This window comes from Pseudomonas sp. LS-2 (genome assembly GCF_003605735.1).
GTDB lineage: Bacteria > Pseudomonadota > Gammaproteobacteria > Pseudomonadales > Pseudomonadaceae > Aquipseudomonas.
On record NZ_QXTJ01000016.1, the window covers coordinates 1 to 56895 of the forward strand.

Below are 56895 nucleotides of genomic sequence, written 5' to 3' on the forward strand. Positions count from 1 at the left end.
AAAGCTTGAATACGAAATCGCCTTGGCCAGGCGGTTAGAGGCCAGAGGTGCATCGTTGGCGATGCCTGCCGAGGTGATTCTGCCTGCGGCCAGAATCAAAAGCTTGAGGATGACGTTCAGCGCTTAACCGCGACCTCTTCCTCGCAAGGTATTCAGCTAAGCTGCATGAGCTGTCTACCTTCAGGAAGCTTCGATGGAACACTTGTGGTTCTCCTACCCGTTGATCAGTGCCTCGACGCTGCTGGTTATCGATCTGGTGCTCTGGCAGACACTCCCTCCCAGAATGTTGCGGCGCAAGCTGATCTGTCGGCTGGTGTTGTTCGTGCTGTTCAGTCTGGCGCTGCTGGACGGGGGGCTGAGCCCACTCTATCCCGTGTCGATCGAACTGTCGGTGCCCCGTCATGTGCTGGCGACGATCCTGACCATCGCCTGGTGGCTGTTCGGCGCCCGGACCCTGACGGTGCTGGCGGTCGTGGTCATGGGACCGCGTATCGGCGGCAAGGGCCACCTGTTGCAGGACGTCATGGGGGCGATCATCTTTCTGGTCGCGGTCGTGGCCGCAGCGGGTTACGTGCTCGATCTGCCGGTCAAGGGGCTGTTGGCGACGTCCGGCGCGGTGGCGATCATTTTCGGTCTGGCGGTGCAGAGCACCCTGGGGGATGTGTTTTCCGGGATTGTCCTCAACGCGACCAAACCCTTTCGCGTCGACGACTGGATTCGCGTCGATGACATCGAAGGCAAGGTCATCGAAATCGACTGGCGCTCCACCCGGCTGCTGACGTCCGAAGGCAGTACGGCGGTGATTCCCAACGCCATGGCGGCCAAGACCCGCATCGTCAACTTCAGCCGCCCCGATCATTTCCATTCAGTGACCTTGACCATCGAATTGTCGACGCGACTGCGCCCCAGTGTCGTGCTGGATTCCTTGGACAAGGCCCTGCAGGGTTGCCGTGAGTTGCTGTCGCAGCCCAAGCCGAGTGCGGTGGTGGTGAAGTCCGGCCTGCGCAGTGTCGAATATCAGGTCACCGGCTACGTCAAATCCCGCGACCGAAGCTCGGCAGTGCGCAATCAACTGTTCGACCTCATTCACCGTCAACTGGCCTCCACGGAAACCCGAGGAGATCAATTGCGGCCGGCCACGCGGCAGTCGGCGGTGCTCAATACTGTGGGCGCGCTGCGCATGCTCGGTGATGACGACCGGGCCCAACTCGAGCAGCACATGCGTCTGGGCTCGTATGCCGCCAAGGACATCGTGCTCGCGGAGGGGGTGGTCCCTGACTCGCTCTACATTATCGAATCGGGGGTGATTTCGGTGTCGATCCAGCGACCCGATGGCTGGATAGAAGTGGGGCGGATGGGCCCCGGCGAACTGATCGGCGAGACCGGTTTCGTCGACGGGACGCCGACCGCAGGACGCTTCTGCGCGTACACCGATTGCATGGTTTATCGAATCGAGAAGGCCAACCTCGAACCCTGGCTGAAAGAGCATGGCGAGTTGATTGGCGCGCTGGCGGGGTTGGCGAAGTTCCGCGCCAAGGCCCGCGCCGCGTTTCTGGAAGCCAAGCCGGTGGTCATCGATCCGAGCGGCTTTCTCGGCTGGTTGCGCAAGAGCGTCACGCGCTTTCGGGTGAGCGGTGACCCGGGACCGACTGACAAGATGAGCTGATCGACCGATCACCCCCGCCGCCAGGCCGGACGGCTAGGGGCAACCTCTCACCCGCTGGATTCAATGCAAGGAGTGCTCTACATTGCCGGTTCATTCGAACATCAGCCGAGTTGTTGAAATGCCTGTGTCCCGCCCGATACTGACCCCCAATGTCCTGCGTGCCGGTGATGCCGTCGCGCTGGTTTCACCCGCAGGTCCCGTGGCTGAAGCGAGGGTTCAGGCAGCGGTGCGGGAACTGACATCGTGGGGCCTGCGCCCGAGAATCTACCCGCACGCACTGGACGCCGACCACTTTCTGGCGGGCAGCGACGCCCATCGCGTCTGCGATCTGAACGACGCGCTGGCCGATCCGGATATTCGCGCCGTGCTGTGCAACCGTGGCGGGTATGGGGTCCAGCGGATCCTCGAGCATGTTGACTACGACGCCGTGCGCCGTGATCCGAAGCTGGTGGTGGGCTTTTCCGATATCACCGCCTTGCACGGGGCGCTCTGGCGTCACACCGGGCTGGTCACTGTTCATGGCCCGGTTGCCGCGCAACTGGAGCGGGGCGGCATATTCGCCAGCACCCTGAAGCATGCCTTGATGAGCAACGAACCGACGGTCGTACCGGCCGATCGGTCGGAGCCTACCTTCAGCGTTCGCACCTCGGGCGTCGCCGAAGGCATTCTGCTGGGGGGCAATCTCAGCATGCTCAGCACCTGTGTCGGCACGCCGTTCATGCCGGACCTCGAAGGGGCGATTCTGCTGATCGAAGACGTTGGCGAAATGGCCTATCGTGTGGATCGCCTGCTCACGCATCTGGGCAACTGCGGGCTGCTCAAAGCGCTGGCCGGCATTGCCGTCGGCCAGTTCAGCGAGCCCGGCCACGGCAACAACGCCATCCGGCCGCCGGCTGTCTTGCTGGAGCGTCTCGGCAATCTGGGCATTCCGCTGCTGGGCGGGCTGTCCATCGGTCATGGCGATCGTAATCTCGCCGTGGCCCTGGGCAGTCGCGCAACCCTGGACGCCAACGCGGGCACGTTGACGGTGGCGTCAGCGACGCGCTGAGCCGAGCTGCACGGCGAGCGTTTCCAGCGCGTCGGTTGTCCCGAAACGCTGATAGAGCCCCGCGATGGCGCGTTACCTTTCGTCGCATCACCCTTTAATTCCCGGGGTGTACGGCGTCTGTTTCCCTGTTGAAGAATCTGGATACGCCGATAACCATTCTGGAAGCGACGTTGGCGTAGCTATTTGCCATTATTCCGACGTCAACGACTTGTTTTGCCGCTGACCCATTGCGAATCTGCACGAAAATTGAATGGCTGTGCTGACCAGGCCTCGTTGTGTGTGCCTTTGGCTTTTGAGCTGTGATTGGGGACTGACCGTATGATTTCGGCCGTGCAAACGCGTTTTGCCAATCTCGGAATGGCAAAGAAACTGGCAATCGGATTCGTCCTCGTGCTGTTGTTGACGGCACTGGTCGCCGCGATCGGGGTCTGGTCGCTGCGTTCGATCAGCGTGCATTTCGACAGCCTCAAGCAAATGACCGCGCTCAATACCGGCTTGAACCGTGTGCGCCTTCAGGAGCAGGATTTCGCCCTGCACAGCGACCCGAAAGTGGTCGATGCACTGCACGCAGGCCTCGACGCACTTACCGCACAGGCCGAGCAGCTCAAATCCAGTTCGGCGGTGAACCCGCGAGTCATGTCCCAGGTTCAGCAAGCGCTCGCGGCTTACCGCACGTCCTTCGACGAATTCGTCAGCATCAGCCAGAGCAAGGACCTCGCGCTGGAAATGGCCAGTTGGTCAGTGTCCAGCGTCGCCAACAACCTTGACGTCCTGCAGGCTGGTCTGGCCGACGATGGCGCCTACAACCTCAAGGATTCCCAAGGCCAGCAGGGCTCTGAATTCATCGAGCAATCGGCTCAGGTCAGCCAGATTGCCAAGCTGATGATGCAAGCCATGGACGAGGCGAGGGTGCGCCTGGACAAGAGCCGCAAGACCGGCTCGGGCGAAGAAGCCAAGACCGGCAAGATCGAACAGGCAGTGCAGGCGCAGGAGTCCGCCGAGCAGCTCAAGGGCGTGATCAAGGACCCGGGCTATTTGACAGTCCTGACCGAAGTCAGCGGACACATCACCAATTTCGGCGACAAGCTCAACGAATACACCGGCTTGCTGGCTGACGAAGCCAGGGTCTCGCAACAACTGGCGATTAACGCCAGAGCCGTGGTGCAACAAGTCAATCAGGCCTATGACGCCGAAGACCAGTCGATGATTGCCGAACTGCAGGCCAACTCGCTGAAGATTATCGGCTCGTCGGTGCTGGCGCTGTTCGTCGGCCTGATCGCCGCGTTTGTCATAACGCGGATCATCGTCGCGCCGCTGCGCAGCGTCATCGCCATCGCACAGCGCATCGCCGCTGGCGATCTGAGCGGCACCGTCGCCGTCACTCGCAAGGATGAGATCGGTCAACTGATGCAGGCGATGCAACAGATGGGTGCCGGTTTGAGCGGCATCGTCAGCGGCCTTCAGGCGGGCATCGAGCAACTGGCGACTTCCGCCCATTCGCTGTCAGCCGTTACCGAGCAAACCAATCTGGAAGTCAGCACCCAGAAGGAAGAAACCGAGCAGGTGGCCACGGCCATGAACCAGATGACCGCCACCGTTCATGACGTAGCGCGCAACGCCGAAGAGGCTGCACTGGCGGCGCAGACCGCCGACACCAAGGTCGACAGCGGCCAGGCCGTGGTGCGGCAGAGCATGCAGCGCATCGAGCAATTGGCGACTTCGGCGGATTCGGCCAGCCACAGCATCGAAAACCTCAGCGCCGAAATCCACAACATCGGCAAGGTCCTGGACGTGATCAAAAGTGTGGCCGAGCAGACCAACCTGTTGGCACTGAACGCCGCCATCGAAGCCGCCCGGGCGGGGGAGCAGGGCAGGGGCTTTGCGGTGGTGGCCGACGAAGTTCGGGCATTGGCCAAGCGCACCCAGCAATCAACCGAAGAAATCGAGCGTCTGGTGGCCCGTCTGCAAAGCGGGGCGCAGGCGTCGGTCGCGCAGATCCAGAGCAGTGGCGAGTTGGTCAAACTGGCGGTGAGCGATGCGCTGCAGACCGAAAGTGCCTTGGGCAGCATTGCAGCGGCGGTGTCGCTGATCCAGCAGATGAACCAGCAGATCGCCGCAGCGGCCGAAGAGCAAAGCTCGGTGGCCGAAGAGATCAACCGCAGCGTCACCAGCATTCGCGCCAGCGCCGATCAGTCGGCCCTGGCGATGCAGGGCAACGCCGCCTCCAGCATCCAGCTGGCGTCGCTGGGGATGGAATTGAAAGGCATGGTTGGGCATTTCAGACTGTAGGCGTGTGGTTAAAAATGACCTCTAGCAGTCCGGCTTACCGGCGGTAGCGACCTTCAGAACGCTGCCGCCGGCAAGCCGGACTGCTACAGAAAGTGGAGTGTCAGCAGAATGTGTCCTGGGCTGAGCTGCCGCCGCCAGCAAGCCGGCTCCCACGAGAGTGAGATGTCATTTGCGATAGTTAAGAATCAGCAGCGTCAACACCCCCGCCACAATCCCCCAGAACGCCGAGCCAATGGAAAACAGCGTCAGCCCTGACGCCGTGACCATGAAGGTGATCAGCGCGGCCTCGCGCTCCTTCGGCTCATTCATCGCCACGGTCAGGCCGTTGATGATCGAACCGAACAGCGCCAGTGCTGCTATCGAAAGCACCAGCTCTTTAGGGAAGGCGGCAAACAGCGCCGCCAGCGTCGCGCCGAACACACCTGCGATGGCATAGAAAATCCCGCACCAGATCGCGGCGGTGTAGCGTTTGTTGCGGTCTTCATGGGCATGCGGGCCCGTGCAGATGGCGGCGCTGATCGCCGCCAGCGTGATGCCGTGGGCGCCGAACGGCGCAGTCACCAGGGAGATCAGACCGGTTGCCGTGATCAGCGGCGAGGCCGGTACGTGGTAGTCGTCAGCACGCAACACCGCGATCCCCGGCATGTTCTGCGACGTCATCGCGACCACGAACAGCGGAATGCCGATGCTGATGGTCGCACCCAGCGAGAACGACGGCGTGGTCCATTCCGGCACCGCCACTTCCAGCGCGAAACCGCTGAAGTTCAACATACCGAGCATGGCCGACAGCGCCACACCCACCAGCAGCGTGGCGAGCACGGCATAGCGCGGCGAGAAGCGTTTCACGATGAGGTAGGTGAAGAACATGCTCAGCACCAGGCCGGTGCGATGTTGCGCGGCAACGAAGATTTCGCTGCCGATCTTGAACAGAATCCCGGCCAGCAATGCAGCCGCCAGCGAAGTGGGCAGGCGTTTGACCAGTTTTTCGAAGCTGCCGGTGATGCCGCAGATGAACACCAGAATCGCGCTGGTGATGAAGGCGCCAATGGCTTCCGGATACGCCACATGCCCCAGGCTGGCAATCAACAACGCTGCCCCCGGCGTCGACCAGGCGACAGTGATCGGCGAGCGATAACGCAGCGACAAGCCGATGCTGCAAATCGCCATGCCCATGAACAGCGCCCAGATCCACGAAGAAATCTGCCCCGACGTCAGCCCGGCAGCCTGGCCCGCCTGAAAGATCAGCACCAGCGAACTGGTGACGCCGGTCATCATCGCAATAAAGCCAGCCACGATGGCCGAAGGCGAGGAGTCGGTCAGCGGGCGCAATGGCGTGTGCGTTACGTCAGTCATGCAGTCGATCCCTGAAGCGGCAATGTGGACAGAACTGCAAGCCTATACGCAGTTGTCACAATTCGTTGCGATACAGCCATAAGCGCAATAATCGGCACAGTTCGCGTCGCGTTACTTCAGCGTATTCCCCAACGCCTGATTCACCGCCAGCCAGCCATCCACCGCTTCGCGACCGGCTTCGGCGAACACCCGCTGCAGCAGTTTCACCTGCTCGCGACGCAGCGACTCTTCGAACCTGGCGCCTTCAGGGGTCAGCTCCAGCAGGCGTTTACGCTTGTCGTTTTCGGGGGCGACGCTGAGCACCAGTTCCATTTCGATCAACTGCCGCAGCGGCGTGTTCAGCGCCTGCTTGCTCACGCCCAGCACCGCCAGCAACTCCTTCACGCTCAACCCCGGATAGCGGGCGATGAAAAACACGATGCGCTGGTGCACCCGGCTCAGTCCACGGCGGTCGAGCATCTCATCGGCTTTGGCGGTGAACGCCTGGTAGCCGAAGAAAAACGCCTCCATGGCGATTTGTTGCGTCGATGAATTTTTAAGGTCAAGCATATTGACGTATCCGGGCAAGTCGTCGTAATTTCGGTCAACCAGTTTGACGTATTTCCATTTATTTCCGCCAGTGGTGATCTCATGGCTTTTTCCGAACGCGTCACCCGTTTGAAGAGTTCTCTGATTCGCGAAATCCTCGCCGCTGCCCAGCGTCCCGAGATGATGTCCTTTGCAGGCGGCTTGCCCGCCGAAGCCATGCTCCCGCAAAGCGAATGGTCCGACATGCCGCGCAGCATTGGCCAGTACGGCATGAGCGAGGGCGAGCCCCAACTGCGTGAAGCCCTTGCCGCTCAGGCGCGTGCGCTGGGGATTCAATGCGACGCCAGTCAGGTGATGGTCGTCAGCGGTTCGCAACAGACGCTGGATCTGGCGGCCAAACTGTACATCGACAAAGGCACCGAAATCCTGCTGGAAGGCCCGACCTATCTGGCGGCGTTGCAGATTTTTCAGCTGTTCGGCGCCGATTGCCTGACCGTACCGCTGCAGGCCGAAGGACCGGATCTGCAGGTCTTGCGTCAGCGGTTGCAGGACCACAAGCCGTCTTTTGCGTACCTGATTCCAACCTTCCAGAATCCTTCCGCCGTGCGCTACAGCGAGGCGGCGAGGGACGCGGTGGCTGCGTTGCTCGACGAGTTCGGCGTGACCCTGGTCGAAGACGAACCCTATCGCGAGCTGACCTTCGACGGCGGCAGCGCGCGCCCCATCGTGAGCCGACTGAACAACGCCAGCTGGATCTACACCGGCACGGTGTCGAAAACCCTGATGCCGGGGCTGCGGGTGGGTTACCTGATCGCCTCGCCGGACCTGTTCCCACACCTTCTGAAACTCAAACAGGCTGCCGATTTACACACCAATCGCGTCGGTCAGTGGCAGGCGTTGCAGTGGATCGGCAGCGAAGCCTATCAACAGCATCTGCTGGAGTTGCGCGGTTTCTATCGCACCCGCCGGGATCAGTTCGAGGCGGCGTTGCAACGGCATTTCAGCGATCTGGCGCAGTGGAACAGCCCGCAAGGCGGCCTGTTTTTCTGGCTCACGCTCAAGGAAAAAATCGACACACGCACGCTACTGCACACAGCACTGGCGCAACACGTGGCGTTCATGCCGGGCGAGCCGTTTTTTACCGATCCGGACGCCAACCCAGGTTACCTGCGCCTGAATTTCAGCCACATCGACCCCGAGCGGCTCGACGAAGGGCTCAAACGACTGGCGAGCGTCATCCGACACGCGCAGGCAGCTCAGGCGGCCTGATACATTACGCACACGCATCACCGGGCAGAATTGAGGGGGAGAGCTGCAGATGTACAAAGTTTATGGCGATTACAACTCGGGCAACTGTTACAAGATCAAGCTGATGCTCAACCTGTTGGGCGCAGAATACCAATGGGTCGCGGTGGACATTCTCAATGGCGAGACTGAAACCGAGGACTTTCTTGCGAAGAACCCCAACGGCAAGATTCCCGTGCTGGAACTCGAAGACGGCACCTGTCTGTGGGAGTCCACCGCGATTCTCAATTTCCTCGCCGAAGGCACGCCCTAACTGTTGCCCGAGCCGCGCCTGCGCACGCAGACGCTGCAATGGCAGTTTTTCGAGCAATACAGTCACGAGCCAACCATCGCCGTGGCTCGGTTCATCCAGTTTTATCTGGGCCTGCCAGAAGAGCGCATGGACGAGTATCGCAAGCTGCACAAGCGCGGCTACAAGGCGCTGAAGGTCATGGAACAGCAACTGCAGCGCACGCCGTTTCTGGTGGGAGAGAGCTTTTCCATCGCCGACATCGCGCTCTATGCCTACACCCACGTCGCCGATCAGGGCGGTTTTGACCTGACTCAGTTCCCGGCCATTGAGCGCTGGCTGGAGCGGATCAGGCAGCAGCCGGGCTATGTCGGCATGCTGGATTGACGCAGTGCTGATCAAAAAAACCGGTCCTGGCAGCAGTGACCGGTTTTTTCATGTCTGAATGTTGTGCGCGCTCCATCGAGCACCACACTGCTTTACGCTGCGCCCCGCTTGGCCACGGCCAGGCGATCAAACCGGAAAAAGGGAGAATTGGATGCGATACATGATGATTGCGCTGGGCATGCTGATGGCCTTGGGCATCGGCTGTTCGGCCCAGGCCGAGGATTGCGACGCCACCCAGGCCTCGATGAACCAGTGCGCAAGCAAGGCCTATGCGGCACAGGACGCCGAACTGAACAAACAGTACAAGGCGCAGATGGCTTACCTGACCAGCCCGTCGCAAAAGAAAGCGCTACAGGACGCGCAGAAGAAGTGGATTGCGTTTCGTGATGCCGATTGCCTGTATCAGGTCGGCAAGCGCGAGGACGGCGGCAGCCTGTGGCCGCTGTCCCAGGCGCAGTGCCTGACCGAGCAGACCAAGGTGCGTGTCGAGCAGTTGAAGGCCTACACGGCGTGTCGGCAGGAAGGGTGCCCGAAGTAGGGCGTATCAAACGGCCGAAAAACGCTTGTCCAGGTAGTCGATGATCACCTTGGACTCATACATCCACACCGTCTGACCGGCTTCCTCGATGCGCAGGCAAGGGACTTTGATCTTGCCGCCTTCTGTGAGCAGGGTCTGGCGGTCGAGTTCGTTGTTCTTCGCATCGCGCAGGGCCACCGGCACATTCAGGCGACGCAGGGTACGACGGGTCTTCACGCAGAACGGACACGCCTGAAACTGATAGAGGGTCAGGGCTTTGGCCGATTCATCGACCGCTGCCTGAGCTTCGGGCGAACGCTTTTTCTTGCTCGGACGGGTCAGGAAGTCGACCAGAATGACCAACTGGCCCAGGCCAACCCTCAATGCCTTCATCAACATGCTTGAAACCTCGACGGCCGCGATAATGAATCGCGGCGTTCAGGAAGCCCGGATCATTTGATCAGGCTGAGAAACTCGGTGCGGGTGGCAGCGTTTTCGCGGAACGTGCCCAGCATCACCGAGGTGATCATCGACGAATTCTGCTTCTCGACGCCGCGCATCATCATGCACATGTGCTGGGCTTCAATGACCACCGCGACGCCCTGGGCGCCGGTCACCTGCTCGATAGCCTCTGCGATCTGGCGGCTGAGGTTTTCCTGGATCTGCAGACGGCGGGCGAACATGTCGACGATACGCGCGATCTTCGACAGGCCCAGGACTTTGCCGCTTGGCAGGTAGGCCACGTGGGCCTTGCCGATGAACGGCAGCAAATGGTGTTCGCACAACGAATACAGCTCGATGTCCTTGACCACCACCATTTCGCTGTTGTCGGAACTGAACAGCGCACCGTTGGTGACTTCTTCCAGGGTTTGCCCATAGCCGCGGCAGAGGTACTGCATGGCTTTGGCCGCACGTTTCGGGGTGTCGAGCAGGCCTTCGCGGGAGACGTCCTCGCCGAGTTGACCAAGGATCGCCGTGTAGTTCTGTTCCAGTGTCACAGGGTTGTGTTCCGTGTGGGTTCAAAAAAACGCCAGCCTGGCGGCCAGCAAAGGCGCACATAGTAGCGTAGCCGGGCGCGGAGGTGTACGGCGGGCGACCGACAAACCTGCGGCATGACGACGCCAGGAGGATGTAAAGCGAGCTTTACCTAACCTTTACCGAGCGCTTATGTCGAAATGTGTCGACTCGGTGTCTGAGTTAACGGGTGACAGATGCCCGGATGAAGAGAGTAAGCGTATGTTGAGCCGAATCGCGAAAATCGCCCTGGTGATCGCCCTGACGTCATCGGTTTCGGGATGTTTTTTTGGCCCTGGATGGGGACGTCACGGTGGTTGGGATCATCGTCATTATGATGGCGGGCACTATTACGAAGGCCGTGGAGGCTACGGTCCGGGACCGGGTTATTACCACCGCTGATCTTTTTTGACCTGATCGGGCATGCCGCCCAAATCGCCGACGGACATTGAATAAAGGCCACAACGGGCGTGTTTTCCGGTTGTGGCCTTTTCGTTTGTGCAGTGCTTTTCGTATCGACACTGATACCTGGCGGCTACCAAGTGGCGACGAGGTTTGGGCGCCTGGTGCTGTCAGACTTTGCAGGTGATGAATGCCTGCTGTTAAGAGAGTGATGAAAATGTTAAGTCGTATAGTGAAAGTCGCGATGGTCATCGCGGTAATGTCGGCCATGTCCGGCTGCTGGCCTTTCTGGGGCCCTGGCGGAGGGGGGCATGGAGGTGGGCATGGAGGCGGTGGTCATTATGAGGGCGGCGGGCCTGGTGGCGGCGGGGGACCCGGCCCTCGCTGAGTAGAGCCTTTGCACGACTTCTGTAGCAGTCCGGCTTGCCGGCGGCAGCGAACCTCAGGACGCCACCGCCGGCAAGCCGTGCTGCTACAGAAGCCAGACGCGGACGCCAATGCCTCAGCGATGGAAGGCCAATTACTCGTCCCGCCCGTCCATCATCGTGCGTTTGAGCATCACGTACACCGCGCCCGCGCCACCATGTTTGGCGACGCACGAGGTAAAACCCAGCACCTGTTGATGCTGACGCAGCCAGGTGTTCACATGGCTTTTGATCATCGGCCGCTTGCCGTCCAGTCGCACTGCCTTGCCGTGGGTGATGCGCACGCAGCGGATTTCCAGTTTTGTCGCCTCGGCGAGGAACTCCCACACGGTTTCTCGCGCCAGCTCCACGCTCATGCCGTGCAGGTCCAGACTACCCTCGAAGCTGATCTGGCCCAGCTTGAGCTTGCGCATCTGGCCTTCCTGAACGCCGTCGCGCGCCCAGTACAGGGTGTCTTCCGGCCCTACGTCGATCACGAACTGATCGGAAAGGCCGTCCACGGTGATAGTGGCGTCCGAGCGTACGGTTGCCGCCTGCCGGAGTTTCGCCAGATTCTTACGGTCGGTTTTGGGTTTGCCTACGTCGGCGTGTTCAGTCTTGATCGGCTTTACGCCGCGAATCTCGCTTCTGAACAGGGAAAAATCGTCGTCTTGCATGTCGGTCTCCGCGAAGGACACCAGTTTAACCAAGTCACGCCGTGATCGGCGCGACTAAAACGTGCAAACGGCTGGGCAAGACGCGGGAGGAGGGGTCAGTCGTGCTTCTTCATCAGGTGCGGAGACATGTTCAGTTCGCCTGCACGACGGCGGCGACGACGGCTGCGGCGCCAGAGCCAGACGCCGATGTACAGCAGAAACAGACCGATCACGATCGTGACCACGGCCCCGGCCGGGCTCGCATTGAGTTCGCCCAGTGCGGCCGGGTGGCCGATCAGGCTGGCGATACCTGCCATGGCCAACAAAACGCCGGCGGTGGCGAGAAGGGCCGATATTGCGGCGCCAATGCGCATCCGCCAGTTGCTCTGGCCTTTCGGGCGCAGGCGACGAGCATCAAAACCATCGGATATCTTCATCCCGACTTCCTCTATGGGTATCGGCGCTCTGACCAGCTTCTGCCAGTGTGGTTCCCGCCTGGTGAGAGCTCTATGGCGAACACGTGTGATTAACGGATAGGCGGTTATGTGACGGAGCGCACACAATCCGATCTCTGCATTTGTACGCTTTTTCTTCAGGAACTGCCGGAAAATGATGTCCGAGGCGGGTCAAGGCGCTGCGGATCAAGCGGGACAGTTCCCGATGAAGACGTGAATCAGATCAGATCTTTGGTCAGGGCAAGCTTGGCGAAGTTATCGTTCATGATCGCCATTTCTGCCTGCTGTACGAGTTCTGCCTTGATCACGCCGGTGGGTGTTGGCAGGTCGCGCGTTGCACAGGCGTCTTCGACCAGGGTGCAGCGAAAGCCATAATCCTTGGCCGCTCGAACCGTGGTGCTGACGCTGGAGTGGCTCATGAACCCACAGACCACCAGGTCCAGACGGCCCAGGTCTTCAAGCAGCTTGTGCAGGGTTTTGCGGTCATCCGTGGTCACGGTGCCGTTCAACGCGTTGGGCAGACGTTTCTCGATGATGATTTCGTCGCCCTGCGGCTGCAGTTCGGGGACGAACTTTCCGCGCTCGCCCTGAGGATCGAACATGCCACCCACGGTCCCCAAATGACGGACGTGAATGATGGGCGACTTGGCGATGCGTGCAGCATCGACCAGTTTGACGATGTTGTCGATGGCATCCTGGACACCGGTCAGCGCCAGGGGGCCGCTGAGGTATTCCTTTTGCGCGTCGATGATGATCAGCGTGGCATTACTCAAGGTGGCCGCTGCGTATTCACGGCCACTGAGTTGAAACATGGTCTTGGGACCGTTGTTTGGAACAGACATCTGGGGCTCCTTCGAGTGGGGCTTTTGCCACATTGTCCACTGGCTGAGCGATTCTGTGAATCTCAATGCTCACAAGCGTCGCTTTTTACCGGGCGTCAAGCCGTCGAGCAGGTCGCGGTTACTGTCATATTGCCTGCAAAATGAATGAAAGGTTGTGGAAAGTTTCGTGCCCCGGACGGCTGTCGGGCGCAGGCATCGTTTGTTGGGGCGATGGCTGCTAGAATCGCCCGTCGTTTTTTCAAGGAGTCTGCCGTGATCACTTCCCGCCTGCGCACCCTGCGCGATCATATTCGTTGGGCCGTCAGCCGTTTTCACGGGGAAGATCTGTTCCACGGCCATGGTACCGACAACGCCTGGGACGAGGCGCGCCAACTGGTATTGGGCGCTCTGCACCTGCCTTGGGAAATCTCGGACAACTATCTGGATTGCAACCTGGAAGATGACGAACTGGTCAATCTGCAGCGGTTGATCAAGCGTCGCATCGATGAGCGCGTCCCGACCGCCTACCTGCTGGGCGAGGCCTGGTTCTGCGGCATGTCGTTCATTGTCGATGAGCGCGTGCTTATTCCTCGTTCACCGATTGGCGAACTGATCGAAAACCGCTTCGAGCCCTGGCTGGCCAGCGAGCCTGCGCGCATTCTCGATCTGTGCACCGGCTCCGGCTGTATCGGCATTGCCTGTGCGGACGTGTTCCCCGAGGCCGAAGTGGCGCTGGCGGATCTGTCGTTCGAAGCGTTGGAAGTGGCGAATCAGAACATCGAGCGCCACGGTCTGGACGAGCGCGTTTACACCGTGCAGGGCGACGGCTTCGAGGGGCTGCCAAGTCAGCGTTTCGACCTGATCGTGTCCAATCCGCCCTATGTCGACGCCGAAGATTTCGCCGACATGCCGGATGAATACCAGCATGAGCCCGAGCTGGCGCTGGCCTGTGGCGATGACGGCCTGAATCTGGTGCGGCGCACGCTGGCCGAGGCGGCCGATCACCTGACCGATAAAGGTCTGTTGATCGTCGAAGTGGGCAACAGCCAGGTTCACGTCGAGGCGCTTTACCCGGAAGTGGACTTCGCGTGGCTGGAATTCCAGCGCGGTGGTCATGGCGTGTTCATGCTGACGGCCGAGCAGTGCCGTGCCCATCAGGCGATGTTTGCGTCACGCGTTTGAGGCTCGGCGGCAGATCATTGTAGGAGCGAGCTTGCTCGCGATGGCGATCTGATCAGCTAAGCCTGTATCGACGCAAACACCCTCATCGCGAGTAAGCTCACTCCTACAAAAAGCGAATCCTTAGCGATGCGTCGCAATCCAGATCAATAACCCGGCCTGAAACACGGCGAAGGTCACCAGGCAGGCGATTGTGAAACGAAGCCCACTGTCGTCGCGGCGGTATTTGCTGACCTTGTCTTCGGCTTTCTTGATGGAGACTTCCTGCTCCTGAATCCTCTGCTCGGCCTGCTGCAGCATCTGCGCGGCGTCTAGGATTTCGACGATCTGTACCTTATCGGTGTTCCAGGTGTTGTTGAGGTTCCCGACCTTGGCGTCCTTGATACTGCCCTTCAGGTGCTGAGGATCGGCGTACACCACTTCGAAACCGTGCGTCTTGAGGAAGTGGTCGCGGCGCAGGCGGGTGTCTTCGTTCAGCGCATCCTTGTTGGCCAGTGCCGTGCCGGCAATCTTGTATTCAGACCAGCGCTTCTGTGCCCAGTGAATCCCCTGCGCGACCATGAAACGGCCCAAGCCACGGTTCCATGGTTCGATCTGCAGGCCGGATTCCGGCCCCACGCGTACGGAGCGATTGGCGTGATCGACCCAGATGTCCAGTTGATTCTGTTCCTTGCGGGTCTTTTGTCCGGGCAGGTGATAGCTCATGCGCAGCAAACTGAAATCCTTGCTGTGGCGCTCCGCCCGGCCGAATTCGACGAAGCGCAGCGGACGACCACCGGTGGCCCGATCCGTCGGCAGCGGGGCCAGGCGCAGCATCGAAAAATGCTCGGCCTGCACGTCCTCCCACAAGACCGGAGCGGCGGCTTCGCCTTCATGAGTGTCGCTGGGGGCGGCCGCTTCGGCCTCAATGGTTGCTTCTGTCATCACGGCGATCCTTTTCGACATTGCTCGGCAAACACAATGCCAGCAACCTCGTATCGGCCGTTTTCGACGAAGCTGAAGGGGGATCCGCGCAGGAACGATGTCGATACGACCTGTAGCAGTCCGGCTTGCCGGCGGTGGGGTAATTGGCGTCGCCACCGCCGGCAAGCCGGACTGCTACAGAAGAGGAGCGAGCCTGAACCTACGCGGCAGGCACGGAACCGATGAACTTCATGATCCGGTCGGACAGCTCGCTGGCCAGCGGCAGTTGCGGATCCTTGTAGGACGCCAGTTGACGCTTCATGTCCATGGGCACGATGCGCAGCACGTGGTTCATGCCGTCGATGATCGCCAGTTGCGAGTCGGGTTTGGCCCGGTGCAACAGCTCGGCATCGCCGACGCCGACCTGCATGTCGTTACGGCCCTGAATGATCAGGGTTGGAATCTTCAGCTGGCTGAAGGCGACCGCCGGTTTCTGCCGAAACAGCGAAATCAGATAGGGCTGCACGCTCGGCCGGAAAACCACCTGCAACGGGTCGGGAACGTTGTCGTCGGTCTTGCCGGCCTTCATTTCCTCGATCAGTTCTTCGCTGCGCGCCAAGAGGGGAGGCGGGAGGCGATATTGCAGTTGCTCGCGCACCACCTGATCAACCGGGCGACCGGTCCCGGCAACCGATATCAGCGCACTGGCGCCCGCCCGTTCAGCCGCCAGCGTGGCGACCAGTGCACCTTCGCTGTGGCCCATCAGGATCAGTTGCCCCAGTCGCGGGTCGGTCTTGAGTTTCTGGCTCCAGGCGACCGCATCGTCAACGTATTTCTCTATCGTCAGGTCGCGTTCGTCGGGTGTCGCCGGGCGACTCGCCGCCACGCCGCGCTTGTCGTACCGCACGCTGGCGATGTTGTGCCTGGCCAGAATCAACGCCAGGCGCTTCATGCTGTCGTTGCGCCCGCCATCCGGGTTATTGCCGTCGCGGTCGGTCGGGCCGGACCCGGCAATGATCAGCACCACCGGCACCGGTGTGGCCGATTTGGGCAGCAACAGGGTGCCGAACAGCTCGCCGGAGCCGGTGTCGAGAGTTATGGGGCGTTGCAGCACGACCGGTGTTCCGGCGTGGGCAAGGGTTGTCAGCAGAGTGAGGGTCAAGGCGATTACTCGCAGCGGCAGCAAGCCGCGGATCAGGGACATAGCACGTAGCATCGCAGGACCATCGTCAATAAAGTGTCAAATTGGATGCAGCTAATCGAATAAGGTTCGAGGGTGATTCACGCGATCAGCCTGCGTATACTGCCGGGCTCGTGTGTTTGATCGATTTCTCGGAGCCTTCCCGCATGTCCGGCAATACCTACGGCAAGCTGTTCTCTGTCACCACCGCCGGCGAAAGCCATGGTCCGGCGCTGGTCGCTATCGTCGACGGCTGCCCGCCAGGTGTCGAGTTGTCGCTGGAAGATCTGCAGCGTGACCTGGACCGACGCAAGCCCGGCACGAGCCGACACACTACCCAACGTCAGGAGGCCGACGAGGTTGAAATCCTGTCCGGCGTGTTCGAAGGCAAGACCACCGGCGCCTCCATCGGCCTGTTGATTCGCAACACCGATCAGAAGTCCAAGGACTACTCGGCGATCAAGGATCTGTTCCGTCCGGCCCACGCCGACTACACCTACCATCACAAATACGGCATTCGCGATTATCGCGGGGGCGGCCGCAGTTCTGCACGTGAAACCGCCATGCGGGTGGCCGCCGGTGCCATCGCCAAGAAGTATCTGGCGACTCAGGGCATTACCGTACGTGGCTACATGAGCCAGTTGGGCCCTATCGAAATCCCGTTCAAGACCTGGGAGTCGGTGGAGCAGAATGCGTTCTTCAGCCCTGATCCGGACAAGGTCCCGGAGCTGGAAGCCTATATGGATCAGTTGCGCCGCGATCAGGATTCGGTCGGTGCGAAGATCACCGTCGTGGCCGAGGGTGTGATGCCGGGTCTGGGCGAGCCGATTTTCGACCGGCTGGACGCGGAACTGGCTCATGCGCTGATGAGCATCAATGCCGTGAAAGGCATCGAGATTGGCGCCGGTTTCGCCAGCGTTGCCCAACGTGGCACCGAGCACCGCGATGAGATGACGCCGGAAGGCTTCGTCTCGAACAACGCCGGTGGCATCCTAGGCGGCATCTCTTCGGGACAACCTATCGTGGCGCATCTGGCACTCAAGCCAACGTCGAGCATCACAACGCCGGGCCGTTCTATCGATATCGACGGCAATCCGGTCGACGTGATCACCAAAGGCCGTCATGACCCTTGCGTCGGTATCCGCGCGACGCCGATTGCCGAAGCGATGATGGCCATCGTCCTGCTCGACCACCTCCTGCGTCACCGCGGTCAGAACCTGGACGTACGCGTCGGCACCCCGGTTCTGGGCCAGCTGTAATGCCTTCCTCCGGTTCCGCTGCCACGGGCGTCTGATCGTGGCAGCGATTCCTTACTGGCGACTGTCCGGTTTCTATCTTTTCTATTTCGCCTTGCTCGGTTCGACGGCGCCGTTTCTGGCGCTGTACCTCGACCACCTCGGGTTTCCCAGTGCGCGGATCGGCGAACTGGTCGCCATTCCCATGCTGATGCGCTGCGTGGCGCCGAATATCTGGGGTTGGCTCGGCGATTACACCGGAAGACGTCTGGCTATCGTGCGCTTCGGCGCAGTCTGCACCCTGGCGTGCTTTTCGCTGATTCTCGTCGACAAATCCTACGCCTGGCTGGCCATGGTCATGGCATTGCATGCGTTTTTCTGGCATGCGGTGTTGCCCCAGTTCGAGGTGATCACGCTGGCGCATCTGCAAGGTCAGACGGCACGCTACAGCCAGATCAGGTTATGGGGCTCGATTGGCTTCATCCTGGCCGTGGTCGGTCTCGGGCGGCTGTTGGAGTGGTTCAGTCTGGATCTGTATCCGCAGGCGTTGCTGTTGATCATGGTCGGCATCGTTGCCAGCAGTTGGTGGGTGCCCAATGCCCAGCCGCCGGTGTCGAGCCAGCGCCCGGCGGGTGAAGGGTTTGTGAAGCAGCTGTTCAGCCCGGGCGTGCTTGCCTTCTATATCAGCGTTGCGCTGATACAGTTGAGTCACGGCCCTTATTACACGTTCCTCACGTTGCACCTGGAGCACCTGGGCTACAGCCGCGGGATCATCGGCATGCTGTGGGCCGTCGGGGTGGTGGCCGAGGTGCTGATGTTCCTGGCCATGAGTCGAATTCTCAAGCATTTCACTGTGCGCACGGTGCTGGTCGCAAGCTTCGCCCTGGCTTCGTTGCGCTGGCTTCTACTGGGTAATCTCGCCGATCATCTCGCCGTGTTGATCTTCGCCCAGTTGCTGCATGCGGCCACTTTTGGCAGTTTTCACGCTGCAGCCATTCATTTCCTGCAGCGCAGTTTCGGTCCACGGCAGCAAGGCCAGGGCCAGGCACTGTATGCAGCATTGTCCGGCACCGGCGGGGCGATTGGCGCTCTGTATTCCGGTTACAGCTGGAACGCGCTGGGTGCCAGCTGGACCTTCGCAATTGCGAGTCTCGCGGCACTGACTGCGGCGGTACTGGCTGCCACGCGCATGAAAGAGGAGCGCGCATGAATCGTTCATCCTTGCGAGCGCCGCTGCGGCGCTCGACCGCTGCGCAGTGCACCCTGACTGTTTTCTACATTATCTGAACGAACCGCGTCTGACCGGACCCTGGCCCGTCCCGCGCCGACTGAACCGAGGAACACCCTAATGAGCAGCCTGTCCGTTTACCACGTCTCATCTGCGGAAATGCCGAACAAGGTCCTGACCCACCTTGAAGACATCGCTTCGACACTGGCCGAGCACGGCGTGACGTTCGACCGCTGGCAAGCCGAAACCCCGATCGCACCGGGCGCCACCGAGGAAGCGTTGATCGGTGCCTACCGTACTCAGATCGACAGGTTGATGACCGAACGCGGGTATCTCACGGTCGATGTGGTCAGCGCGGGTCGCGACCCGTCGCAACGCGCTGAGCGCCATGCCGGGCCCCTCGAAGAACGTCAGTATGCCGAGGATGAGGTTCGGTTCTTCTTCGCCGCCGGTCGTGGTCTATTTTCCCTGCACATCGGCGACTTTGTCTACGCCGTCCTGTGTGAAAGGAACGACCTGATTGGCCTGCCAGCCGGGACTCGTCATTGGTTCGACGGCGGCGAAAATCCGTATTTCGTGGCGCTGCGTCTGTGCAAGGGCGGGCAGGGAGCCGAGGCGACGCTCACCGGCGATGACATCGCCAGCCAGTTCCCGCGCCTGGAAGACTGAGGCGGCTTTCAAAGCGCGATGCTGTCATTTTCAAGAGCGGCCAATGTCACTGACATTGGCCGTTTTTTGTTACTGGATTCATAAAAATGTAAGCAGGTTTTGGAAATTTTGTGGGAAGTGGCCTGTTTACAAGTCAGGCATGCCTGTTTGTTTTCACCCTTGTGTTTAAGCCCTCCTGACTGTGTAACCCTTCGCCTGTCGGTACCTGACAGTCTCTGGACGTGCCTGATTAGCGCAGATTTTCTGCACGACTTCTGACGTCCGGGGGCTGCAATCAACTTAAAACTCTAATGAGCAACCGGGGACGACACATGAGGTTTTTAAACGGAGGGAAAGATGAAGAATATGCCAACAGGGACGCTGAGTCCGTTGATCCAGCAGATGGTCAGCAGCGTCACGGAGCAAGATGGCAATGCGGCGATTTCCAACGCGCTCGACTGGCTCAGGGAGGAATGCAAGTGTGAGCGGGCGATGCTCTACCAGTATCGCAACGCAGAATTGCTCAGTTGCATCACGTCCAATGTCGATGACTATTGGAAGGATCTCTATTGCCAGGGAAGGTTGATGATCGAAGATCCGATCGTGCGGTGTTTTCGCCACACCCTCGGGTTTCTGGGCTGGGCGGACGCGTTCGAGACCTACCCGCCCACCAGCGCCTATCTGGCGGCGGTGGAGGATTGCCAGTTGCTGCCGGGCTGCTCTTACGGGTACAGCAGCCAGGGCGGCGTCAACCAGGGGGTCATCACCATCTGCTCGCTCAACGGAATGTCCCGGGCATTGACCCATAACGACCGATACTTGCTTGCCAGTCTGGTGCCGATGCTGCATGTCGCGGGCAAGGGACGCCAGTTCCAGACCCGTGCACTGACCCCCAAGGAACTGGAGATCCTCAAGTGGGCCCGGGAGGGCAAGACGGCCTGGGAAATCGGTCTGATCAAGGAAGTCTCGGAAGCCACCGTCAAGCACCACTTCAAAAGCATCTACGCCAAGCTCGGTGTCACCAACCGGGCTCAGGCGGTAGGCGAAGCCTTGTGCCGCGGGATCATCCGCTAGACCGACAACCGTCGGCCCTGTGAATGCGCGCATAAAACAACCGCGATGGCAGCGACGCTATCGCGGTATCTACAAGGGATGCTTCAAGACAGGCAGCTTCAGAGGTACATCAGCTGCCTTTAACCTTGCTCTATCAACGGGTGTGATAGGTCGGCAGGTCGAAACGGTGCTGGCTTTGCAGCATCGAGATAGCCGGAAGCTCGCTGGCTTGAGCGGCAAGGTCACGGCGAATTGCGCTGATCACCCATTCCAGTTGAACGGGGGTGTGCAGTTGGGCGTAAGACACCGAGCGACGAATCTGTTTGCCCTCGTGGTTGCGCAACGACAGCAACACACCACCGTCAGGACGAGGCTGAGTGACAACTTCGAAATCGGAAAATACGGAAGCGAATTTCTCTTGGATGAAAGTCATGTCTAGCGGCTCCATTGCTCAGTGATAACAAGCTTGGAAGGACTAGTGCAGTGACTGTGCCAGTATTGGCGTCTCTAAAAAGAGCTTAAAAATCAACAAGTTATAGATAAGGTCGATTTTTGTTTTCGTGCAATTTGCATGAAAGCCTTTCGGGCGTCCTGCATTTTGCCGGAGGGGAGGGGGCGAGGAAGGGGTAAAACGAGGCGCTGTCGAATATTCAGACAGCGATATCCCGGATTTATTACAGGCTGTGACGAAGTTTTTTTCGCCGTGGTGACAAGCGGCGCAAGGCTATGAAGACGATCAAAAACCTTTTCTGGCCGGACAGCACTCCGAGCTGCCATTGTTGCTTTTTTCAGGCGGAACTTGACCACTTGTGCGTGGCTCTGAGATTTTCGCCGGACACTGATCGATCAAGCGCGCCTTCGTACGGCGCTACAGGAGTAATGGAATGTCTGACGCCCCGAATACCCCAGGGTCTGCCACCCGCATGACGGACGACGAGGCGCTCGAATTCGCCGAGCAGGTGTTTGACCGCGCCCGCGCAGGCGATGCGCAGATGCTCGATCGTCTGCTAGAAAACGGCCTGACGCCCAACCTGCGCAACCACAAGGGCGATACCCTGCTGATGCTGGCCAGCTATCACGGCCACCTGGAAGCGGTGAAAGTCCTGCTCAAACACAAGGCCGATCCCGAGATTCGCAACGATAACGGCCAGAGTCCCATCGCCGGCGCCGCCTTCAAGGGCGATCTGGAGGTGGTGCGAGCTCTGGTGGAGGGCGGGGCGGACGTCGAAGGCGCTTCGGCTGATGGCCGCACCGCGCTGATGATGGCGGCGATGTTCAACCGTACCGCCATCGTCGACTATCTGATTTCCAAGGGTGCCAACCCCCACGTCAAGGATGCCAAGGGCGTGACGCCCTTGATGGCGGCTCAAACCATGGGCGCTACCGAGACCGCCGACCAGTTGACCCGTCTGGGCGTCTGAAGCGATAGAGGCGCGAGGGATTTCCGGCTATCCTTCGCGCCTTGTTTTTTCCCCCGGATCAGCGCGCATGAAAGCTTCACTCATCGAATTCATCAGCAAGATCAGCTCCGGCTGCATGAGTGACGAGGAAATCGTAAAGATTGCCGACGAAGCCGCTCAGGCCTACGCCGACCCCGATGGCTTCCTCGCTGCAAACCCCGATATCAACTACGACGACAGCTTCCCGATCCCGCTGGGAGAATGGGTGGTGGTCGGCAGTCTGCCCGAAACCGTCATGTTTCAGGCCGACAGTTATATGGACCTTTTCAGCGAAATCACGGCGTCGTTCGGTCCCGGCGTCGTCTTCAACATCAAACCCAAACAACTGGCCAAGACCGAACCGCTGACAGCGCTGAACCGTATCCAGATTCAACTCGGCAGCATGAACAAGGAAAACGGCGGCTACGTGCTGATGAACCTGAGCGAGCCTCTGGATGACGAACTGCAAACCGTGCTGGTGTACGGCAGTGATCAGGCGCGCGTGATGGAGTTGGGCGTCGAGCTGGGGATTCTTATCGAACCTGCGCTCGAGGCGCTCAAGGCGCAGGGTTAGAAGCCTGAAGGGAAACCCGCTGCCCGATCAGGTGCGCAGGTTTACATTCGGAAATATCCCTCCCGACCAACGGAACCCTCGTCGCGCGCCATGACTCCTAAGTGAGCAAGCCTTCAATAAGGAGCGACACCATGGGTTCCACCTTTAATGGTCTGGTTGGATTGATCATTCTGGCCCTCGATATCTGGGCCATCATCAATGTCTTGAAGAGCGGCGCCGAAACCGGAATGAAAATTCTCTGGGTTCTGTTGATCGTGCTCCTGCCGGTCCTGGGGCTGATCATCTGGGCCATCGCAGGTCCGCGAGGCAACGTCCGCATCTAGACTGCTGCTCGAGGCTTCAGAACACCAACGCCCGGTTGCATGCCTGCAACCGGGCGTTTTTCGTTCAGCGCTGGACCCATTGTTCGTCTTCGCCCCCCATCTGCTTTGCTGAACCGTCGTTGCTCTGCGATTTTTCTCCTTTGACCTTGAAGGTTTTCGGCGTGAGTGGGTCCTTGCCATATTCGAACGTCACCTCGCCCTGCAACCGCTCGACACTCAGGCTGGTGCTACTGCTGTAATTGACCCACGGCGTGGGAAGCACAAAGGAGTCGTCCTTGGTGGCGGCCTTGAATACGGCGATGCTGCTGATGCGCAGGTTGTTGCGATCGGTGGCCAGTTTTCGGAGCTCTGTGTCCGTGAGGGTGCCATCTGCTGCTGCCGTTTCGATCTGCTCCTTGATCTCGTCACGCAACTCCAGGTTGACTTCGGCCTTGGTGCCGGAGCCTTGTTGTAAGGTCTCGAGCAGTTGTTTGAGGGTTGGGTCCTCTGCCATGAACTTCTGTACGTAGGTCGCGTTGCCGGGGTTCGCCTCACGGAAACATTGCGTGGCCCAATCAACGGCCCGCTTGGCGTTACTCGCTTTGGCGATACGGCTGACGTTGTTGTGGGTAACGGTCATGTCCATCATGGTCATCAGAACGCCGCCATTGCGGGCCGCAGTCACCTGACGTTGCATCTGTCTCAAGTCTTTGAGCGCGGCGTACTGAGCATCGTCATCCGTTTGGGTCAGACCGGCGTAGGTGCTCGTGAGGGCGTTGAAGCGTGCGTCTACACCGGGCTTGTCGTTACCCTCGGGCTCGTCGGGCGGTTCGACGTCGGGAAACGCCTCTTTCAGACTTTTCGCAAGCTTGTCCAGCTCACTGTGCTGGGGAGCAACGGCGGCCTTGAATCGTGAGTCGAAGGACTTGCCCGTCTTGGCGTTCAGCACCAGGCTTGCGCTGATCCCGGTAGGGACACCGCCCGAGATGAACGCGCCATCCGGCTGGGCGACGAATGCCGTGTCAAACAGGCGTGCGTATCCGGTCAGCTTGGTCTGCTCCATCACCCTGGGGCGGTTGTCACTCTCAATCCTGGTGTTCAAACCGTCGTCGCCCCGGCCAGAGGTGCGTTGGCGTTCGGTACTCAGCAGTGCCTGAGTGGCCACGAGCCCGGCCCCAAACCGCATGAAACCGGAGACGGGTTTGGCTTTGGTCTGCCCGACGCTGACACGGAACTCCGCGGCTGCGGATGCCTCCAGATCGAAGTTGTACTTCTTTCCGGTTCGTACCTCATGCTCGACCCCGCGCTCGATCAGTGCCATTGGCCGCAGCGTATCCGGTGCGTTGGTCTTGCTGCTGTGCAGTTTCGTGGTCGTAAGGTCGGTAATGAAATCGTCGATTTCATCCTCGCGCACAAAAAAGCTCATGGCCTGGGTCTGGGTGAACTTGTTTTTGATGTCGACCGAGCCGCCGAAGCGCCCGCCGATAGTCTGGTGTTGCTTGTGATCGGAACCGGGGCTTGAGCTGTGAACCTCTGTGCTTCCCGGTACGTTGCCCGCGTTGCCCGCATCGGCTGTGGACTTCACACCGCCTGCGATCATGGAAGTGCCGATGGTAAGGGCGCCGTCACGGCCAATCGATACTTTCATGCCGCGGTCATAACGCGTCAGTGTTATTGCGTAGGTGCGCTCTGGGTCAACGCTCAATTTCGGCCCCACGACGGCGATGCCGGCATCGAAGCCCAGGGTGGCCGATCCGCCACCGCTGTAGACACGGTTGATCTTGATGTTTTCTCTGGGCTCAAGCTCACGTATCGCGTCCAGCAGTTTTGCGCCGATTCCGCCCTGATCGGTATCCAGTGCCTGGCGCAGATTCATCGACACCGGGTGATGGTCCTTGCGCAGATACTTCAGAAAACTTTTGAGCGCGTCATAGTCGGCTTCAAGCTGCGTGTGATTGTTGAAACCGGCGTCAGTCAGCCGCTTGAGCTGATTGTTGCCCCACTTCTGGTTGTGCAGTTCAGCGAGGTTCTTCGCAGCGGTTTCGAGCGGGTTATTCGCAGCCGTCGGGACATGCTCCTGCGTCTGAGGCGGGGCGTTCAGGTGTTGCTCCAACGCGGTCAGTTGAGCGTTGATGTCGTTCAGGAGCACAACGTTGTGCGCCAGGCGCGCCTTGACCAGCGACATGTCGTCATGTGCGTCGCGACGGCTGCCGGGCAATGGGCTGGAGGAGCGCGGGACCACCGCGCCGGAAGTTTGCAATTGACCAAGCAGCTTGCGGGTCGGGCTGTCCGCCGCAAGCCCCACGTTTTGCAAGACATCGTGCATCTGATCGACGAAGTTGTCCTGTACACGTGTTGAAGGTCGATACCCAGGATTTGGGCCGCTGTTGGGCCGTAGCGGGTTACGGGAGCTCAGGCCAATGCCCGGTGAGTGCTCGCCCAGTGTGCGCAAGTGCTGGTGCGTGCTGTCGCTGACTTCTTTGCCCAGCCACTCGAACAGCTGCAGAAGCTCTTGGGTCTCGGGGTCGGCATGCCTGGTTTTGAGGGCGTCGATGCGTACGTCCAGGGACTGCGTCGGCGGTGTCCCGGCGTGGGTGCTACGGACCGCATCGAAATCGGCAAGGGCCTGTTGTTGAGCGGTGTACACCTCGCTCAGCCCGGCGCGGCCTCGATATTTATGCTCGACGTAGTCGCCGGCGACTTTCATCATCGCAGGTGTCTTTCTCAAGCTGCTGGGCAGCAGGTGCGCCTTGAGGAACCCTATCTGCGTCGGCGCCAGCTCCTCGGCGTGCAGTTGCTGAGCATTGCCTCGCCCGAAGACAGTGGTGTCGAACTTCGCGCCCGGACCGAGTGTGGGCAGGTGCCCGACGGTAGGCACGCCAAACAAGGCTTCGCGGTCTTCCAGGGCGACAAATCGCCCGTGATCGGAAAGCGCCTTCGGTTTGCTCTCGCCAGCCGGACCCCACTTTTGATCCTTCAGCTCGAATTCGCCAGCGGCGGTCTGCGCAAGCAAGTGACCGTCACTCCCGGTGCGCAAGGCCGTGATCTGGTTGCCGCCCAGACCTTCCAGTGGCACTGTTTTCCAGGCGTCGCCTTTGATCGGGGTTATGTCGTTCGACGACCAGGTTTTCCCTTCCATGCGGTGAACATTGCCGCCACTGAGGACATAAAGGTCCTTGCCTCCGGTGGCCAAGGAGGTGGTCGGCGCATTGTCAGGCGTGGCCGGCAACTGAAGCCGAGGGCGCCTTTGGTCATGCACCCGCAGTTTGCCTTCACTCAAGGACACGAAGCGTTGATCGTTGAGTACCGCAATCTTTTCCGCTTTGATGCCACCCATGCCGGGCATCGCAGATCCCGCCTTGATCTCGGTGGTCCGCCCCGGCAGGTTGAGATCGGGGCCGTCGTTGAACAGATGACTCGCCGATTGCTGGTTGACCACCAGCGGTTTGACCTCGCCATCCTTGGTCACGATGTAGGCATTCTTGTCCTGACCCATCTGGACATGTTGCAGGTCTTTTTCCGCTGCCTTTTTCCACAACCCGGTACGCGCGTCGAGCTGCATGAGTTGTTTGTCGTGAAGGGCGAGGCTGCCATTGGGCAAATGCAGTTGTTCGTGGGGCTGTGGCGTGGCGTCTGGCAAGCCGCGTCGGCTTTCCAGAGTCAGCGCCTGAGTGATGTTCCATCCCGGTTGAAACGAGGGTGTGGCGTGTGAGCCATCCAGCATCGGACACGTGTGNGGAGCCATTGCTGTCGGTGAACAGGCCGGTAAACCGATGCGTGCCTAACTTGGCAGACAGGGCAGGTTGTTCGCGAACCGGGCTGAAGCTGAGCGGTTGTTGCTCCAGGTCCGCGCGCAACAACTTGCCATTGGCGGTTGCGACGAACACGCTGCTGCCGGCGACGGCAATGGCTTTGGGTTCATCGCCGCTTCCCAACGGCGCCGCACGCCCTGAAATCGCGAAGGCCTGAACCTGACTGTTGCCTTGCGCCGGCAGTGTTTCGATAGTGAAGGTTTTGCCCTGTTTGGTGATCGCCAGATGATCGCCACTGGCCGTTTTCGCCACGTCACTGGCCTTGTGGACAAAGGCCAATGGTTGATCCGGGTTCAACAGCGGACGAACCTTGCCATCGCTGTCGATGCCCAAGACGGCATCCTTTCCCAGGCTGTGGAGGCTGCTGTAATCGCGATTGGCATCCGTGGCCTCCCAACCGGCGGCCGATAACTGATAGAGCTTCTTGTCGTCAGTGCGCCAGTGTTTGCCATGGCCCTCATGCACGCCACTGATGGCGGCCAACTGCCCCGACTCGGGCAGTTTCAAGCCGGTTCCAAGTGCCGATGCAGAGTCAGCCCCGATCTCGATCGCACCCTCCCTTAAGTGTATCGACGCACGTTCCTCAGGCAATTTCCCTTCCAGCGGTACGCTTGCCTTGAGCAAGGTAATCGCACCGGGACTGGCATGGGCATGGAGCAGACGCTTATGGGTATCGAGCAGCAGATGGTGCTCCTTGTTGACGAGCTGAAAGCGGTTTTCAGGTTTTCCCAATACGGCTTGTACAAGGTGATCGAGGGGCGTCGATCCCATCTGAAGACGCTGATCCTGCAAATCCATGGTCATGGTTGGCGCTTTCAATGGAGCTGGGGACAGGCTGTCACTCGATTGCCGGCGCGATGGGCCGGGTGTCAAGCTTTCGCTCGATTGCCGGCTCGATGGAAGGGGGGGCAGGCTTTCGCTCGATTGTCGGCTCAACGGGCGGGGTGACAGGCTTTCGCTCGATTGTCGGTTCAATGGGCGGGGTGACAGGCTTTCGTTCAATTGCTGGCGGAATCGACTGGGCGCCGCGTGCTGCATGCTCTCCAGAATGTCCTGCTCGGACATTGGCTGTTCCAGCATCTGGTCCAGCGACAAACCACCCGCCGACTCCGGCATACGNTCTGCCCGGAGCAGACTGGACATGCCGGAGCGTGCGAGGTGTCATGCGCGAATCCTGCCCGCGACGTTGCCTCGCCGATGAAAGATCGACGCTGGCGCTGCGGCCCAGCCTGGCCAATGACGTGCTGCCGGAGGCGAGTTGCGGCGTAGTCCCGGTGCGTTGATTGACTGTTGCTCCTGCTAGGTCGTCGTGAGCGGTATGGCTGACACTTGCCGTCGATACCGGCCGGGAGGTGGAGGGAGTCAACATAATGGAAGCCGCCTGTAGTCATGGTGTCATGACGGCTGAGTGGCGGTTTCCTGCGCTTGGGTTCCGGTTTTTCGGAAACCGGTCGCCATGCGCATGCCCGCTGGCCCCGGGAGCCACCGATACATCTGCGCCCGCGCATTCAACTACCGCAGGAACTGTCCCCGCCAGCAGGGGTCAAGGTTTCTGCGCGGGCGCCGATAGGTCCTCGCACATGACCGATTTACACCGTCATCAGACCGACACCTTCCAGGGTCAGGATGGTGAGAGCGCCGTAAAAGCTGATCGGATTTCCTCACGACGTTATGTCACTGCCAACGGGATGACCTATGGGTGCCTCGCAAGCCAGCACTGCGAAACACAAAGGCTTGAAACGCCGCGCTACGGTGATCTATCGCCGGGATGGGGACATACTCTTCGTTCGCAAGCGCCATTCGAAGTGGAATTTGCCGGGTGGGCGGGTTGAGCCAGAGGAGACTCCGCTGCAGGCAGCGAAGCGGGAGATGGCCGAGGAGACGGGGCTCAGCTTCGATCGACTGGCCTATGTTTCCGAGTACAGGCAGGACAATGTCGTGCATTTTCTGTTCGAGGCTCGCCGGACGCTGTCCCGCAAGCCGCGTCCGCGTAACGAAATCGAGGATTGCCGGTGGATCAGCCGCAAGGACTTGAGCAAACGCAATGTGCGAGAGCCGATTCGGGATCTGCTCAAGCGGTGCGCCGGCGATCTATGAAGCAGGGCCGCAGGGCGCGCCGGTGGATAACGCGGTCTGCGCGCTTTCTCCCAGTGTTTGTAAGCAAATATTAGAACCCCGCCAAAACAACGGAATTTTCACTGTTTTTTCGTGAGAATCCGCGTCGCTTCTCGCGCTCGTCTGAACGCAACCCAGGTTTTTACCCCGCTTGACCATGAAGAATGCGGTGCATTGGTGGTAAACGACCGACGATCACGTAATATTTGCCCCCCGCGACCCGCGCCGGCGTTTCGATGGCTGCGGTCGCACAGGCTTTTTCGAACTTCAACCTGAATCCAACGGATCCTACAACACATGGCCAAAACGGACGCCCCGGCGCGCACGCCGCAACCCACCGTCAAATCGCACCTGGCTTATACGCTGTTGAGCGGCCTGGCGCTGATGGTGCTGTACACCCTGCTGCGCGTTGCGCTGTTGGTCTACAACCGTGAAGGGATCGGCGCAACGCCGGCCTCGACGTTCATCGAGGCGTTCGCCAATGGCCTGCGTTTCGATTTGCGCCTGGTGGTCTATATCCTGATCCCGCTGCTGCTGGCCTTGTTCAGTGCGCGAATGATGGCCGCTCGTGGGGTGTTCCGTTTCTGGCTGACTCTGGTCGCGAGCTTGACCACCTTCTTCGGCTTGATGGAGATGGACTTCTATCGCGAATTCCACCAACGCCTGAACGGCCTGGTGTTCCAGTACGTCAAGGAAGACCCGAAAACCGTGCTGAGTATGATCTGGTACGGCTATCCGGTGGTTCGCTATCTGTTGGCGTGGGCGTTGCTGACCTGGCTGTTGAGTCTGGTGTTCAAGGGTATCGACCGCGTGACCCGCCCGCGCGGCGGCTTCAACGTCAGCAGTTCCAGCAATCGCGCCGTCGCCCCTTGGTACACGCGCATTGCCGTGTTCGTTGTCTGCGTGCTGGTGGCCGTCATCGCCGCTCGCGGCACCCTGCGTCAGGGCCCACCGTTGCGTTGGGGTGATGCTTACACCACCGAATCGAACTTCGCCAACACCCTGGGCCTGAACGGCACGCTGACACTGATCGCTGCCGCCAAGAGCCGGATGTCCGAAGATCGCGACAATATCTGGAAAGCCACGCTGCCACAGCCGCAGGCTCAACAGACCGTGCGCGACATGCTGCTGACTGCCAATGACAAGCTGGTTGATCCGGACAAGGCTGCGGTGCGCCGAGCGTTCACGCCGCCTGAAAGCAACACGCTGCCGATCAAGAACGTCGTCGTCATCCTGATGGAGAGTTTCGCCGGCCACTCGGTCGGGGCGCTGGGCGATGAATCGAACATCACGCCGTACTTTGACAAATTGTCCGAAGAAGGTCTGCTGTTCGACCACTTCTTCTCCAACGGCACGCACACCCATCAGGGGATGTTCGCCACCATGGCCTGCTTCCCGAACCTGCCGGGCTTCGAATACCTGATGCAGACGCCGGAAGGCAGCCACAAACTGTCGGGCTTGCCGCAACTGTTGAGCGCGCGCAAATACGACGACGTCTATGTCTATAACGGCGATTTCGCCTGGGACAACCAGTCCGGTTTCTTCAGCAACCAGGGCATGACCAACTTCATCGGCCGTAACGACTTCGTCAATCCGGTGTTCTCCGACCCGACCTGGGGTGTTTCCGACCAGGACATGTTCGACCGCGGTGCCGAGGAGCTGAAGGCTCGCGAAGCCAAGGGCAGGCCGTTCTATGCCTTGCTGCAGACCCTGTCGAACCACACGCCTTACGCCTTGCCAGCGAATTTGCCGGTGGAGCGCGTGACCGGTCACGGCTCGCTCGATGAGCACCTGACGGCCATGCGTTATTCGGACTGGGCGTTGGGGCAGTTCTTCGAGAAAGCCAGGAAAGAGCCTTACTACAAGGACACGTTGTTCGTGGTCGTCGGCGACCACGGCTTCGGCAACAACGAGCAGATCACCGAGATGGACCTGGGCCGTTTCAACGTGCCGATGCTGATGATCGCGCCTGGCCTGCAGGACAAGTTCGGCAAACGCAGCAGCATCGTCGGTACTCAGATCGACATCGTGCCGACCATCATGGGTCGTCTGGGTGGCGACACGGTGCACCAGTGCTGGGGCCGCGATCTGTTGAACCTGCCAGCGGGGGATCTGGGTTTTGGTGTGATCAAGCCGTCCGGTAGCGAGCAGACGGTGGCGTTGGTGACGGGCAACCGGATCCTGATCGAACCCAAGGAGATGGAGCCCAAGGTTTACAGCTATGAGCTGGGACGCACGCCACACGCTGAAGTGATGCCCGATGCTCCGGACGTGGCTGAGCTGCGCAAGAAGCTCGACAGCTTCCTGCAGACGGGGACCAAGAGCCTTCTGGACAACACAGCGGGGGTCAAGGACGCCAAGCCTTAGGTTGTTGACTGCATGAAAAAAAGAGGCCCTTTGGGGCCTCTTTTTTTTTGTTGCGCAGACGTCCTTGGGGGCTGGGCGTTGGCCGGAATGCTTGATTTCAGCACCGGCAGAAACGTTGAACGAATGCCGGAAAAGCACAGTCCGATTTTGGTAGGCCGGCTCACGGCCTGACTGAGGAGACATTGATGAAAGTCTGGACTATTTCGTTTCTGGATAAAGAAGGTGTGCAGCAGACCCTCGATCTTGAACTCGAGCACCGTCCCAGTGAGGAGGAGGCCGCACAGCGCCTGCGTCCGCGCCTGTTCCCGGTCACCCATGAACTTGATCTCAATGACCTGGAGGGTCGAACGCAGGAACCGACCGTCAAGACACTCAAGGAACAGAACGCGGTACAGATCATTTCCATCGTCGAGGCTTCATGAAAAAGTCTTGCCGATCGGCCCCGTCTACCAATTGGCAACACGCCAGTAATGGGCGTAGTCTGCAATCGAGGCCGGTGTAGCATCTATCCGAGCCAGCTCGCGAGTAGATGCCCGGTTTGTAATAGCGCCACCGGCCTTGTCAGCGACATGCTTGAGTCCCAGGCGACAGATGACCTGTCGCTTGATGCTCCTTACGAGAGGGCATTTCGGGATCGTTGAAACTCTATCTATCGTTGCATAGGAGGACGTTTCATGAGCACGACCTACCAGGAAGACATCAGCAGTCACGTACTGCGCCGCATGAAAGAGGGCGGTTTCGACTTCGCACGTATACATCCCATCGAGTTTTATGCCGTTTTCCCGGATGAGGAGCGCGCGCGTCAGGCCGCCGAGAAATTTCGCGGTGAATCCCTCAATACCCAGATAAACGCCCGAGAGGACGGGGCGTGGCACCTGCAACTGAGCAAACTGATGTACGCCACTTACGACGGAATAGGGGACTTCGAGCAGGATTTTCAGACCGCGATCCTGGGGCTGGACGGCGAAGTAGAGGGCTGGGGCGTGAAGCAGGAGATCAAGCGGCTTCACTGATTGGTTAGTTGGCACTGAAAAAACGTTGATGTGAACCTGCCTTCCGAAGTGACACTTCGAGCAGCACGGCTTGCCGGAGGTGACGGTCTTCAGATCGCTGCCGCCGGCAAGCCGTGCTGCTACGGGGCAAGGCGAGCCAAGGGGCTACGGAGGCCATAAGGCCGTCGCTCAGACTTGCCCCTAAAACAGGGCAAAAAAAAGCCGCTCGGGTGTGAGCGGCGTAAAGGGAATTTCGTTGATAAGTCCGGTGAGGCAGGAACATCGCTTGTGCAGTCTGGAGCGGGGTTATCTGCGTCGATGGCGCGATTATCAGGAAACAAACTCCCGGCGGGAAATCAACTCTGGCTATGCTGGTAATAGTTTTTTCAGTGGCGGGACGCTTCTCTATGAAGCGTAGAAGAATGGGTGAGGGCGCATCCTGCACAGGAATGGTGCGAGAGCTTCTGCGGTTTTATTCAACCCATTGATTTCAGAGCGTTTATGCCGCTGGCACGGGCCTTGCGAAGGCCCTTGTGTCCATGGTGACAAGGAGTACGGCATGATCCGCACCTTTTATGATGAGATGTACGATGCTGGCGGCGTTGTCCGTCCGCATTATCGGGAATTCGCCCGCTGGCTGGGCGAAGCGCCACCTGAGCTGTTGGCTCAGCGTCGGCGTGAGGCCGATCTTTTGTTTCATCGCGCCGGGATTACGTTCACGCTGTACGGTGACGAGCAGGGGACGGAGCGTCTGATCCCCTTTGATACGATTCCTCGCAGCATCCCCGCCAGTGAATGGCGTGTGGTCGAGCGCGGCTGCATTCAGCGCGTCAAGGCGCTGAACATGTTTCTCGCCGATCTGTATCACGACCAGCGCATCATCAAGGCCGGAATCATTCCCGCCGAGCAGGTGTTGGCCAACGAGCAATACCAGTTGGCGATGCAGGGGCTGAATCTTCATCGAGACCTTTACTCGCACATCTCCGGAGTCGATCTGGTGCGCGATGGCGACGGAACTTATTACGTCCTCGAAGACAACCTGCGCACCCCCAGCGGCGTGAGCTACATGCTCGAAGACCGCAAGATGATGATGCGACTGTTTCCTGAATTGTTCGCCGCGCAACGCATCGCCCCCATCGATCATTACCCGAATCTGCTGCTCGACACGCTGAAAAGCTCCAGCCCGCTGGACAACCCGAGCGTGGTCGTACTGACGCCCGGTCGCTTCAACAGCGCGTTCTTCGAACATGCGTTTCTCGCACGGGAAATGGGTGTCGAGCTGGTGGAAGGCGCAGATCTGTTCGTGCGTGACGACCGGGTGTTCATGCGCACCACGGACGGGCCCAAGGCCGTCGACGTGATCTATCGCCGTCTGGACGACGCCTTCCTCGATCCGCTGGCGTTCAATCCAGATTCGATGCTGGGCGTGCCGGGTCTGCTCTCGGCCTATCGCTCGGGCAATGTGGTGCTGGCCAATGCCATCGGCACCGGGGTTGCCGACGACAAGTCGGTCTACCCGTTCGTGACCGACATGATCCGCTTCTACCTCGACGAAGAGCCGATCCTGAAAAACGTCCCCACCTGGCAGTGCCGCAAACCCGAGGAGTTGTCCCACGTGCTGGCCAACCTCGGCGATCTGGTGGTCAAGGAAACTCAAGGTTCCGGTGGTTACGGGATGCTGGTCGGTCCGGCGGCGACAGCAGCCGAGATCGAAGCCTTCCGCGCTCGTCTGAAAGCCAAGCCACACGCGTACATCGCACAACCCACCTTGTCCCTGTCAACCTGTCCGACCTTCGTCGAGAACGGCATCGCCCCGCGACACATCGACCTGCGCCCGTTCGTTCTGGCTGGCCGCGAAACCCGCGTCGTGCCGGGCGGCCTTACCCGCGTCGCATTGCGCGAAGGGTCGCTGGTGGTCAACTCGTCGCAGGGTGGCGGAACCAAGGACACCTGGGTGGTCGAGGATTAAGGATGCCTGCCAATGCTAAGTAGAACTGCCTCGGATTTATATTGGATGTCGCGCTACCTGGAGCGGGCGGAAAACCTCGCGCGGATGCTGGACGTCAGTTACTCGCTGTCATTGATGCCACAGGACGGACGCGGGGATGGTCTCAACGAGATTGCCATGCCCCTGCTGATCACCGGAACCCTGGACGATTATCTGGAGCGCCATGGCGAGCTGCACGCCGAGCGCTTGCTGCATTTCTTCGCCCTGGACGCTACCAACCCGGCCAGCATTTTCAGCTGTCTGGCGGCGGCGCGGGCCAGCGCTCACGCAGTACGTGGGCGCATCACGGCGGACATGTGGGAAAACATCAACGCCACGTACCTTGAAATTCGCGGCATCGCCGAACAGGGCTTGAGCCGTTATGGCATGAGCCGGTTTTGCGAATGGGTCAAGGAGCGTTCGCACCTGTTTCGCGGCGCCACCTACGGCACCATCATGCGTAACGATGCGTTCCGTTTCATTCGCCTGGGCACCTTCATCGAGCGCGCGGACAACACCCTGCGCATGCTCGATGCCCGTTACGAGATGCTTGAACTGCGCGGGCCTTCAGCCAACGCGGCGGCGGACAGTTCGGCGGCCGGCTATTACCAGTGGAGCGCATTGTTGCGTGCGCTGTCGTCGTTCGAGGCGTACACCGAGGTTTATCGCGACGCGCCGGGTGCCCGTCAGGTCGCCGAGTTGTTGCTGTTACGCGCCGATATCCCGCGTTCGCTGCGCGCCTGTCTCGAAGAGCTGGACATGATTCTGGCCAGCCTGCCCGGCGCCAACGGGCGACCCGCACAACGCCTGGCGGCCGAACTCGATGCGCGTCTGCGTTACACCGGCATCGACGAAATCCTGGATGAAGGCCTGCACGAATGGTTGAACGAATTCATTCCGCTGCTGGCCCAACTCGGTAACGTCATTCACACTTCTTATCTGGAGGCTGCATGAGACTCTCAATTAGCCACGAGACCACTTATCACTACGACGATCAGGTCCGCGCCAGCATCCAGTATTTGCGTTTGACTCCCCATGACAGCGAGCGTCAGCAGGTGCTCAGCTGGCAACTGGCGCTACCGCGTCCGGTGCGTGCGCAGGTCGATCCGTTCGGCAATATCCTGCATGTACTGACCATGGACGAGCCTCATGAAGCCATCGTCATCGGCGCGCGCGGGCAGGTCGAGATCGACGAGAAGCGCGAAGCCGAGCATGAAAGCCAGTCATCGCTGCCGTTTCTGCGTTTCACCCGCCTGACCGAAGCGGACGAGGCCATTCGCGCCTTTGCCGCCAAAGAGACCAAGAAGCGCACCGACCGTAATGCCTTGATCGATCTGATGCAGGCGTTGAATCAGCACATCACCTACACCCCGGGTTCGACCGCCGTCGACACCAGCGCCGCGCAGGCATTTGCCAACGGTGCCGGTGTCTGTCAGGACCATACCCATGCGTTTCTGGCCTGTGCGCGCAGCCTAGGCGTGCCGGCGCGGTACGTATCGGGTTATCTGTACAGCGAAAGCAGCGAGCATCTGGCCAGTCATGCCTGGGCCGAGGCGTGGATCGACGACGCCTGGTACAGCTTCGACGTGACCAACCAATTGGCGATTCCGGAGCGGCACTTGAAACTGGCGGTGGGCCTGGATTATCTGGACGCCTGCCCGGTGCGGGGCATGCGCCGTGGCGGTGGTTGCGAGCAGATGCACGCCAAGGTCGTGGTCTCCCCGACCGCGCCAGTGGCAACGCCGGCGGTTGCAGCGCCGGCACCGGTGGTGCAGATGCAGGTGCAGCGTCAGTCCTGAGCGGCAGTTGTGCATGCTGTAGGAGCGCGCTTGCCCGCGATTGTATTTATCAGCCGCCACTTCATCGGCTGACAGACCGCAATCGCGGGCAAGCGCGCTCCTACAGTCCAGTTACGGTGTGACTTTGCGACCCGCCATGTGCTGCAGGTAACTCACCACCTCCACCAACTCTTCATCCGATAGCACGTCTGGCGTGATCGCCGGCATCTTTGCCTGGGGCCACTGACGCAGGTTTTGCGGATTGCGGATGTACAGCTTCAGATAGTCCGCCGCGAAGTATTCGGTGGGGTTGTGCGGAATATTCAGGTCCGGCCCCAACTGAGAATCACCTGCGCCATTGAGGCGATGACAGGCGAAACAGTTCTTCTGGAACAGCGCCAATCCCTTGTTCACCGGATCGTCAGCGGCCAGCTTCGGATCAGGCAGCATGTCAGGGAATCGCTCGGCCACCGAAGCCAGCAGCCGAATCCTGCCTACCGCGTACGGCCACTGTTCAGGGCTGATTTTGCTCGCCTCAGGGTGGGTCCACACCAGATAGAAAGGCCCGGCACCAGGCTTGTCTTTGCTGAGGCCCGGCCAGGGTTGCGCCGGGTCTTCGATGGCCAGCCAGGCTTGAGACCCGGTTTTCTGCAGCAATGGCCCGGCAGGCATCTCGGCGGCGAAACCGTCGGTGGCGACGGCCTGCAGATGATCGCCGTCAGAAACACCTTCCAGTAAAACCGCCACGGGCACGGCGCGGTAATGCATCGCACGTTTGTACGAAACATCGTCGGGGATTTCGATGTCCCTGGCTTGCGGGTGCTTGAGCAGTTGCGCGGTGTCCCAGGTGCGGGAGCCGTTGGCAAGGTCGAGAGTCAGTTGGGCAGCATAAGCGGGGAGGGCGAGCAGGACGCTGGCCAGCATCAGAAATGAGCGCAAGAGGGTTGTTACTCCGCAGGATCGTCGGTGACGTCGTACAGCGCGTTGTGCAGTTCGTCATAGGAACCGCCGTTGATGATACTGGTGTAACCGGCTTTCATCAGCTTATCTTGCGCCTTGCCCGCGCGAACGTCGCTGGAACTGAAAATAACCAGGACCAGGTTGCGATCGGTCATCACTTGCTTGAGTTGATTGACCAGGCGTCGATCATCGACCCGCACAGCGTTGAGTACCGTGCCGGCGTCGTAATCGCTTTGACTGCGAACATCGATGGCCAGCTTGCCTTCTTTGATTGCGGCCACGGCCTGGGCTTGTTCAACAGGCCCGGCCTGTGCCGCTACGCTGAGACTCAGTGCGAAAACTGCCAGCCACTGACGCATGCGCCTACCTCTGTGCATTGCTACACAAAGGGTGGCACAAATGCGGCCTGTCGCAAGCGCCTCTGGAAAGGTCAGCCGAACAGACGGGTCAGGTTCGGCAAAATCAGCAAGAGAGTGGTGGCGAAAACTATCAGTCCGGCTTGACGTACTTTCGAATGTTTGAACATGGCGCATGCCTTTTTTTGTTATTCCTGAGCGACAAAAGCTCACCGTCTTCGTTGTAGAAGGAAGCGGCAGCTGGCAAAGGTGAAAGCGAAAGAGCAGGTGTCCTGACCATCGGGTCGGTGACATGGCGCTGGAAGAATCTTTTTTATGGCGCCACTGCTACAGACTTAACCTTAGAGCTCACGTGCGGGGCCGCTTAGATCGGTTTGGTATGAATAATTCTATTTGGTTAGGAGGAATGGGAATAAAGCCTTTGGCTAGCATGTAACACTCCCTTGCTAGACACGTTCAGGCGAAACGATTCATGTCCGGTAGCTCACTACCGTTCGTCCGAGTCCGAAACTTCCTACAACCGGCTACCCTTCACCACAGTCAAGTCAGATGAGCACTTTGATCATTGAAACCCTGCACATGACCGTTATGGTGTCAGCAGAATAAAAACATCAGCAAGGCAGCGAGGAACACGATGACCGACGCGTTTATTTTTGATGCTTTGCGCACACCGCGCGGCAAGGGCAAACCCGACGGTGCGCTCTACAGCGTCAAGCCGGTGAACCTGGTGGCAGGGCTGCTGACGGCGTTGAAGTCGCGCAACCAGCTCGACACCAGCCAGGTCGATGACATCGTATTGGGGTGCGTGACGCCAGTGGGGGATCAGGGCGCTGACATTGCCAAGACCGCTGCATTGGTGGCCGACTGGGCGATCAGCGTCGCGGGGGTGCAGGTCAACCGTTTTTGTGCGTCAGGCCTGGAAGCGGTCAATCTGGGGGCGATGAAGGTTCGTTCCGGTTTCGAGGATCTGGTGGTTGTGGGCGGCGTCGAGTCCATGTCCAGGGTGCCAATGGGCAGCGATGGCGGCGCCTGGGTGCTCGACCCGCAAACCAACCTGCACACCCACTTCACGCCGCAAGGCATCGGTGCCGATCTGATTGCGACGCTGGAAGGATTCGACCGTCACGCCGTCGACAGTTTTGCCCTTCAATCGCAGCAAAAGGCCGCTCGCGCCCGTGAGCGCGGGGCGTTCAAGCGGTCGTTGATCCCGGTCATGGATCAGAACGGCATGCTGCTGCTCGATCATGACGAGTTCATTCGCGCCGACTCCAGCCTTGAAGGCCTTGGCAAGCTCAAGCCCAGCTTCGAAACCATTGGCCAGATGGGCTATGACGCCACCGCTTTGCGGGTGTACAGCCATGTCGAACGTATCGAGCACGTTCACACCCCTGGCAACAGCTCCGGCATTGTCGACGGCGCGGCGCTGATGTTGCTGGGCTCCGCGCAAAAAGGTCAGGAACTGGGCCTGCGTGCGCGGGCGCGAATCGTCGCGACCGCCGTCACCAGTACCGATCCGACCATCATGCTCACCGGCCCGGCGCCTGCCACACGCAAGGCATTGGCGCGAGCGGGGCTCAAGGTCGAAGACATCGACCTGTTCGAAGTCAACGAAGCCTTCGCTTCGGTCGTGCTCAAGTTCATCAAGGACATGGGCGTCGATCCGGACACGGTCAACGTCAATGGCGGTTCGATTGCCTTGGGGCATCCGCTGGGCGCCACCGGTTGCATGATCCTGGGGACATTGCTCGACGAGCTTGAGGCGAGACAATTGCGCTACGGCCTGGCGACCCTGTGCGTTGGCGGTGGCATGGGGATTGCGACGATCATCGAACGGGTTTGAGCGCGGGCTGCGCCTCGCTGTCTATAGGCCGCTTTTTAATGTGCCGCCTTTTCACTCTAAAAACAGCTTCAGGAAGAACGACCGCATGACTGACGCCATCCAGTATGAAATCGGCCCCGATCAGATCGTCACGCTGACTCTGGACATGCCCGGCCAGCAGGCCAACACCATGAACCAGACTTACCGTCAGGCCATGGGTGAAACACTCGAACGGCTACAGGCGGACAAAGACAACATCACCGGCGTCATCATCCGCTCGGCGAAGAAGACCTTCTTTGCCGGCGGCGATCTCAACGAGCTGATTAAGGTCGATACCTCCCGCGCCCTGTGGTTTTACCAGATGACGCTGGATTTGAAAGCACAGCTTCGGGCGCTGGAAACCTTCGGCAAACCGGTGGTCGCTGCCATCAACGGTGCGGCACTGGGGGGTGGTTGGGAGTTGTGCCTGGCGTGCCATCAACGAATTGCCCTTGATGACAAGCACGTGCGTCTTGGCTTGCCGGAAGTCACGCTCGGCTTGCTGCCGGGTGGTGGCGGGACGGTGCGGCTGGTGCGCATGCTGGGTCTGGAAAAGGCGCTGCCGTTGCTGATGGAAGGCAGAACGCTCAGCACGCAACAGGCACTCAAGGCCGGTCTGGTGGATCAGGTTGCCAGCGATGCCGAGGACTTGTTGATCAAGGCTCGGGAATGGATTCTGGCTAATCCGTCGCCGAGCAAGGCGTGGGATCGACCAGGCTTTCAGATTCCAGGCGGCAGCCCCTCGCACCCGAAGATCGCGCAAATGCTGGCGATTGCCCCGTCGATACTGCGCAGTAAAACTCAGGGCTGTTACCCCGCCCCGGAGAAGATCCTCGCCGCTGCGGTAGAGGGCGCCCAGGTGGATTTCCACACCGCCGAGAAGATCGAGGCGCGGTACTTCACCGAGCTGACCACTGGCCAGATCGCCAAGAACATGATCGGCACCTGGTTTCAACTCAACGAACTCAATGCCGGCGAATCCCGACCCAAGGCCCCACCGGTCTATCACATGCGCAAGGTGGGGATTCTCGGTGCCGGGATGATGGGCGGCGGGATTGCTTACGTCACGGCGCTGGCTGGCGTTAATGTGGTGCTCAAGGACGTCAATCTGGCTGCTGCGCAGAAGGGCAAGGACTATTCGGTACGACTGCTGGACAAGCAGGTCGCCAATGGCCGGATGCGTCCGGAACAGCGGGATGCGGTATTGGGCCGGATCAAGACCACAGGCCGCGACAGCGATCTGGAAGGCTGCGACCTGATCATCGAAGCCGTGTTCGAGGACCGTGAACTCAAGGCGCAAGTCAGCGCCGCCGCCGAGCAAGTGGTCGTACCCTATGCCGTGATCGCCTCCAACACCTCGACACTGCCGATTACCGGGCTGGCGGCGGCGGTCAGCCGTCAGGAACGCTTCATCGGCATGCATTTCTTCAGTCCGGTGGACAAGATGCGCCTGGTGGAAATCATCAAGGGCGCGCGCACCAACGACATGACGCTGGCCCGCGCTTTCGACTTCGTGCAGCAGATCAACAAGACGCCAATCGTGGTCAATGACGCGCGCGGGTTCTTCACCTCGCGGGTGTTCGCCACGTTTACCAACGAAGGCATTGCCATGTTGGGCGAGGGTGTATCGGCGGCGATGATCGAAACCGAGGCGCGCAAGGCGGGGATGCCCGTCGGGCCGCTGGCGGTGTCGGATGAGGTGTCGCTGAGACTGATGAGCCACATTCGTCAGCAGGCGCGCAAGGATCTGGAAGCGCAAGGGGAAACCGTGGTCGATCATCCGGCCACCGCGGTGATCGACCTGATGCTCAACGAATACAAGCGTGCTGGCAAGGCCGCCGGTGGCGGATTCTACGATTACCCCGAGGGCGCGCCAAAACACCTGTGGCCGGAGCTCAAAACCCGCTTCGAGAAGCCTGGGGCGCAGATTGCCGGTCAAGAGATCCGTGACCGTCTGCTGTTCATTCAGGCCATCGAGACCGTACGTTGTGTCGAGGAGGGCGTGCTGCGTTCGACCACNCCGGCGTGGACGGGTGGGGCCTTACAGTTCATCAACCAGTACGGGCTCAAGGATTTCATCGCCCGGGCGCAATACCTGGCTGAGCATTATGGCGAGCGTTTCGAACCGCCAGCGTTGCTGCTGGAGAAAGCGCTGAACGACACGCTTTTCTGACCCCCTTGTTAGGAAAAATCGGCCTTGTAGCAGCACGGCTTGCCGGCGGTAGCGATTCCAAAGGCCACCGCCGGCAAGCCGGACTGCTACAAGGTGGTGATCTTGTGACGGTACAGCGCCCGTTCAGTTACCCGCGGCACCATGGCTCAAACGGCCCTTGCCTTGCCTGAAGCTTCAAGGCAGGCTTGGGCCTATGCATTTTCGCCTTGGTCGCTTCAGGTACTTCTATGTCGTTACGCATCTGCATTCTGGAAACCGACGTTCTTCGCCCGGAACTGGTCGATCAATATCAGGGCTACGGGCGCATGTTTCAGTCACTGTTCTCGCGTCAGCCGATCCCCGCCGAATTTGTCGTCTACAACGTGATGCAGGGCAACTACCCGCCTGAAGATGAACATTTCGATGCGTATCTGGTGACCGGTTCCAAGGCTGACTCCTTCGGCACCGACCCCTGGATTCAGACCCTCAAGACGTATCTGCTCGAGCGCTACACACGCGGCGACAAGCTGCTGGGTGTGTGCTTCGGTCATCAACTGTTGGCGTTGTTGCTCGGCGGCAAGACCGAGCGGGCGACGCAAGGCTGGGGCGTGGGTATCCACCATTACGACCTGGCCCCGGCGCAGACCTGGATGAGCCCGGCGATGGACAAGCTGACCCTGCTGATCAGTCATCAGGATCAGGTCACTGCGCTGCCCGAAGGCGCAACCGTGATCGCCTCCAGCGAGTTCTGCCAGTTCGCGGCTTATCACATCAACGATCAGGTGCTGTGCTTCCAGGGTCATCCGGAGTTCATCCACGATTACTCGCGCACGCTCCTCGACATCCGTCAGGAAGCGTTGGGTGAGCAGGTGTACAGCAAGGGCATCGCCAGCCTCGAAGAAGATCACCACGGCACCACGGTGGCGGAGTGGATGATGCGGTTCGTGGCGAACAAGCCTGAAGTGGTTTGATTTCTCTGATCGTGCGGCTACACCAGAGCAGTGCACTTCATAGCCAGCCGGAACGTTTGAAGCTGGCGAACAGAATCCCGCACCCGCCGATGATCACCCCTAGCACGGCGAAGTAGCCGTAGTGCCAGGTCAGCTCCGGCATGTTCTGGAAGTTCATCCCGTAGATACCGGCAATTGCGGTAGGGAACGCCAGAATCGCTGCCCAGGCGGCGAATTTGCGTTGGGTCAGGCTCTGTCGTGAAGATTCCAGCAGCAGGCTGATCTCAATGGTCTGACTGGCGATGTCCCGCAGGTTGCCGAGGTCTTCCATCTGCCGCTTGACGTGGATTTCCACGTCGCGGAAATAGGGGCGCATGTTCTTGTCGATGAACGGAAAGCTGAGCTTCTGCAGTTCTTCGCCTATCTCGACCATGGGTGCCACGTAGCGACGCAGTCGCAGCAGGTCGCGGCGCAGGCTGTGAATGCGATGGATGTCGGCCTCGTTCAGGTCGGTGCTCAGCACACTGTGTTCCAGCTCCTCGAGCTCACAGTGAATGGCCTCCGTCACGGGCTGGTAGTTCTCGGTGACGAAATCCAGCAGCGCGTACAACACGAAATCCTCGCCGTGCTCCAGCAGCAGCGGGCGGGCTTCGCAACGCTGACGCACCAGGCCATAGGATTTGGAGTCGCCATTGCGCGAGGTGATGATGTAGCCCTTGCCGGCGAAAATGTGGGTCTCGATGAAGATCAGCTTGCCGTTTTCCCGGATCGGCGCATAAGTGACGATAAACAGTGCGTCGCCGAAGGTTTCAAGCTTGGGACGGCTGTGGACCTCCAGCGCGTCTTCAATGGCCAGTTCGTGCAGGTTGAACTGCTTTTGCAGGGACGCCAGTTCCTGCGCGTTGGGCTGCTCAAGGCCGATCCAGACAAAGTGCCCAGGCTTTGCGGCCCAGGCAGCGCCCTCGTCGAGGGTGATATTGGTGACTTTCTTTCCGGCGCTGTAAACCGCGGCAGCAACGACTCGGCCCATGATGATTCGCTTCTTCTAAGGGGACTGACACGCAGCTTAGCGCGGTCTCCTTTTTGAGAGTCAGCGAAATTCAAGGAGTTCGCGGGTTTTGTGCCAACTGTTCAGCAACGGTTTGGGGAGAGGCTTTGGGCGCGTGCAAGTGCGCGTCCATCTGCTCGATGCTGGCCTGCATCTGTGCGTGGCAGCGCTCGATCAACTGCGGGATGTCATCGGCGGTCATGCCGACGGTGGAGATGGGCGGCAGCGAACGAATCATCACCCGGCCAGTGTCCCAGGCGTTCAAGCGCATATCGCGCACATAGGTGCTCACGCACACCGGCACGATAGGCACTGCGGCATCGATGGCCATCTGGAAGGCGCCTCGCTTGAAGGGCAGCAGGCCTTTACCCAGATTGCGCGTGCCTTCGGGGAAGACCCAGATGGAAGTGTCCTTGCTTTGCAGCGTCTCGGTGGTCTTGCGGATCGACAGACGAGCACGCAGCGGGTTGCCCCGGTCAATCAGCACATTGCCTGCCAGCCAGAAGAGTTGCCCGAAGAAAGGCACCCATTTCAGGCTTTTCTTGCCGATGCAGACCGTGCGCGGCGGCACGATGTTACCGAGGATGAACAGGTCGTAGTTGGACTGGTGATTGCAGACGATGACGCAGGGACGTGCGTTGTCGAACTGCGCGCCCATTTCGGCTTTGAGGCGCAAACGCAGGATCCACATCGCGGGGAGCGCATAGAGTCGGGCACACAGGCGGCTGTTGTCCGGGTTGAACGGGCGGCAGATGCCGAGCAACAGCCCCAGCGCACCGGCGACGACGAAATGCACCCCCATCAGCAACATACGCAGAACAAACAGCATGCAGACCACTCAGTAGACAAAAGGTGGCGCAGTGTACGGATGTGCACTTAATTCGGCAAATACCGGGCAGACAGGCGGTGATGGGCGAAGTTAACCGAATGTTTCAGTAGACGCATTCGTCGGCAAGCCGCAGACCATTCACGTCGGGCGCCGGCTTGCTGGTGAAAACGGTGGATCAGCTCCATCGAAGCTGCATGGCCTGACCCTGTAGCCGTCCGGCTCGCCGGCGGTGGCGTATTTGAATCACTCCGCCGGCCAGCCGGCCTGCTTCCGAGAATCTGCCGCCGATGTCACCGAAGAGGGCATCAAAACTGATGCTGACGATCCAGTTCGATGGCCTTGTCCAGCTTCTCGAGGAACGTCTTGCGCACTTTGAGCTTGGTCTGCTTGTGGGCCTTCATGTTGATCTTCTTCAACTGCAGGGCCACGGTGCGGGCAGCGTCGGTAAGCTCCTCGGGGGCAACGACCCTGTCAAGGAACCCTGCTTGCATGGCACCTCTGGGGTCGTACATTTCACCGTTGATCACTGAACGGCCGAAGGCGCTTTTGCTCAGGCGATCACGGGCCAGTTCGATACCGGCGTTGTGCATGGTCATGCCGATCTGCACTTCGTTCAGGCCGATGCTGAACGGGCCGTCCACACCGATGCGGTAATCGGCCGACAGCAGCAAAAATGCGCCCTTGGCAACGGCATGACCGCTGCACGCGACGACGATAGGGAAAGGGTGCGAGAGCATGCGACGGGCCAGGGTCGAACCGGCAGCGACCAGATCCATTGCCGCCTCGGGGCTCGACGTCATGATTTTCAGGTCGTAACCGCCGGAAAGGATGCCCGGGCCACTGGTGATGATCACCACGGCGCGGTCCTTTTCGGCCTGATCCAGCGCGGCGTTGAAGTCTGCAATCACCTCAAGGCTGATGGCATTGACCTTGCCGTTGCTCAGGGTCAACGTGGCGACGCCGTCTTCCAGCTGATACGCGACCAAATCACTCATGGGGACGAGTCCTTATTGTTTTGAAGTGGCGCAGACGTTACCCACACGAGGGGGCGAGGTAAAGCAGAAAGGGTGACCGACAAGTCAGGATTTCGGGCCGCGCGCAGGGCAGAAAGGCTGCGGCCCGAAGGAGGGTGAACCGGGTGTTATACCGCGACAGCGTTCAGTGCGCAGTATTCATCCCAATCCATATCCAACGCCTCGGCAGCCTCCTTGTGAACAGCCAGCCGGAGCGCCTTCACTTCTTCCTCTGGCTTGTTGCTGAAGCTCAAGGCCAATTCCCAGGTTTCGATGCTCAAAGCCTCTGCTTCGTCCTCAAAAGCCCAGCGGATCTGGTCTTCCTGGTCCTTCTGGCTAAGGCCTGATATCTCTTCCTGCAAAGCCGGGTTAGTCAGGATGTAATTCGGCAGCGCAGCTTCGATCCATTCTTCTTTATTCATGTGAGGTAGATCTCCTGTGGTTCGAGCTGACATGTTCTGTTGTAGGGATGCTGACGTGAGGGTCGATTGTGCGACATGTAACTGACTCATGCCAGCCGAGTGTAGTCCGTTGGTCGGTGTCGGAAATGTAAAAGGCCCACCTGCGGGTGAGCCCTTTGTTTGATCGCTGTCGGAAACTCAACCGATGGCCATCGGTTTCTTCACGTTGCGGTGGGCATTGTCGCCGAGCAACGGATGCGGGCCATGGTCACCGTACACGCCGACCGGCTCCGGGAAGGTGCGCAGCAGGGTGATATACAGCAGCGCCGCAAGCCCCAGCGTAATCGGCAGGCTGATGTCGATGCCGCCGGCCAGATTGCCCAGCGGGCCGACGAATTGCCCCGGCAGGTTGACGAAGCACAGACCGATCGCCGCGCTCGGAATCCAGGCGCCCAGACCGCGCCAGTTCCAGCCGTGTTCGAACCAGTAATGACCACCGCTCTGACCGCGGGTGAACACTTGCAGATCGGCCGGATGGTAGAAACCACGGCGGATGATCAGCCCCAGCACCATGATCACGATCCATGGCGAGGTGCAGGTGACGATCAACACCGCGAAGGTCGACACGCTTTGCACCAGGTTGAAGGCGAAACGGCCGATGAAGATGAAGGCGATCGCCGCGATGCCGATCAGAATCGTCGCCTGAGCGCGATTGAGCAGGCGCGGGAACATGCTCGACATATCAAGGCCCGTGCCGTACAGCGAGGTGGTCCCGGTGGACATGCCGCCAATGATCGCAATCAGGCAGACCGGCAAAAAGAACCAGCTTGGCGACACCGCCAGCAGACCGCCCACATAGTTGTTGTCGGTGATGTACTGCGGCGCCTGAGTGGCGACGATGGTTGCGGTGCACAGACCGAACAGGAACGGGATCAGGGTGCAGATCTGCGCCAGGAAGACCGAGGCCATGATGCGTTTCTTCGAGGTAGTGCGCGGGATGTAGCGCGACCAGTCGCCGAGAAACGCGCCGAACGACACCGGGTTGCTCATCGCCAACAGGGCTGCGCCAATGAACGCGGCCCAGAAGCCTTCGGTGCCTTGGTTGACGGTGCCCGCGAAGCCCGCGTCAAAACTGCCGCTGAAGGCGAAGATGCCCAGCAGGAACAGCAGACTGGAGGCGAACACGGCGATCTTGTTGACCCACAGCATGAAGCGAAAACCATAGATGCACACCACCAGTACCAGCACGGCGAATACGCCATAGGCGACGGCCAGGGTCAGGTCATTCTCCGGCAGGCCGACCATGCGCTTGGCGCCACCGATCAGGGCGTCACCGGAACTCCATACCGACAGCGAGAAGAACGCGACAGCGGTCAGCAGCGACAGGAATGATCCGACGATTCGCCCATGAACGCCGAAGTGGGCACCCGAAGACACCGCGTTATTGGTGCCGTTCAGGGCGCCGAAGAGCCCCATCGGCGCCAGAATGATCGAGCCCAGCACGATGCCCAGAATGATCGACCAGACACCGGCCTGGAACGACAGGCCGAACAACACCGGGAAGCTGCCGAGCACGGCGGTGGCGAAGGTATTGGCGCCGCCGAACGTCAGGCGGAACAGGTCAATGGGCGATGCATCGCGTTGACTGTCCGGAATCTGTTCGACACCGAAGGTTTCGATAGTGGTAGTGGGGTGAGACATGACGTAATCCTGCGCGCTGTCGTGTTGTTATGAGGCCGGCATCGAGTGCAGGCCCGTATTGTCGATCGGAACGAGTCCGTTCGTGGCGTTGGCAGTGGCCGCAAAGGCGACCTCGAATGCTGTATTGAACGTGGTGTTTATCGGGCTTTAAACGAAGCGGCGCTCTCTGGCGGAGCGCTCGCCGGGTTATTGCGGTTGGGTCGACAAATGTTCGTGACAGGCCAGCCAGCGACCGCCGTCGTGGCGAAAGACGATGGTTTCCCGTTCGTGGAACAGGCTCTCTTCAATGCCGAACCGCACGCGCGTGACGACGTCGTGCATGAAGATCGCCGCCTCGCCCTGAACACTGATATTGACGTTGCTCGACTGGCAGTCGAGCACGGCAAATCCGTCCGCTTGCCAGCCTTTCCAGACTTTCTGGTAAGCGGCGCGAGACAGCAGCGGGGCGGGGAGGGTGTAGAACAGGAAAGTCGCGTCTTCGCTGAAGGCTGCGAAGTAAGCGTCGGTGTCGTTACTGGCAAATGCAGCAATCAGATCGTTGGCCGCTTGCTGTACGTGTTCTTTGAGGTGACGGGAAGAAGTCATGGCCGGCTCGTTGTTGTGATTCTGGCGATGGGTCATGACTGTATGCAGCTCTCACACTCGGTAACATCGTTGCCGATAAATACTTAGTTCAGGAAAAAGAAAAGTAATCGCGTGGCCGGCGACTCAATGCCCGCCCGAATTGAACAAGCTGCCCTTGGCGGGTTGGCGAACCTTGCCCCCGGACGGATCGAAACAGGCGCTGTTGTAAACGGGCGCTACACAGACCGAAGGGATGCCGGGTGGCGGGGGGCGAATACTCTGCATGTGGTCAGAGATTTCTTTCTCGTTGGTAATGATCAGTCGCCTGCGTCGGCTGATCTGCAGAATTTCAACGGCATTCTTGTTCACGCGATGGGGATAGTCCGCCTCCTCCCAATCGCTGGAAAGGCGCTGGCCAGGACGTTGTGCCATGGCCTCGCCGACGTAGTCCGGACAAGGCGTCGAAGCAAAGCTGACCTTGCCGTCACGCGTGATGCACTTGAACACTTCTCCATTCGCCGTGCCGCAGATAAAGATGGCGAACAGTGCCATCGTGCTTGCAAACCGTCCCATAAACCCCTCCCTGTGTGGCGCAAGGCTACCACTGCGGGAGGGTGATGTCAGCGGGCCTGCTGTGGCTCAATGGGTCTCGTGGCTGGCCTTCTGCACTCTGGCCAACGCCAGAGCGACGAACATGTCGGCGTCTCCTTGAAGTACCCGCAGATGATCCTCGACGTGATCGACGGTGGCTTGCTGCTCTTTTGAATCGATCAGTCGCGTCACTTCGCAGAGCGCGTTGGCCGTCACCCAAAGGCTCTGGCGCAATTGACCGATGATCCTGACTACACTTTCAGCGCTGTCACTGTCCTCGTCGCTGTAGCCACCCGGGTCGTGGGCGAGAAGCGGCAGCATGGGCACTTCCAATCTGTTTTTAGAATCGATTCCCGTGACCACACGGCTGATATCGACGCCGGCGGCGGCTATACGGAACAGATAATCGGCTCTTGGGAGACGTTGTCCGCTTTCGTAATGGCCTTGAGCGTTGGCTTCGACGCCCCCTATGGCTCCCAGGGCGCTCTGCGTGAGCTTCAACCGTTTCCTTTCCTGTCTCAGACGTTTGCCAATACCATTCATCAACCTACTCCTGCGAAATCCGCGCCCTGGTTTTCGTTTTGGTAGGACGCGCAATGGGGGCCGGAATACGGGCTGGAGGATTTAACTCAAAAATAGCCTCGTACTAAGGAGTTACTCCCAAAGTGGAAAGTAACGGATAGACCTTAGCTGCTCATTCGAAGGGATGACATGGTTTCCGATGGTTTGCGGCCAGTAAATGAACAGGATGTTGAAAGAGGGTCGCAAATGTGTCGCGCTGGATAGATGAGCCATCCATTTGGATGGTAGGCGCTAATGGGCGTATGGGCCTTGGACGATGGGCCGGAAACGAAAAACCCCTGAGTTCTCTAGGAATCTCAGGGGTTTTGCTTGCATCGAATTTGGCGGTGAAGGAGAGATTCGAACTCTCGATACAGTTTCCTGTATACACACTTTCCAGGCGTGCTCCTTAAGCCACTCGGACACTTCACCGTATCTCTTCAGACGTTCAGTCTGTCGAGGCGCGCTAATGTAGTCGAAAGTTCTTATGAAGGCAAAACTTTTTTTCAGAATTTTCATGCGGTTAAGCAGAAAAGCACGAAGCCCCGGCTTCCTGCAAAGATCCGGGGCCAGGTGTGGCTAGCGCAATGCTGGTAATCAGGCGCCGAAGCCTCCGTCGATGGTCAGGCTGGCGCCGGTGACGTAGCCTGCTTCGGGGCCTGCGAGGTAGGCGACCATCGCGGCAATTTCCTCGGACTTGCCGTAGCGGGGAACGGCCATCAGCCCCATCAGCGACGCGGCGAAATCGCTGTCGGCGGGGTTCATGTCGGTATCGACCGGCCCTGGTTGTACGTTGTTGATGGTGATGCCTCGCGGGCCGAGGTCGCGGGCCAGGCCTTTGGTCAGACCGACCAGTGCCGATTTGCTCATGGCGTAGACGCCGCCACCGCCGAAGGGCATGCGGTCGGCGTTGGTGCTGCCGATGTTGATGATGCGGCCGCCTTCCTTCATATGGCGGGCGGCTTCCTGGCTGGCGATGAACACGCTGCGCACGTTGATCGCCAGAGTACGGTCGAAATCTTCCAGGCTGAACTCTTCCAGTGGAGCAATGGCGAGGACGCCAGCGTTGTTCACCAGAATGTCGACGCCACCGAAGGCTTCGACGGTTTTGGCGACTGCGCCGCGAATGGCGTGTTCGTTGGCGCTGTCGGCCTTGATCGCCAGGGCCTTGCCGCCTGCGGAGGTGACTTCGTCCTGCAGTGCGCGAGCCTTGTCTTCGGAGCTGACGAAGGTGAAGGCAACCGCTGCCCCCTGTTCGGCCAGACGTTTGACGATGGCGGCGCCGATGCCGCGAGAACCGCCTTGAACCAGTGCTACTTTGCCGATGAGGTTGGTTGGGTGAGTCATGTCGATCTCCTGTAACCATGGGGTAGTGAGTGGATGGACGTCAGTATCTGTCGCGGATTAGGTTCTCGGTAGCCGGTAATCGCTATAGTCTGTGTAAACCAGAAGTTGTGAATGAGTGCGATGGAAAACTTCTCCAGCATCGAGTGTTTCGTGCGCAGTGCCGAGGTCGGCAGCTTCGCGGAGGCGGCGCGGCGTCTGAGCCTGACGCCGGCGGCGGTGGGCAAGAGCGTGGCCAAACTCGAGGCGAGGCTGGGCGTGCGGCTGTTCCAGCGTAGTACGCGGCGGCTGACATTGACGGAAGCCGGGCAACGATTTCTCGAAGAGGTGCGCGCCAGCTTCAATACCATCCAGAACGCAGTGGCCAATCTGGCCAGTGCCCAGGGCAGTCCTGCGGGGACGCTGAAGGTCAGTGTCGGTACGATATTTGGCTGTCTGTATGTGGTGCCGTTGTTGGGCGAGTTCTTGCGACGTTATCCGGCGATCACCCCGGATTGGCATTTCGATAACCGGCAGGTGGACCTGATCGGGCAGGGGTTCGATGCAGCGATTGGCGGAGGTTTCGATCTGCCCCAGGGCGTCGTTGCGCGCAAGCTGGCCCCCGCGCATCGAATATTGGTGGCGTCACCACACTGGCTGAAGGCGCATTCAGCGGTGCAGCATCCCGATGACTTGAGCGAATGCGAGGGCATTCTGATCCGCTCGCCGCAAACCGGGCGCATACGCTCCTGGCCGCTGTCCCATCGCAGTCAGGAGCAAACGCCGTTGCGGCTCAAAGCGCGCATGACCCTGAGCGATTCCGAAGCAGCCTGTCGTGCCGCCGCTCAAGGGCTGGGTGTCGCACTGGTCAGCATGCCGTTCGCATTGCCTCATATAAGAAGCGGGGCGTTGCAGAGGGTATTGCCCGATTGGTATGTCGAAGATGGCAATATCTCGATTTATTACAGCGAACACAAAATGCTGCCCGGCAAGACCCGGGCGTTCGTCGATTTCATCATCGAGCAGTTTGCCGAACAACAGTTGGCGCAGCATTTCAGCGCTATTCAAGCCCGGCCGGACCGCTAAAGAGGCAGCGGCGGCCTCCGTGGTTTAAGGAGAGCAACAGTGGAAATCCATCGCAAAGCTGCGTTGATCATCATCGACATGCAGCAAGGCATTCATCACCCCAAACTCGGGCGGCGCAACAATCCCGACGCAGAGCAGCAGATGCTGGCGCTGCTGCAAGCATGGCGCCGGACCGAGCGGACGGTGATTCATGTTCGGCACTTTTCCCGCGAGCCCGACTCGGTGTTCTGGCCCGGGCAATCAGGCGTCGAGTTTCAGCCCGAGTTCCTGCCGTGGGACGGGGAAGGCGAGTTGCACAAGCAGGTGCCGGATGCGTTTTGTCACTCGGCGCTGGAGGGCTGGTTACGGGCGGACGGGATCAGACAGGTGATCATTGTCGGCGTAGTGACTAACAACTCGGTGGAGTCAACCGCGCGCACCGGCGGCAATCTGGGGTTTGAGGTGATCGTGCCCCATGACGCCTGCTACACCTTCGAGGGGGCGGATTTTTTCGGCCATCCGCGCAGTGCCGAGGAAATTCACGGGATGTCGCTGGCCAACCTGCACGGGGAGTATGCGCAGGTGGTGGGGACTGAGGAGATTTTGCGCAGCCTGGGGTAGCGCGGTCAGTGGGTGAATCGCTTGATGATCGTTCCCACGCTCCAGCGTGGGAATGCCTTGCTGGACGCTCTGCGTCCACCGCGACGCAGAGCATGGGGACGATCACGGTCGCTTACAGCCTGAATCGCGCCATCTGCGCCGCCAGGTGTTCGGCCTTTTGCGACAGTTTCTGGCAGTCCTCGCGGCAGGCCTTGACGTCACTGGCCGTCGATTGCGCCAGATCAGCAATGCCTTGCACGTTGCGGTTGATCTCTTCGGTGACGGTGCTTTGTTCCTCAGTGGCCGCAGCGACCTGGTGGTTGCGGTCGGTCAGTTCTTCGACGTGGCCTGCAATCGCGTCCAGCGAATTGCCGGTTCTGCGGCTGGCTTCCACGCCTGTCCCGGTCGCCGCTTGTCCTGCACGCATGGACGTCACCGCCTGATCGGCGCCGCTTTTCAGCTCGCCCATCATCTGCTGGATTTCAGATGTCGCGCTTTGCGTGCGGCCCGCCAAGGTACGCACCTCATCGGCCACCACCGCGAAACCTCGTCCCATCTCGCCCGCGCGTGCCGCTTCGATGGCGGCGTTCAACGCCAGCAGGTTGGTCTGCTCGGAGATGCTGCGAATCACGCTGAGCACCTGGTCGATGGTGGAAATCTGCGTGGCAAGGTTTTCCACCGCACCGGCTGCAGTGCCCACGCCATCGGACATGCTCTGGATGTGGCCGATGGATTCGCCCACCACTCTTTTTGCCGACACCGCCTCCTGATGGGTATTACGCGAAACATCGGCAGCGGCGCCGGCGTTGCGGGCAATTTCCTGCACGGTCAGGCCCATCTCATGAACAGCCGTGGCGACCATGTCGGTCATCTGCTGTTGTTTGAGCGCACGGCTGGAGGTGCTGTCGACCACGCGCGCCACATCTACCACGCTGTGACGCAGCTGTTCGCTGGTCTGCAGGACGTCGCCAATCAGCAGCCGCAGGCTTTCGATGAAACGGTTGAAACCTCGGGCCAGGTCGCCCAGTTCGTTGGCGCGGCTGTCGTCCAGACGGCGGGTCAGATCACCCTGACCACCGCCAATGTCGACCAGCGCGGTGGTGACCTGCTGAATCGGCCGCACGATGCCACGGGCGATCCATGCCACGAAGCCGAGGAAGCACAGCACCACGGCCAGACTGATCGCCGAAATGGTGGTCAGCGCGTCTTTGGCCGGGCCATAGACTTCGGCCAGAGGTACTTCACTGACCAGCGTCCAGCCCAGCGAATCCACCGGTTTGGCGACGGCGACATACGCCAGGCCATTGCGCTCGAATTCCAGCGCCTGGCCGTTGCCGTTCTGGCTCAACAAGGTGCGGGCCGCGCTGTCGCCGACCAACTGAGTCAGGGATTGGTGGTCGTTGAAGTCAGCGTTCGGATGGACCTTGATCCGGCCATCGGCGCTGACCAGATACACCTGACCCTCTTTGCCGAAGTGGAAGTCGCGGACCATCTGCGACAGCGCACTCATGCTGAAACCCAGACCGGCGACGCCGACGACGGTGCCGTTGTGCTCGATGCGCTGGTTGATGAACAGCGTCGGCACCTTGGTCGTGGCGTCGATATCGATGTCCAGCGAGCGCTGCTTGTTGCTGTCGAGGAATCCGTAGAACCAGTTGTTTTCTGCCGGACCGCGGAGCAGGGTGCGATCGGCGCCCTTGTTGGTGATGTAGTGGCCGCTCTCTTTGGCAACGATGAAGGTGGTCAACGCGTTGTGCTGCTCTTTGATTTTCGCCAGATAACGAATGAACGACGGCTGTTGCGCGGCGTCTTCGCCATTGCCCAGCCAGTCGGAGACCAGCGTGTTGTCGGCCATGTCGCTGGCTGCTGTCAGTGGCGCGGCGAGCAGGCGCTCGAGGTCGTTGCGGATCGCTTCGACACTGGCGGGCATCGCTTGCTGCAGCAAATAGCGGTCGGTCAGTTTGTTCAGCGCGAAGGCATAGATCGCGATGACGATCAGGCTGCTGATGACCAGCGCCGCACCCATGCTCAGGGTCAGTTGCCACTGAATACTTTTTCGCCAGACAGGCATAGAAAACTCCGCAAATACAAACGCACAACCACCATGGAACAGTGCGGGTAGCTCGCCAGGAGCAATAAGCGGGCCATCAAGCTGACCAAGTGGTCAGCTTATGAGGGGTAAAACCCTTGCACGCTCCAGAAATACTGACTCAAGACCGCTCGGCGGATTGTTTCAATCAGGTTTCAGAGGACTGTTGTGTACAAAGTCTGGGTACTTTTGTATCGATGAGGCTCTGAGGTGCGCACAAATGTGGCAAGTGGCCGGGAACATCGCCCTGATTTTGCCATTCGCCTGACGCTCGATTGGCCATGCGGACAACGGGCGTTGTCGGGGGGCTGCGCCAGAGAAGGTATGCGATCGCATGGAAGCAGGCAGTGAGCCAGAGACATCACGCCAATCGCGCAGATGAACCCGTTCCTGTCAACCGGCACCCACCGGTTTTGCATCGATCTCGCGAGTGTGGCGTCGTATCAGTGCTGCACACCCGCACGCTTGAGCAGTTTCTTGCAGCGCTCGGACAGGTGGATCACGCGCAGGTGTTTCCCGGCTTTCTGATAGCGCTCGCGCAAGGTCATCAGCGCGGCGATCGCCGAGTAGTCGACGAAACTCAGATGACGGCAGTCCAGGGTCACGTGTTCCGGGTCGCCCACGTGATCGAATTGATCGAGAAACGGGGTGGTCGAGGCGAAGAACAGGGTGCCGTGCAGGTGATAGATCTTGCTGCCGTCGGCTTCGGTATGGCTGTCGGCGTAGAGCTCGCGGGCCTGCTGCCAGGCGAAATTGAGGGCGGCGATCAGGATGCCGAACAGCACCGCCGTCGCCAGGTCGGTGAGTACGGTGACGATGGTCACGGCGATGATCGCCAGCACATCGTTCAGCGGCACCTTGCGCAATACCCGCAGCGACGCCCAGGCGAAGGTCTGCTGGGCAACGACGAACATCACCCCGACCAGCGCGGCCAGTGGAATGCGCTCGATCAGTGGCGACAGAAACAGCACGAACATCAGAATCATCACCCCGGCGACGATGCCCGACACTCGGCCGCGCCCGCCGGAACTGAGGTTGATCACGGTCTGGCCGATCATCGCGCAGCCGCCCATCCCGCCACAGAAACCGGACGCCATGTTGGCCACGCCCAGGGCGACGCATTCGCGATCCGGGTAGCCGCGACTTTCGGTGATTTCATCGGTGAGGTTAAGGGTCAGCAGGGTTTCCAGCAGACCGACCAGGGCCATCAGCACGGCATAGGGCGCGATGATGTACAGCGTGTCGAGGTTCCACGGCACACTCGGCACCGACACGCCCGGCAGGCCACCGGCGATATGGGCCATGTCGCCCAGGGTGCGAGTCGGCAGGTTGAACAGGTAGACCAGCAGACCGACTCCGAGAATGGCGACCAGCGCAGGCGGCACCGAGCGGGTCAGGCGCGGCAGCAGGTAAACCACCGCCATGGTCAACGCCACAAGCCCCAACATCAGGTACAACGGCGTGCCGCTGAGCCAGGTATCGCCACTTTTGAAGTGTTCGAGCTGTGCCATGGCAATGACGATGGCCAGACCGTTGACGAAGCCGAGCATCACCGGGTACGGCACCATCCGCACCAGTTTGCCCAGCCGCAGCAGGCCGAACGCGATCATCACCAGGCCGCCGAGCAGCACCGTCGCCAGCAGGTATTGCACGGCGTGTTGCACCACCAGCGCGACGATCACCACGGCCATCGAGCCCGCAGCACCGGAAACCATGCCCGGCCTGCCGCCGAACAGCGCGGTCAGGGTGCAGATAATGAAGGCGCCATACAGGCCCATCAGCGGGTTGAGGTGAGCGACGAGGGCGAAGGCGATGCACTCGGGCACCAGGGCGAATGAGGTGGTGAGTCCGGCGAGGACGTCGGCGCGTAAGCGGGCGGGTTTCATGGGTTACCTGAATGACGGAGCGGCCCTTGGACGGCCACCGCGGGCGAAAAAGAGGGAATGTTACGGAATGTGAGACGGTAGAGCCAGCCGCACCGCCGATCTGTTTCTGCCCGGAGGGCGTGGGAGTCCCGCTTGCTGACGATCTGCCGGGAACCGGCAGTCGAATCAGACACCTCGTCGTTTCAGGTGTATTGAGTCGTCAGGGTTTGCTGCCGGTTCCCGGCCGATCGCTGGTAAACCGAGCCCCCACGCCCTTCGGGCAGAATCAAAGGCGTTCGCGCCAAACCAACGGTTGCGATCAGAAGCGCCCTGGGTGCAGCTGAAATCTTCTCAGTGTCCAGTCAACCGCGATTGTGTAACGATATCGGGCTTGAATGCTTTCTGCTGACCCCACTTAAAATCCTTGAAGGACAGAACACGGATGCTTGCCGCGCTCAGACATTACCCTGCCTCAGTCAATCTCCTGCTCGCGTCGTCGTTGTTTCAATCTGCTGGGAGCTTCGTACTCCAGACGCCACGACGCTTCCTCCAGCACGGGATGACCGGTTTCAGATGAGTGCGCTTTCCCCACTAGCAGCCTGGCAGCAGGCGCTCGACACACAGGGTTTTCAGCCGGACGAGGCGCAGCGTCAGGCCGCGCAGAAGCTAGAAGATTGCTGGCTGGCGCTGCGCGACGGCTCGCGCCACGACATGCCCAAGGGCGTGTATCTATGGGGCCCGGTCGGGCGCGGCAAGACCTGGCTCATGGACCGCTTCTTCGAGAACGTGCAGATCCCGGCCCGGCGTCAGCATTTTCATCACTTCATGCGTTGGGTGCATCAGCGCCTGTTTCAGCTGACCGGCGTCCCCAAACCCCTTGAGGTGCTCGCCCGCGAGTTGGGGCAGGACGTGCGCCTATTGTGCTTCGACGAGCTGTTCGTCAATGACATCGGCGACGCAGTGATTCTCGGCGGCCTGTTGCGGGCGATGTTCGAGGAAGGTGTGGTGCTGATCTGCACCTCCAACCAACTGCCCGAGCAGTTGTATTCCACGGGGCACAATCGCGAGCGTTTCGGGCCGGCGATCACGGCGATCAATCACTA

At 60.0% G+C, this 56895-nt stretch carries 49 protein-coding genes, 1 tRNA gene and 6 pseudogenes (1 of these 56 only partly in view); 29 read left to right on the plus strand and 27 right to left on the minus strand.

Annotated elements, in window-relative coordinates; translation table 11 throughout:
- Positions 1-193 precede the first annotated feature (193 nt).
- The 4 genes and pseudogenes from D3M70_RS10695 to D3M70_RS34140 all read left to right on the plus strand — a co-directional run bounded on the left by D3M70_RS10695 (position 194) and on the right by D3M70_RS34140 (position 5003).
- The gene (locus D3M70_RS10695; RefSeq protein WP_120125743.1) at positions 194-1666 is read left to right on the plus strand and encodes a mechanosensitive ion channel domain-containing protein; all 1473 of its coding nucleotides are present in this window, start codon (positions 194-196) and stop codon (positions 1664-1666) included.
- Positions 1667-1784: 118 nt separating this feature from the next.
- Positions 1785-2714, plus strand: a complete 930-nt coding sequence (locus tag D3M70_RS10700; RefSeq protein ID WP_120125956.1) for an LD-carboxypeptidase — start codon at positions 1785-1787, stop codon at positions 2712-2714.
- Positions 2715-3917: 1203 nt separating this feature from the next.
- Positions 3918-4094 (plus strand): annotated as a pseudogene (locus D3M70_RS34135) (hypothetical protein); the annotation flags it as partial.
- A gap of 204 nt (positions 4095-4298) precedes the next feature.
- Entirely contained in the window at positions 4299-5003 is a 705-nt protein-coding gene (locus D3M70_RS34140) for a methyl-accepting chemotaxis protein (protein WP_375232953.1), read from the plus strand.
- Positions 5004-5168: 165 nt separating this feature from the next.
- Here D3M70_RS34140 and D3M70_RS10710 read toward each other — a convergent pair whose 3' ends face one another.
- Positions 5169-6356 carry a benzoate/H(+) symporter BenE family transporter gene (locus D3M70_RS10710; RefSeq protein ID WP_120125745.1) on the minus strand — a complete coding sequence of 396 codons (1188 nt, stop codon included), beginning with the start codon at positions 6354-6356 and terminating at the stop codon, positions 5169-5171.
- 111 nt (positions 6357-6467) lie between these two features.
- Positions 6468-6905: a MarR family transcriptional regulator gene (locus D3M70_RS10715; RefSeq protein WP_120125746.1), complete on the minus strand. Its 438-nt coding sequence runs from the start codon at positions 6903-6905 to the stop codon at positions 6468-6470.
- 81 nt (positions 6906-6986) lie between these two features.
- Between D3M70_RS10715 and D3M70_RS10720 the strand changes: the two genes are divergently transcribed.
- The 3 genes and pseudogenes from D3M70_RS10720 to D3M70_RS10730 all read left to right on the plus strand — a co-directional run bounded on the left by D3M70_RS10720 (position 6987) and on the right by D3M70_RS10730 (position 9343).
- A complete protein-coding gene (locus tag D3M70_RS10720; protein WP_120125747.1) occupies positions 6987-8153 on the plus strand; it encodes a PLP-dependent aminotransferase family protein in 1167 nt (388 codons plus the stop codon).
- A gap of 49 nt (positions 8154-8202) precedes the next feature.
- Positions 8203-8805: pseudogene (locus D3M70_RS10725) on the plus strand (glutathione S-transferase family protein).
- Between the two features lie 151 nt (positions 8806-8956).
- Positions 8957-9343, plus strand: a complete 387-nt coding sequence (locus tag D3M70_RS10730) for a lysozyme inhibitor LprI family protein (RefSeq protein ID WP_120125748.1) — start codon at positions 8957-8959, stop codon at positions 9341-9343.
- A 6-nt stretch (positions 9344-9349) separates the two neighbouring features.
- Here the strand turns inward: D3M70_RS10730 and D3M70_RS10735 are convergent, their stop codons facing one another.
- From D3M70_RS10735 to D3M70_RS10765, 5 genes are all read right to left on the minus strand, one after another.
- On the minus strand, positions 9350-9721 hold the full coding sequence (locus D3M70_RS10735; RefSeq protein ID WP_165869773.1) for a glutathione S-transferase N-terminal domain-containing protein: 372 nt from the start codon (positions 9719-9721) through the stop codon (positions 9350-9352).
- A 53-nt stretch (positions 9722-9774) separates the two neighbouring features.
- A complete protein-coding gene (gene folE, locus D3M70_RS10740; protein WP_120125749.1) occupies positions 9775-10320 on the minus strand; it encodes a GTP cyclohydrolase I FolE in 546 nt (181 codons plus the stop codon).
- Positions 10321-11258: 938 nt separating this feature from the next.
- Positions 11259-11819: a Smr/MutS family protein gene (locus D3M70_RS10755; protein WP_120125752.1), complete on the minus strand. Its 561-nt coding sequence runs from the start codon at positions 11817-11819 to the stop codon at positions 11259-11261.
- 95 nt (positions 11820-11914) lie between these two features.
- Positions 11915-12235 carry a hypothetical protein gene (locus D3M70_RS10760; protein ID WP_120125753.1) on the minus strand — a complete coding sequence of 107 codons (321 nt, stop codon included), beginning with the start codon at positions 12233-12235 and terminating at the stop codon, positions 11915-11917.
- Positions 12236-12471: 236 nt separating this feature from the next.
- On the minus strand, positions 12472-13095 hold the full coding sequence (locus D3M70_RS10765; protein ID WP_120125754.1) for a cysteine hydrolase family protein: 624 nt from the start codon (positions 13093-13095) through the stop codon (positions 12472-12474).
- Positions 13096-13347: 252 nt separating this feature from the next.
- Between D3M70_RS10765 and prmB the strand changes: the two genes are divergently transcribed.
- Positions 13348-14256 carry a 50S ribosomal protein L3 N(5)-glutamine methyltransferase gene (prmB, locus tag D3M70_RS10770; protein WP_120125755.1) on the plus strand — a complete coding sequence of 303 codons (909 nt, stop codon included), beginning with the start codon at positions 13348-13350 and terminating at the stop codon, positions 14254-14256.
- 120 nt (positions 14257-14376) lie between these two features.
- Here the strand turns inward: prmB and D3M70_RS10775 are convergent, their stop codons facing one another.
- Both D3M70_RS10775 and D3M70_RS10780 read right to left on the minus strand, forming a co-directional pair.
- The gene (locus D3M70_RS10775; RefSeq protein ID WP_120125756.1) at positions 14377-15177 is read right to left on the minus strand and encodes a hypothetical protein; all 801 of its coding nucleotides are present in this window, start codon (positions 15175-15177) and stop codon (positions 14377-14379) included.
- Positions 15178-15376: 199 nt separating this feature from the next.
- Positions 15377-16360, minus strand: a complete 984-nt coding sequence (locus D3M70_RS10780) for an alpha/beta hydrolase (protein ID WP_256659807.1) — start codon at positions 16358-16360, stop codon at positions 15377-15379.
- A 143-nt stretch (positions 16361-16503) separates the two neighbouring features.
- Between D3M70_RS10780 and aroC the strand changes: the two genes are divergently transcribed.
- The 4 genes from aroC to D3M70_RS10800 all read left to right on the plus strand — a co-directional run bounded on the left by aroC (position 16504) and on the right by D3M70_RS10800 (position 20521).
- Positions 16504-17595, plus strand: a complete 1092-nt coding sequence (gene aroC, locus D3M70_RS10785; RefSeq protein ID WP_120125758.1) for a chorismate synthase — start codon at positions 16504-16506, stop codon at positions 17593-17595.
- A 34-nt stretch (positions 17596-17629) separates the two neighbouring features.
- On the plus strand, positions 17630-18781 hold the full coding sequence (locus D3M70_RS10790; RefSeq protein ID WP_165869779.1) for an MFS transporter: 1152 nt from the start codon (positions 17630-17632) through the stop codon (positions 18779-18781).
- Positions 18782-18919: 138 nt separating this feature from the next.
- A complete protein-coding gene (locus D3M70_RS10795) occupies positions 18920-19468 on the plus strand; it encodes an acireductone dioxygenase (protein ID WP_120125760.1) in 549 nt (182 codons plus the stop codon).
- A gap of 336 nt (positions 19469-19804) precedes the next feature.
- Positions 19805-20521 carry a helix-turn-helix transcriptional regulator gene (locus tag D3M70_RS10800; RefSeq protein WP_120125761.1) on the plus strand — a complete coding sequence of 239 codons (717 nt, stop codon included), beginning with the start codon at positions 19805-19807 and terminating at the stop codon, positions 20519-20521.
- Positions 20522-20654: 133 nt separating this feature from the next.
- Here D3M70_RS10800 and D3M70_RS10805 read toward each other — a convergent pair whose 3' ends face one another.
- Positions 20655-20933 (minus strand): DUF3509 domain-containing protein, encoded by a 279-nt coding sequence (locus D3M70_RS10805; protein ID WP_120125762.1) that lies wholly within the window; start codon positions 20931-20933, stop codon positions 20655-20657.
- Between the two features lie 451 nt (positions 20934-21384).
- Here D3M70_RS10805 and D3M70_RS10810 point away from each other — a divergent pair, with 451 nt between their 5' ends.
- The 3 genes from D3M70_RS10810 (at position 21385) to D3M70_RS10820 (ending at position 22836) form a co-directional block, all read left to right on the plus strand.
- The gene (locus D3M70_RS10810; RefSeq protein ID WP_120125763.1) at positions 21385-21921 is read left to right on the plus strand and encodes an ankyrin repeat domain-containing protein; all 537 of its coding nucleotides are present in this window, start codon (positions 21385-21387) and stop codon (positions 21919-21921) included.
- Between the two features lie 67 nt (positions 21922-21988).
- The gene (locus D3M70_RS10815) at positions 21989-22513 is read left to right on the plus strand and encodes a hypothetical protein (protein WP_120125764.1); all 525 of its coding nucleotides are present in this window, start codon (positions 21989-21991) and stop codon (positions 22511-22513) included.
- A gap of 131 nt (positions 22514-22644) precedes the next feature.
- Entirely contained in the window at positions 22645-22836 is a 192-nt protein-coding gene (locus D3M70_RS10820; protein WP_024688144.1) for a PLDc N-terminal domain-containing protein, read from the plus strand.
- A gap of 64 nt (positions 22837-22900) precedes the next feature.
- Here D3M70_RS10820 and D3M70_RS10825 read toward each other — a convergent pair.
- Both D3M70_RS10825 and D3M70_RS34145 read right to left on the minus strand, forming a co-directional pair.
- Positions 22901-26551 (minus strand): annotated as a pseudogene (locus D3M70_RS10825) (AvrE-family type 3 secretion system effector); the annotation flags it as partial.
- A gap of 1 nt (position 26552) precedes the next feature.
- Positions 26553-27743: pseudogene (locus D3M70_RS34145) on the minus strand (AvrE-family type 3 secretion system effector); the annotation flags it as partial.
- A gap of 579 nt (positions 27744-28322) precedes the next feature.
- Between D3M70_RS34145 and D3M70_RS10840 the strand changes: the two are divergent.
- From D3M70_RS10840 to D3M70_RS10870, 7 genes are all read left to right on the plus strand, one after another.
- Positions 28323-28724 (plus strand): NUDIX hydrolase, encoded by a 402-nt coding sequence (locus D3M70_RS10840; RefSeq protein WP_120125768.1) that lies wholly within the window; start codon positions 28323-28325, stop codon positions 28722-28724.
- A gap of 315 nt (positions 28725-29039) precedes the next feature.
- On the plus strand, positions 29040-31109 hold the full coding sequence (locus D3M70_RS10845) for an LTA synthase family protein (RefSeq protein WP_120125769.1): 2070 nt from the start codon (positions 29040-29042) through the stop codon (positions 31107-31109).
- Positions 31110-31294: 185 nt separating this feature from the next.
- On the plus strand, positions 31295-31531 hold the full coding sequence (locus D3M70_RS10850) for a hypothetical protein (protein ID WP_120125770.1): 237 nt from the start codon (positions 31295-31297) through the stop codon (positions 31529-31531).
- Between the two features lie 252 nt (positions 31532-31783).
- Complete coding sequence (locus D3M70_RS10855) at positions 31784-32122, plus strand: ribonuclease E inhibitor RraB (protein WP_120125771.1); 339 nt, start codon at positions 31784-31786, stop codon at positions 32120-32122.
- A gap of 538 nt (positions 32123-32660) precedes the next feature.
- On the plus strand, positions 32661-34070 hold the full coding sequence (locus D3M70_RS10860) for a circularly permuted type 2 ATP-grasp protein (RefSeq protein WP_120125772.1): 1410 nt from the start codon (positions 32661-32663) through the stop codon (positions 34068-34070).
- Positions 34071-34082: 12 nt separating this feature from the next.
- A complete protein-coding gene (locus D3M70_RS10865) occupies positions 34083-35042 on the plus strand; it encodes an alpha-E domain-containing protein (RefSeq protein WP_120125773.1) in 960 nt (319 codons plus the stop codon).
- A complete protein-coding gene (locus tag D3M70_RS10870; RefSeq protein WP_120125774.1) occupies positions 35039-35887 on the plus strand; it encodes a transglutaminase family protein in 849 nt (282 codons plus the stop codon). Before D3M70_RS10865 ends, D3M70_RS10870 begins: the two co-directional genes overlap by 4 nt.
- Positions 35888-35998: 111 nt before the next feature.
- On the opposite strand, the gene D3M70_RS10875 is transcribed toward D3M70_RS10870, so the two are convergent.
- Both D3M70_RS10875 and D3M70_RS10880 read right to left on the minus strand, forming a co-directional pair.
- Entirely contained in the window at positions 35999-36790 is a 792-nt protein-coding gene (locus D3M70_RS10875; protein ID WP_120125775.1) for a cytochrome c, read from the minus strand.
- Positions 36791-36813: 23 nt separating this feature from the next.
- The gene (locus D3M70_RS10880) at positions 36814-37185 is read right to left on the minus strand and encodes a rhodanese-like domain-containing protein (protein ID WP_120125776.1); all 372 of its coding nucleotides are present in this window, start codon (positions 37183-37185) and stop codon (positions 36814-36816) included.
- 631 nt (positions 37186-37816) lie between these two features.
- On the opposite strand from D3M70_RS10880, the gene D3M70_RS10885 reads away from it, so the two are divergent.
- From D3M70_RS10885 to D3M70_RS10895, 4 genes and pseudogenes are all read left to right on the plus strand, one after another.
- Entirely contained in the window at positions 37817-39022 is a 1206-nt protein-coding gene (locus D3M70_RS10885; protein WP_120125777.1) for an acetyl-CoA C-acetyltransferase, read from the plus strand.
- 85 nt (positions 39023-39107) lie between these two features.
- A partial coding sequence (locus D3M70_RS10890) for a 3-hydroxyacyl-CoA dehydrogenase NAD-binding domain-containing protein (RefSeq protein ID WP_256659815.1) occupies positions 39108-41059 on the plus strand: 1952 nt, incomplete at its 3' end.
- A 1-nt stretch (position 41060) separates the two neighbouring features.
- Positions 41061-41213, plus strand: a pseudogene (locus D3M70_RS34150) (hypothetical protein); the annotation flags it as partial.
- A 227-nt stretch (positions 41214-41440) separates the two neighbouring features.
- The gene (locus D3M70_RS10895; protein WP_120125779.1) at positions 41441-42163 is read left to right on the plus strand and encodes an amidotransferase; all 723 of its coding nucleotides are present in this window, start codon (positions 41441-41443) and stop codon (positions 42161-42163) included.
- Positions 42164-42200: 37 nt separating this feature from the next.
- Here the strand turns inward: D3M70_RS10895 and D3M70_RS10900 are convergent, their stop codons facing one another.
- The 10 genes from D3M70_RS10900 to D3M70_RS10945 all read right to left on the minus strand — a co-directional run bounded on the left by D3M70_RS10900 (position 42201) and on the right by D3M70_RS10945 (position 50197).
- Positions 42201-43172, minus strand: a complete 972-nt coding sequence (locus D3M70_RS10900) for a magnesium and cobalt transport protein CorA (RefSeq protein WP_120125780.1) — start codon at positions 43170-43172, stop codon at positions 42201-42203.
- 70 nt (positions 43173-43242) lie between these two features.
- Positions 43243-44019, minus strand: coding sequence for a 1-acyl-sn-glycerol-3-phosphate acyltransferase (locus D3M70_RS10905; RefSeq protein WP_120125781.1), 777 nt, complete (start codon positions 44017-44019; stop codon positions 43243-43245).
- Positions 44020-44324: 305 nt separating this feature from the next.
- The gene (locus tag D3M70_RS10910) at positions 44325-45014 is read right to left on the minus strand and encodes a crotonase/enoyl-CoA hydratase family protein (protein WP_120125782.1); all 690 of its coding nucleotides are present in this window, start codon (positions 45012-45014) and stop codon (positions 44325-44327) included.
- 146 nt (positions 45015-45160) lie between these two features.
- Positions 45161-45454, minus strand: coding sequence for a DUF6388 family protein (locus D3M70_RS10915; protein WP_081567232.1), 294 nt, complete (start codon positions 45452-45454; stop codon positions 45161-45163).
- Positions 45455-45631: 177 nt separating this feature from the next.
- The gene (locus D3M70_RS10920; protein ID WP_120125783.1) at positions 45632-47134 is read right to left on the minus strand and encodes a cytosine permease; all 1503 of its coding nucleotides are present in this window, start codon (positions 47132-47134) and stop codon (positions 45632-45634) included.
- A gap of 186 nt (positions 47135-47320) precedes the next feature.
- On the minus strand, positions 47321-47719 hold the full coding sequence (locus D3M70_RS10925) for a nuclear transport factor 2 family protein (RefSeq protein ID WP_120125958.1): 399 nt from the start codon (positions 47717-47719) through the stop codon (positions 47321-47323).
- 123 nt (positions 47720-47842) lie between these two features.
- On the minus strand, positions 47843-48271 hold the full coding sequence (locus tag D3M70_RS10930) for a DUF4124 domain-containing protein (RefSeq protein ID WP_120125784.1): 429 nt from the start codon (positions 48269-48271) through the stop codon (positions 47843-47845).
- 66 nt (positions 48272-48337) lie between these two features.
- Positions 48338-48832, minus strand: a complete 495-nt coding sequence (locus tag D3M70_RS33950) for a helix-turn-helix domain-containing protein (RefSeq protein ID WP_305955079.1) — start codon at positions 48830-48832, stop codon at positions 48338-48340.
- Positions 48833-49192: 360 nt separating this feature from the next.
- Positions 49193-49282, minus strand: a tRNA-Ser gene (locus D3M70_RS10940).
- Positions 49283-49447: 165 nt separating this feature from the next.
- Complete coding sequence (locus D3M70_RS10945) at positions 49448-50197, minus strand: 3-oxoacyl-ACP reductase family protein (RefSeq protein WP_120125785.1); 750 nt, start codon at positions 50195-50197, stop codon at positions 49448-49450.
- A 120-nt stretch (positions 50198-50317) separates the two neighbouring features.
- Here D3M70_RS10945 and D3M70_RS10950 point away from each other — a divergent pair, with 120 nt between their 5' ends.
- Together D3M70_RS10950 and D3M70_RS10955 are read left to right on the plus strand one after the other, a co-directional pair.
- Positions 50318-51259 carry a LysR family transcriptional regulator gene (locus D3M70_RS10950; protein WP_120125786.1) on the plus strand — a complete coding sequence of 314 codons (942 nt, stop codon included), beginning with the start codon at positions 50318-50320 and terminating at the stop codon, positions 51257-51259.
- Positions 51260-51298: 39 nt separating this feature from the next.
- On the plus strand, positions 51299-51859 hold the full coding sequence (locus tag D3M70_RS10955) for a cysteine hydrolase family protein (protein ID WP_120125787.1): 561 nt from the start codon (positions 51299-51301) through the stop codon (positions 51857-51859).
- Positions 51860-51971: 112 nt separating this feature from the next.
- Here D3M70_RS10955 and D3M70_RS34155 read toward each other — a convergent pair whose 3' ends face one another.
- The 3 genes and pseudogenes from D3M70_RS34155 to D3M70_RS10965 form a co-directional block, all read right to left on the minus strand.
- Positions 51972-52709 carry a methyl-accepting chemotaxis protein gene (locus D3M70_RS34155; RefSeq protein ID WP_375232954.1) on the minus strand — a complete coding sequence of 246 codons (738 nt, stop codon included), beginning with the start codon at positions 52707-52709 and terminating at the stop codon, positions 51972-51974.
- Between the two features lie 120 nt (positions 52710-52829).
- Positions 52830-53909: pseudogene (locus D3M70_RS34160) on the minus strand (cache domain-containing protein); the annotation flags it as partial.
- A gap of 461 nt (positions 53910-54370) precedes the next feature.
- Positions 54371-55813, minus strand: coding sequence for a SulP family inorganic anion transporter (locus tag D3M70_RS10965; protein WP_120125789.1), 1443 nt, complete (start codon positions 55811-55813; stop codon positions 54371-54373).
- A gap of 552 nt (positions 55814-56365) precedes the next feature.
- On the opposite strand from D3M70_RS10965, the gene zapE reads away from it, so the two are divergent.
- Positions 56366-56895: part of a cell division protein ZapE coding region (gene zapE, locus D3M70_RS10970; RefSeq protein ID WP_256659808.1), annotated on the plus strand (this coding region is incomplete at its 3' end). Its footprint extends 379 nt past the window's final position; the window shows 530 of its 909 annotated nt.

What these genes read in the sequence shown, in the direction of transcription:
- D3M70_RS10695 (WP_120125743.1), top strand. Translation starts at nt 194, where the DNA reads ATGGAACACTTGTGGTTCTCCTACCCGTTGATCAGTGCCTCGACGCTG.
- D3M70_RS10700 (WP_120125956.1), top strand. Translation starts at nt 1,785, where the DNA reads ATGCCTGTGTCCCGCCCGATACTGACCCCCAATGTCCTGCGTGCCGGT.
- D3M70_RS34140 (WP_375232953.1), top strand. Translation starts at nt 4,299, where the DNA reads ATGACCGCCACCGTTCATGACGTAGCGCGCAACGCCGAAGAGGCTGCA.
- D3M70_RS10710 (WP_120125745.1), bottom strand. Translation starts at nt 6,356, where the DNA reads ATGACTGACGTAACGCACACGCCATTGCGCCCGCTGACCGACTCCTCG.
- D3M70_RS10715 (WP_120125746.1), bottom strand. Translation starts at nt 6,905, where the DNA reads ATGCTTGACCTTAAAAATTCATCGACGCAACAAATCGCCATGGAGGCG.
- D3M70_RS10720 (WP_120125747.1), top strand. Translation starts at nt 6,987, where the DNA reads ATGGCTTTTTCCGAACGCGTCACCCGTTTGAAGAGTTCTCTGATTCGC.
- D3M70_RS10730 (WP_120125748.1), top strand. Translation starts at nt 8,957, where the DNA reads ATGCGATACATGATGATTGCGCTGGGCATGCTGATGGCCTTGGGCATC.
- D3M70_RS10735 (WP_165869773.1), bottom strand. Translation starts at nt 9,721, where the DNA reads ATGTTGATGAAGGCATTGAGGGTTGGCCTGGGCCAGTTGGTCATTCTG.
- D3M70_RS10755 (WP_120125752.1), bottom strand. Translation starts at nt 11,819, where the DNA reads ATGCAAGACGACGATTTTTCCCTGTTCAGAAGCGAGATTCGCGGCGTA.
- D3M70_RS10760 (WP_120125753.1), bottom strand. Translation starts at nt 12,235, where the DNA reads ATGAAGATATCCGATGGTTTTGATGCTCGTCGCCTGCGCCCGAAAGGC.
- D3M70_RS10765 (WP_120125754.1), bottom strand. Translation starts at nt 13,095, where the DNA reads ATGTCTGTTCCAAACAACGGTCCCAAGACCATGTTTCAACTCAGTGGC.
- D3M70_RS10775 (WP_120125756.1), bottom strand. Translation starts at nt 15,177, where the DNA reads ATGACAGAAGCAACCATTGAGGCCGAAGCGGCCGCCCCCAGCGACACT.
- D3M70_RS10780 (WP_256659807.1), bottom strand. Translation starts at nt 16,360, where the DNA reads ATGTCCCTGATCCGCGGCTTGCTGCCGCTGCGAGTAATCGCCTTGACC.
- aroC (WP_120125758.1), top strand. Translation starts at nt 16,504, where the DNA reads ATGTCCGGCAATACCTACGGCAAGCTGTTCTCTGTCACCACCGCCGGC.
- D3M70_RS10795 (WP_120125760.1), top strand. Translation starts at nt 18,920, where the DNA reads ATGAGCAGCCTGTCCGTTTACCACGTCTCATCTGCGGAAATGCCGAAC.
- D3M70_RS10800 (WP_120125761.1), top strand. Translation starts at nt 19,805, where the DNA reads ATGAAGAATATGCCAACAGGGACGCTGAGTCCGTTGATCCAGCAGATG.
- D3M70_RS10805 (WP_120125762.1), bottom strand. Translation starts at nt 20,933, where the DNA reads ATGACTTTCATCCAAGAGAAATTCGCTTCCGTATTTTCCGATTTCGAA.
- D3M70_RS10810 (WP_120125763.1), top strand. Translation starts at nt 21,385, where the DNA reads ATGTCTGACGCCCCGAATACCCCAGGGTCTGCCACCCGCATGACGGAC.
- D3M70_RS10815 (WP_120125764.1), top strand. Translation starts at nt 21,989, where the DNA reads ATGAAAGCTTCACTCATCGAATTCATCAGCAAGATCAGCTCCGGCTGC.
- D3M70_RS10820 (WP_024688144.1), top strand. Translation starts at nt 22,645, where the DNA reads ATGGGTTCCACCTTTAATGGTCTGGTTGGATTGATCATTCTGGCCCTC.
- D3M70_RS10840 (WP_120125768.1), top strand. Translation starts at nt 28,323, where the DNA reads ATGGGTGCCTCGCAAGCCAGCACTGCGAAACACAAAGGCTTGAAACGC.
- D3M70_RS10845 (WP_120125769.1), top strand. Translation starts at nt 29,040, where the DNA reads ATGGCCAAAACGGACGCCCCGGCGCGCACGCCGCAACCCACCGTCAAA.
- D3M70_RS10850 (WP_120125770.1), top strand. Translation starts at nt 31,295, where the DNA reads ATGAAAGTCTGGACTATTTCGTTTCTGGATAAAGAAGGTGTGCAGCAG.
- D3M70_RS10855 (WP_120125771.1), top strand. Translation starts at nt 31,784, where the DNA reads ATGAGCACGACCTACCAGGAAGACATCAGCAGTCACGTACTGCGCCGC.
- D3M70_RS10860 (WP_120125772.1), top strand. Translation starts at nt 32,661, where the DNA reads ATGATCCGCACCTTTTATGATGAGATGTACGATGCTGGCGGCGTTGTC.
- D3M70_RS10865 (WP_120125773.1), top strand. Translation starts at nt 34,083, where the DNA reads ATGCTAAGTAGAACTGCCTCGGATTTATATTGGATGTCGCGCTACCTG.
- D3M70_RS10870 (WP_120125774.1), top strand. Translation starts at nt 35,039, where the DNA reads ATGAGACTCTCAATTAGCCACGAGACCACTTATCACTACGACGATCAG.
- D3M70_RS10875 (WP_120125775.1), bottom strand. Translation starts at nt 36,790, where the DNA reads ATGCTGGCCAGCGTCCTGCTCGCCCTCCCCGCTTATGCTGCCCAACTG.
- D3M70_RS10880 (WP_120125776.1), bottom strand. Translation starts at nt 37,185, where the DNA reads ATGCGTCAGTGGCTGGCAGTTTTCGCACTGAGTCTCAGCGTAGCGGCA.
- D3M70_RS10885 (WP_120125777.1), top strand. Translation starts at nt 37,817, where the DNA reads ATGACCGACGCGTTTATTTTTGATGCTTTGCGCACACCGCGCGGCAAG.
- D3M70_RS10895 (WP_120125779.1), top strand. Translation starts at nt 41,441, where the DNA reads ATGTCGTTACGCATCTGCATTCTGGAAACCGACGTTCTTCGCCCGGAA.
- D3M70_RS10900 (WP_120125780.1), bottom strand. Translation starts at nt 43,172, where the DNA reads ATGGGCCGAGTCGTTGCTGCCGCGGTTTACAGCGCCGGAAAGAAAGTC.
- D3M70_RS10905 (WP_120125781.1), bottom strand. Translation starts at nt 44,019, where the DNA reads ATGCTGTTTGTTCTGCGTATGTTGCTGATGGGGGTGCATTTCGTCGTC.
- D3M70_RS10910 (WP_120125782.1), bottom strand. Translation starts at nt 45,014, where the DNA reads ATGAGTGATTTGGTCGCGTATCAGCTGGAAGACGGCGTCGCCACGTTG.
- D3M70_RS10915 (WP_081567232.1), bottom strand. Translation starts at nt 45,454, where the DNA reads ATGAATAAAGAAGAATGGATCGAAGCTGCGCTGCCGAATTACATCCTG.
- D3M70_RS10920 (WP_120125783.1), bottom strand. Translation starts at nt 47,134, where the DNA reads ATGTCTCACCCCACTACCACTATCGAAACCTTCGGTGTCGAACAGATT.
- D3M70_RS10925 (WP_120125958.1), bottom strand. Translation starts at nt 47,719, where the DNA reads ATGACTTCTTCCCGTCACCTCAAAGAACACGTACAGCAAGCGGCCAAC.
- D3M70_RS10930 (WP_120125784.1), bottom strand. Translation starts at nt 48,271, where the DNA reads ATGGGACGGTTTGCAAGCACGATGGCACTGTTCGCCATCTTTATCTGC.
- D3M70_RS33950 (WP_305955079.1), bottom strand. Translation starts at nt 48,832, where the DNA reads ATGAATGGTATTGGCAAACGTCTGAGACAGGAAAGGAAACGGTTGAAG.
- D3M70_RS10945 (WP_120125785.1), bottom strand. Translation starts at nt 50,197, where the DNA reads ATGACTCACCCAACCAACCTCATCGGCAAAGTAGCACTGGTTCAAGGC.
- D3M70_RS10950 (WP_120125786.1), top strand. Translation starts at nt 50,318, where the DNA reads ATGGAAAACTTCTCCAGCATCGAGTGTTTCGTGCGCAGTGCCGAGGTC.
- D3M70_RS34155 (WP_375232954.1), bottom strand. Translation starts at nt 52,709, where the DNA reads ATGACCGACATGGTCGCCACGGCTGTTCATGAGATGGGCCTGACCGTG.
- D3M70_RS10965 (WP_120125789.1), bottom strand. Translation starts at nt 55,813, where the DNA reads ATGAAACCCGCCCGCTTACGCGCCGACGTCCTCGCCGGACTCACCACC.